The 57,141-nt window shown below is 70.9% G+C and carries 53 protein-coding genes, 2 tRNA genes, 1 rRNA gene and 1 riboswitch (1 of these 57 only partly in view); of the genes, 29 read left to right on the forward strand and 27 right to left on the reverse strand.

The window, feature by feature from the left end; all coding sequences use genetic code 11:
• From F5972_RS19790 to F5972_RS19820, 7 genes are all read right to left on the reverse strand, one after another.
• Window positions 1–92, reverse strand: a 16S ribosomal RNA gene (locus F5972_RS19790); the annotation flags it as partial.
• Between the two features lie 543 nt (window positions 93–635).
• Window positions 636–3,224 (reverse strand): valine--tRNA ligase, encoded by a 2,589-nt coding sequence (locus F5972_RS19795; RefSeq protein WP_150935091.1) that lies wholly within the window; start codon window positions 3,222–3,224, stop codon window positions 636–638.
• A 73-nt stretch (window positions 3,225–3,297) separates the two neighbouring features.
• Window positions 3,298–4,581 carry an ATP-dependent Clp protease ATP-binding subunit ClpX gene (clpX, locus tag F5972_RS19800; RefSeq protein ID WP_150935092.1) on the reverse strand — a complete coding sequence of 428 codons (1,284 nt, stop codon included), beginning with the start codon at window positions 4,579–4,581 and terminating at the stop codon, window positions 3,298–3,300.
• 194 nt (window positions 4,582–4,775) lie between these two features.
• On the reverse strand, window positions 4,776–5,423 hold the full coding sequence (locus F5972_RS19805; RefSeq protein ID WP_117410256.1) for an ATP-dependent Clp protease proteolytic subunit: 648 nt from the start codon (window positions 5,421–5,423) through the stop codon (window positions 4,776–4,778).
• Between the two features lie 14 nt (window positions 5,424–5,437).
• Window positions 5,438–6,082, reverse strand: coding sequence for a ClpP family protease (locus F5972_RS19810; protein ID WP_150935093.1), 645 nt, complete (start codon window positions 6,080–6,082; stop codon window positions 5,438–5,440).
• A gap of 380 nt (window positions 6,083–6,462) precedes the next feature.
• On the reverse strand, window positions 6,463–7,875 hold the full coding sequence (gene tig / locus F5972_RS19815) for a trigger factor (RefSeq protein WP_150935094.1): 1,413 nt from the start codon (window positions 7,873–7,875) through the stop codon (window positions 6,463–6,465).
• 203 nt (window positions 7,876–8,078) lie between these two features.
• On the reverse strand, window positions 8,079–8,945 hold the full coding sequence (locus F5972_RS19820; protein ID WP_150935095.1) for a helix-turn-helix domain-containing protein: 867 nt from the start codon (window positions 8,943–8,945) through the stop codon (window positions 8,079–8,081).
• 275 nt (window positions 8,946–9,220) lie between these two features.
• Here F5972_RS19820 and F5972_RS19825 point away from each other — a divergent pair, with 275 nt between their 5' ends.
• The gene (locus tag F5972_RS19825; RefSeq protein WP_150935096.1) at window positions 9,221–9,700 is read left to right on the forward strand and encodes an ATP-binding protein; all 480 of its coding nucleotides are present in this window, start codon (window positions 9,221–9,223) and stop codon (window positions 9,698–9,700) included.
• A gap of 210 nt (window positions 9,701–9,910) precedes the next feature.
• On the opposite strand, the gene F5972_RS19830 is transcribed toward F5972_RS19825, so the two are convergent.
• A complete protein-coding gene (locus tag F5972_RS19830; RefSeq protein ID WP_150935097.1) occupies window positions 9,911–10,261 on the reverse strand; it encodes a winged helix-turn-helix transcriptional regulator in 351 nt (116 codons plus the stop codon).
• A 50-nt stretch (window positions 10,262–10,311) separates the two neighbouring features.
• Between F5972_RS19830 and F5972_RS19835 the strand changes: the two genes are divergently transcribed.
• The 3 genes from F5972_RS19835 (at window position 10,312) to F5972_RS19845 (ending at window position 13,542) form a co-directional block, all read left to right on the forward strand.
• Entirely contained in the window at window positions 10,312–11,211 is a 900-nt protein-coding gene (locus F5972_RS19835; RefSeq protein WP_150935098.1) for an NAD(P)-dependent oxidoreductase, read from the forward strand.
• A 280-nt stretch (window positions 11,212–11,491) separates the two neighbouring features.
• On the forward strand, window positions 11,492–11,878 hold the full coding sequence (locus F5972_RS19840; protein WP_150935099.1) for a hypothetical protein: 387 nt from the start codon (window positions 11,492–11,494) through the stop codon (window positions 11,876–11,878).
• Window positions 11,879–12,081: 203 nt separating this feature from the next.
• The gene (locus F5972_RS19845; protein WP_191910226.1) at window positions 12,082–13,542 is read left to right on the forward strand and encodes a serine hydrolase domain-containing protein; all 1,461 of its coding nucleotides are present in this window, start codon (window positions 12,082–12,084) and stop codon (window positions 13,540–13,542) included.
• A gap of 32 nt (window positions 13,543–13,574) precedes the next feature.
• On the opposite strand, the gene F5972_RS19850 is transcribed toward F5972_RS19845, so the two are convergent.
• Entirely contained in the window at window positions 13,575–13,841 is a 267-nt protein-coding gene (locus F5972_RS19850; protein WP_225311669.1) for a hypothetical protein, read from the reverse strand.
• Window positions 13,842–14,394: 553 nt separating this feature from the next.
• Between F5972_RS19850 and F5972_RS19855 the strand changes: the two genes are divergently transcribed.
• Complete coding sequence (locus F5972_RS19855; RefSeq protein WP_150935101.1) at window positions 14,395–14,631, forward strand: hypothetical protein; 237 nt, start codon at window positions 14,395–14,397, stop codon at window positions 14,629–14,631.
• A 95-nt stretch (window positions 14,632–14,726) separates the two neighbouring features.
• On the opposite strand, the gene F5972_RS19860 is transcribed toward F5972_RS19855, so the two are convergent.
• Window positions 14,727–14,797 (reverse strand) — tRNA-Gly (locus F5972_RS19860).
• Between the two features lie 90 nt (window positions 14,798–14,887).
• Here F5972_RS19860 and F5972_RS19865 point away from each other — a divergent pair.
• Both F5972_RS19865 and F5972_RS19870 read left to right on the forward strand, forming a co-directional pair.
• Window positions 14,888–14,964: transfer RNA gene (locus F5972_RS19865), tRNA-Pro, on the forward strand.
• A gap of 115 nt (window positions 14,965–15,079) precedes the next feature.
• Entirely contained in the window at window positions 15,080–15,493 is a 414-nt protein-coding gene (locus tag F5972_RS19870; protein WP_150935102.1) for an SRPBCC family protein, read from the forward strand.
• 5 nt (window positions 15,494–15,498) lie between these two features.
• Here F5972_RS19870 and F5972_RS19875 read toward each other — a convergent pair whose 3' ends face one another.
• Window positions 15,499–15,891, reverse strand: coding sequence for a VOC family protein (locus tag F5972_RS19875; protein ID WP_150935103.1), 393 nt, complete (start codon window positions 15,889–15,891; stop codon window positions 15,499–15,501).
• Window positions 15,892–15,941: 50 nt separating this feature from the next.
• On the opposite strand from F5972_RS19875, the gene F5972_RS19880 reads away from it, so the two are divergent.
• The 7 genes from F5972_RS19880 to F5972_RS19910 all read left to right on the forward strand — a co-directional run bounded on the left by F5972_RS19880 (window position 15,942) and on the right by F5972_RS19910 (window position 23,786).
• Complete coding sequence (locus F5972_RS19880; RefSeq protein ID WP_150935104.1) at window positions 15,942–16,439, forward strand: DUF2087 domain-containing protein; 498 nt, start codon at window positions 15,942–15,944, stop codon at window positions 16,437–16,439.
• 64 nt (window positions 16,440–16,503) lie between these two features.
• A complete protein-coding gene (locus F5972_RS19885; protein ID WP_150935105.1) occupies window positions 16,504–17,862 on the forward strand; it encodes a TrpB-like pyridoxal phosphate-dependent enzyme in 1,359 nt (452 codons plus the stop codon).
• Window positions 17,863–18,062: 200 nt separating this feature from the next.
• Window positions 18,063–19,796 (forward strand): ATP-binding SpoIIE family protein phosphatase, encoded by a 1,734-nt coding sequence (locus F5972_RS19890; RefSeq protein ID WP_225311670.1) that lies wholly within the window; start codon window positions 18,063–18,065, stop codon window positions 19,794–19,796.
• Between the two features lie 86 nt (window positions 19,797–19,882).
• Window positions 19,883–20,449: a TIGR03086 family metal-binding protein gene (locus tag F5972_RS19895; RefSeq protein ID WP_150935106.1), complete on the forward strand. Its 567-nt coding sequence runs from the start codon at window positions 19,883–19,885 to the stop codon at window positions 20,447–20,449.
• Window positions 20,450–20,696: 247 nt separating this feature from the next.
• Entirely contained in the window at window positions 20,697–21,503 is an 807-nt protein-coding gene (locus tag F5972_RS19900; RefSeq protein WP_150935107.1) for a DeoR/GlpR family DNA-binding transcription regulator, read from the forward strand.
• Between the two features lie 67 nt (window positions 21,504–21,570).
• Complete coding sequence (galT, locus tag F5972_RS19905; RefSeq protein WP_150935108.1) at window positions 21,571–22,629, forward strand: galactose-1-phosphate uridylyltransferase; 1,059 nt, start codon at window positions 21,571–21,573, stop codon at window positions 22,627–22,629.
• A 72-nt stretch (window positions 22,630–22,701) separates the two neighbouring features.
• Window positions 22,702–22,840, forward strand: a riboswitch (cyclic di-AMP (ydaO/yuaA leader).
• A 34-nt stretch (window positions 22,841–22,874) separates the two neighbouring features.
• Window positions 22,875–23,786 (forward strand): coiled-coil domain-containing protein, encoded by a 912-nt coding sequence (locus F5972_RS19910; RefSeq protein WP_225311671.1) that lies wholly within the window; start codon window positions 22,875–22,877, stop codon window positions 23,784–23,786.
• A 42-nt stretch (window positions 23,787–23,828) separates the two neighbouring features.
• On the opposite strand, the gene F5972_RS19915 is transcribed toward F5972_RS19910, so the two are convergent.
• A complete protein-coding gene (locus F5972_RS19915) occupies window positions 23,829–24,782 on the reverse strand; it encodes a MerR family transcriptional regulator (RefSeq protein ID WP_150935110.1) in 954 nt (317 codons plus the stop codon).
• A 101-nt stretch (window positions 24,783–24,883) separates the two neighbouring features.
• Here F5972_RS19915 and F5972_RS19920 point away from each other — a divergent pair, with 101 nt between their 5' ends.
• Window positions 24,884–25,393, forward strand: coding sequence for a DinB family protein (locus F5972_RS19920; protein WP_150935111.1), 510 nt, complete (start codon window positions 24,884–24,886; stop codon window positions 25,391–25,393).
• 49 nt (window positions 25,394–25,442) lie between these two features.
• Here the strand turns inward: F5972_RS19920 and F5972_RS19925 are convergent, their stop codons facing one another.
• On the reverse strand, window positions 25,443–26,747 hold the full coding sequence (locus F5972_RS19925; protein WP_150935112.1) for a M50 family metallopeptidase: 1,305 nt from the start codon (window positions 26,745–26,747) through the stop codon (window positions 25,443–25,445).
• A gap of 191 nt (window positions 26,748–26,938) precedes the next feature.
• Between F5972_RS19925 and F5972_RS19930 the strand changes: the two genes are divergently transcribed.
• Window positions 26,939–27,544 carry a response regulator transcription factor gene (locus tag F5972_RS19930; RefSeq protein ID WP_150935113.1) on the forward strand — a complete coding sequence of 202 codons (606 nt, stop codon included), beginning with the start codon at window positions 26,939–26,941 and terminating at the stop codon, window positions 27,542–27,544.
• A gap of 19 nt (window positions 27,545–27,563) precedes the next feature.
• On the opposite strand, the gene F5972_RS19935 is transcribed toward F5972_RS19930, so the two are convergent.
• Window positions 27,564–28,676: a PP2C family protein-serine/threonine phosphatase gene (locus F5972_RS19935; RefSeq protein WP_150935114.1), complete on the reverse strand. Its 1,113-nt coding sequence runs from the start codon at window positions 28,674–28,676 to the stop codon at window positions 27,564–27,566.
• Window positions 28,677–28,869: 193 nt separating this feature from the next.
• Here F5972_RS19935 and F5972_RS37355 point away from each other — a divergent pair, with 193 nt between their 5' ends.
• A complete protein-coding gene (locus F5972_RS37355) occupies window positions 28,870–29,034 on the forward strand; it encodes a hypothetical protein (protein WP_191910227.1) in 165 nt (54 codons plus the stop codon).
• A gap of 77 nt (window positions 29,035–29,111) precedes the next feature.
• Here the strand turns inward: F5972_RS37355 and F5972_RS19940 are convergent, their stop codons facing one another.
• Window positions 29,112–29,582: a ribose-5-phosphate isomerase gene (locus F5972_RS19940; protein ID WP_150935115.1), complete on the reverse strand. Its 471-nt coding sequence runs from the start codon at window positions 29,580–29,582 to the stop codon at window positions 29,112–29,114.
• 111 nt (window positions 29,583–29,693) lie between these two features.
• Here F5972_RS19940 and def point away from each other — a divergent pair, with 111 nt between their 5' ends.
• A complete protein-coding gene (def, locus tag F5972_RS19945; protein ID WP_150935116.1) occupies window positions 29,694–30,182 on the forward strand; it encodes a peptide deformylase in 489 nt (162 codons plus the stop codon).
• Between the two features lie 7 nt (window positions 30,183–30,189).
• Here def and F5972_RS19950 read toward each other — a convergent pair whose 3' ends face one another.
• On the reverse strand, window positions 30,190–31,596 hold the full coding sequence (locus tag F5972_RS19950; protein ID WP_150935117.1) for an aldehyde dehydrogenase family protein: 1,407 nt from the start codon (window positions 31,594–31,596) through the stop codon (window positions 30,190–30,192).
• A gap of 202 nt (window positions 31,597–31,798) precedes the next feature.
• Here F5972_RS19950 and pepN point away from each other — a divergent pair, with 202 nt between their 5' ends.
• The gene (pepN, locus tag F5972_RS19955; protein ID WP_150935118.1) at window positions 31,799–34,363 is read left to right on the forward strand and encodes an aminopeptidase N; all 2,565 of its coding nucleotides are present in this window, start codon (window positions 31,799–31,801) and stop codon (window positions 34,361–34,363) included.
• 104 nt (window positions 34,364–34,467) lie between these two features.
• Here pepN and F5972_RS37360 read toward each other — a convergent pair whose 3' ends face one another.
• Window positions 34,468–34,629 (reverse strand): hypothetical protein, encoded by a 162-nt coding sequence (locus F5972_RS37360; RefSeq protein ID WP_191910228.1) that lies wholly within the window; start codon window positions 34,627–34,629, stop codon window positions 34,468–34,470.
• Here F5972_RS37360 and F5972_RS19960 point away from each other — a divergent pair.
• From F5972_RS19960 to F5972_RS19970, 3 genes are read left to right on the forward strand one after another with little or no spacing between them, the layout of a single operon-like run.
• Window positions 34,628–35,170, forward strand: coding sequence for a LemA family protein (locus F5972_RS19960; RefSeq protein ID WP_150935533.1), 543 nt, complete (start codon window positions 34,628–34,630; stop codon window positions 35,168–35,170). The genes F5972_RS37360 and F5972_RS19960 overlap by 2 nt on opposite strands.
• Before the next feature lie 2 nt (window positions 35,171–35,172).
• Window positions 35,173–36,651, forward strand: coding sequence for a DUF2207 family protein (locus F5972_RS19965; RefSeq protein WP_150935119.1), 1,479 nt, complete (start codon window positions 35,173–35,175; stop codon window positions 36,649–36,651).
• Window positions 36,652–36,660: 9 nt separating this feature from the next.
• Complete coding sequence (locus F5972_RS19970; protein ID WP_150935120.1) at window positions 36,661–37,629, forward strand: hypothetical protein; 969 nt, start codon at window positions 36,661–36,663, stop codon at window positions 37,627–37,629.
• A gap of 4 nt (window positions 37,630–37,633) precedes the next feature.
• On the opposite strand, the gene F5972_RS19975 is transcribed toward F5972_RS19970, so the two are convergent.
• On the reverse strand, window positions 37,634–39,061 hold the full coding sequence (locus F5972_RS19975) for an amidase (protein WP_150935121.1): 1,428 nt from the start codon (window positions 39,059–39,061) through the stop codon (window positions 37,634–37,636).
• Between the two features lie 273 nt (window positions 39,062–39,334).
• Between F5972_RS19975 and F5972_RS19980 the strand changes: the two genes are divergently transcribed.
• Both F5972_RS19980 and ilvD read left to right on the forward strand, forming a co-directional pair.
• Window positions 39,335–40,036, forward strand: a complete 702-nt coding sequence (locus F5972_RS19980) for a nuclease-related domain-containing protein (protein WP_225311672.1) — start codon at window positions 39,335–39,337, stop codon at window positions 40,034–40,036.
• 98 nt (window positions 40,037–40,134) lie between these two features.
• Entirely contained in the window at window positions 40,135–41,973 is a 1,839-nt protein-coding gene (ilvD, locus tag F5972_RS19985; RefSeq protein ID WP_150935123.1) for a dihydroxy-acid dehydratase, read from the forward strand.
• A 109-nt stretch (window positions 41,974–42,082) separates the two neighbouring features.
• Here the strand turns inward: ilvD and pip are convergent, their stop codons facing one another.
• The gene (gene pip / locus F5972_RS19990; protein ID WP_150935124.1) at window positions 42,083–43,042 is read right to left on the reverse strand and encodes a prolyl aminopeptidase; all 960 of its coding nucleotides are present in this window, start codon (window positions 43,040–43,042) and stop codon (window positions 42,083–42,085) included.
• Between the two features lie 164 nt (window positions 43,043–43,206).
• Between pip and F5972_RS19995 the strand changes: the two genes are divergently transcribed.
• Window positions 43,207–43,701 (forward strand): helix-turn-helix transcriptional regulator, encoded by a 495-nt coding sequence (locus tag F5972_RS19995; RefSeq protein WP_150935125.1) that lies wholly within the window; start codon window positions 43,207–43,209, stop codon window positions 43,699–43,701.
• Between the two features lie 84 nt (window positions 43,702–43,785).
• On the opposite strand, the gene F5972_RS20000 is transcribed toward F5972_RS19995, so the two are convergent.
• The 4 genes from F5972_RS20000 to F5972_RS20015 all read right to left on the reverse strand — a co-directional run bounded on the left by F5972_RS20000 (window position 43,786) and on the right by F5972_RS20015 (window position 47,426).
• Window positions 43,786–45,561 (reverse strand): alpha/beta hydrolase domain-containing protein, encoded by a 1,776-nt coding sequence (locus F5972_RS20000; RefSeq protein ID WP_150935126.1) that lies wholly within the window; start codon window positions 45,559–45,561, stop codon window positions 43,786–43,788.
• Window positions 45,562–45,834: 273 nt separating this feature from the next.
• Window positions 45,835–46,053, reverse strand: a complete 219-nt coding sequence (locus F5972_RS20005; RefSeq protein ID WP_150935127.1) for an FmdB family zinc ribbon protein — start codon at window positions 46,051–46,053, stop codon at window positions 45,835–45,837.
• Between the two features lie 37 nt (window positions 46,054–46,090).
• Window positions 46,091–46,909, reverse strand: a complete 819-nt coding sequence (locus tag F5972_RS20010) for a GNAT family N-acetyltransferase (protein ID WP_150935128.1) — start codon at window positions 46,907–46,909, stop codon at window positions 46,091–46,093.
• A 7-nt stretch (window positions 46,910–46,916) separates the two neighbouring features.
• The gene (locus F5972_RS20015; RefSeq protein WP_150935129.1) at window positions 46,917–47,426 is read right to left on the reverse strand and encodes an HNH endonuclease; all 510 of its coding nucleotides are present in this window, start codon (window positions 47,424–47,426) and stop codon (window positions 46,917–46,919) included.
• 301 nt (window positions 47,427–47,727) lie between these two features.
• Between F5972_RS20015 and F5972_RS20020 the strand changes: the two genes are divergently transcribed.
• A complete protein-coding gene (locus tag F5972_RS20020; protein WP_150935130.1) occupies window positions 47,728–49,791 on the forward strand; it encodes a prolyl oligopeptidase family serine peptidase in 2,064 nt (687 codons plus the stop codon).
• Here F5972_RS20020 and purU read toward each other — a convergent pair.
• Complete coding sequence (gene purU, locus F5972_RS20025; protein ID WP_150935131.1) at window positions 49,788–50,636, reverse strand: formyltetrahydrofolate deformylase; 849 nt, start codon at window positions 50,634–50,636, stop codon at window positions 49,788–49,790. The two genes, F5972_RS20020 and purU, sit on opposite strands and share 4 nt — an antisense overlap.
• Window positions 50,637–50,710: 74 nt before the next feature.
• Between purU and F5972_RS20030 the strand changes: the two genes are divergently transcribed.
• Window positions 50,711–51,172, forward strand: a complete 462-nt coding sequence (locus tag F5972_RS20030) for an NUDIX hydrolase (protein ID WP_150935132.1) — start codon at window positions 50,711–50,713, stop codon at window positions 51,170–51,172.
• 23 nt (window positions 51,173–51,195) lie between these two features.
• Here F5972_RS20030 and F5972_RS20035 read toward each other — a convergent pair whose 3' ends face one another.
• The 3 genes from F5972_RS20035 to F5972_RS20045 all read right to left on the reverse strand — a co-directional run bounded on the left by F5972_RS20035 (window position 51,196) and on the right by F5972_RS20045 (window position 55,522).
• Entirely contained in the window at window positions 51,196–53,199 is a 2,004-nt protein-coding gene (locus tag F5972_RS20035; protein ID WP_150935133.1) for a tetratricopeptide repeat protein, read from the reverse strand.
• A gap of 151 nt (window positions 53,200–53,350) precedes the next feature.
• Complete coding sequence (locus F5972_RS20040; protein WP_225311673.1) at window positions 53,351–53,917, reverse strand: GNAT family N-acetyltransferase; 567 nt, start codon at window positions 53,915–53,917, stop codon at window positions 53,351–53,353.
• 9 nt (window positions 53,918–53,926) lie between these two features.
• Entirely contained in the window at window positions 53,927–55,522 is a 1,596-nt protein-coding gene (locus F5972_RS20045; RefSeq protein ID WP_150935134.1) for an XRE family transcriptional regulator, read from the reverse strand.
• Between the two features lie 331 nt (window positions 55,523–55,853).
• Here F5972_RS20045 and F5972_RS20050 point away from each other — a divergent pair, with 331 nt between their 5' ends.
• Both F5972_RS20050 and F5972_RS20055 read left to right on the forward strand, forming a co-directional pair.
• A complete protein-coding gene (locus F5972_RS20050; RefSeq protein WP_150935135.1) occupies window positions 55,854–56,114 on the forward strand; it encodes a hypothetical protein in 261 nt (86 codons plus the stop codon).
• Between the two features lie 262 nt (window positions 56,115–56,376).
• Window positions 56,377–57,141, forward strand: partial view of a mechanosensitive ion channel family protein gene (locus F5972_RS20055; protein WP_225311674.1) — the 5' portion only. It continues 252 nt past the right edge of the window; the window shows 765 of its 1,017 coding nt (coding positions 1–765); it begins with the start codon at window positions 56,377–56,379; its stop codon lies off the right edge, out of view.

The raw sequence follows: 57,141 nt of genomic DNA on the forward strand, positions 1-57,141 counted from the left end.
CTCGAGTACCCCGAAGGGCCTTTCCGCTCGACTTGCATGTGTTAAGCACGCCGCCAGCGTTCGTCCTGAGCCAGGATCAAACTCTCCAAACAATGTCTGAAAAGTGAACCCCTGGCCGGCACCCCCCAGCTAAGAAAGGGCACCGTCAAAGGAATCCGCCACCAACAACGGTGACGGGGTCATGCATGATTCATGCACTGGCTTTTAGCACACTGTTGAGTTCTCAAGAAACGGACGCGACCACCATCACCCAAGACCCTTGAACCAGGTCCCGAACTCCGGGGCGTTTTCCGTTGTGCCTTTATTCTGTCCGGTCTCGTTATTCGTGTCAAATCGAGGCGATTTGCATTGAATTCCGATTTCCGGCCGAGAATTCCGGCCACCCCGTCTCCGGGGCAACCCCTCGAACTTACCTGATCCGCGACATCCCGTCGAATCGCAACGAGATGACCCGAGATCGGGTGAGAGGAAGGGAGTGCAGAGAGCCTAACAGCCGGATCCCCTTCGGGTATTCCGACTCGCCGACTCCCTGCGCGTGCACAAAGACTAGCACCCGCCAGGGTATGCCGAGCACAACTTGCGCAACTTCACAGTCCTGCCCTGCCTCTGGCACTCCCAAACCTCATCTGCCGCAGCTATCCCTGCAGCGCGGTGAGCTGGGCCTCCAGACGGGAGATGTCCTCCGCGGCCTGCTCAGCACGCCGGCGCACCTTGGCCACCACGTCCTCGGGCGCCTTCGCCATGAACTGCTCGTTGCCCAGCTTCGCGGAGACCTGAGCCTGCTCCTTGCGTGCCACGGCGAGGTCCTTCTCCAGGCGCTTACGCTCCGCGGCGACGTCGATGGCTCCGGCCGTGTCGATCTCCACGAGGACCGTGCCGACGGTGAGACGGGCCGTGGGAGTGAAGGTCTCCGACGGTTCGTCCAGGCGCAGCAGGACGCGGACCGCGCCCTCGTGGGCGGCGAGAGCCGTACCCGGCAAGGAGAGCCGTGCGGCCACCCGCTGGCCGGGCTTCAGACCTTGGTCGGAGCGGAACCTGCGCACCTCGGTCACCAGGTTCTGCAACGCGACGATCTCCTGCTCGGCCGCGGGGTCGAGCAACTCGGGCGAGACGGCGGGCCAGGGCGCGACGACGATGGACTCTCCCCCGGTCAGCGCCCGCCACAGCTCCTCCGTCACGAAGGGCACCAGCGGGTGGAGCAGCCGGAGCAGCGCGTCAAGGACATGGCCGAGCACCCGCTTGGTGTTCTCGGCCACCGCCCCGCCCTCGGCGAACTGCACCTTGGCCAGTTCGACGTACCAGTCGAAGACCTCGTCCCAGGCGAAGTGGTAGAGCGCGTCGGACACCTTGGCGAACTCGAAGTCCTCGAAGGCCGCGTCGATGGTCGTGACGACCCGCTGCAACCGCGACAGGATCCAGCGGTCGGCCGGGGTGAGGTCGCCGGGCAGGCCGTCGGAGACGGCGCCGTTCATCAGGGCGAAGCGGGTGGCGTTCCAGATCTTGTTGCAGAAGTTGCGCGATCCGGCCGCCCAGTCCTCGCTGATCGCCACGTCGGAGCCGGGGTTCGCGCCGCGTAGCAGGGTGAACCGCGTGGCGTCCGCGCCGTAGCGCTCGATCCAGTCGAGCGGGTCGACGACGTTGCCAAACGACTTCGACATCTTCTTGCCGAACTGGTCGCGCACCATGCCGTGCAGCGCCACCGTGCGGAACGGCGGCTGACCGTCCATCGCGTACAGCCCGAACATCATCATCCGGGCGACCCAGAAGAAGAGGATGTCGTAGCCGGTGACGAGCACGGTCGTCGGATAGAAGCGGGCCAGTTCAGGCGTCTCGTCGGGCCAGCCGAGCGTGGAGAACGGCCACAGGCCGGAGGAGAACCACGTGTCCAGGACGTCCTGGTCCTGCTCGTAACCGGCGGGCGGCTCCTGGTCGGGCCCCACACAGACCATGTCGCCGTCCGGGCCGTACCAGACCGGGATGCGGTGACCCCACCACAGCTGCCGCGAGATGCACCAGTCGTGCATGTCGTCGACCCAGTCGAAGTAGCGCTTGGCCAGCTCCGGCGGGTGGATCCGGGTGCGACCGTCGCGCACCGCGTCACCGGCGGCCTTGGCCAGCGGCGTGACGTTGACGAACCACTGCAGGGACAGCCGCGGCTCGACCACGGTCTTGCAGCGGGAGCAGTGACCCACCGAATGGACGTACGGCCGCTTCTCGGCCACGATCCGGCCCTGCTCGCGCAGCGCGGCGACCACGGCCGGCCGCGCCTCGAACCGGTCGAGGCCCTGGAACGGCCCGTGGGCGGTGATGACGCCGCGCTCGTCCATGACGACGAGCGACTCCAGCGAGTGGCGGCGGCCGATCTCGAAGTCGTTGGGGTCGTGGGCGGGGGTGACCTTGACCGCACCGGTGCCGAAGGCGGGGTCCACGTGCTCGTCGGCGACGATCGGGATGCGCCGGCCGGTCAGCGGGACCTCGACGTGCTTGCCGATGAGATGCGCGTATCGCTCGTCGGCGGGGTGGACGGCCACCGCGGTGTCGCCGAGCATGGTCTCCGCCCGGGTGGTGGCGACGACGATCTCCTCGTCACCGGAGCCGTAGCGGATGGAGACGAGCTCGCCGTCGTCGTCGCTGTGCTCGACCTCGATGTCCGACAGCGCGGTGAGGCAGCGCGGGCACCAGTTGATGATCCGCTCGGCGCGGTAGATGAGCCCGTCGTCGAACAGCTTCTTGAAGATCGTCTGGACGGCGCGGGAGAGGCCCTCGTCCATCGTGAACCGCTCGCGGGACCAGTCGACGCCGTCGCCGAGTTTCGTCATCTGGCCGAGGATCCGCCCGCCGGATTCCTCCTTCCACTGCCAGACGCGCTCGACGAACGCCTCCCGGCCGAAGTCGTGGCGGGACAGGCCCTCCTTGGCGATCTCTCGCTCCACGACGTTCTGCGTCGCGATGCCGGCGTGGTCCATGCCGGGAAGCCACAGCGACTCCATGCCCCGCATGCGGGCCCGCCGGGTCAGCGCGTCCTGGACCGAGTGGTCGAGCGCATGACCCACGTGCAGCGACCCGGTGACGTTCGGCGGGGGCAGCACGATGGTGTACGGCTCGCGCCCACTGCCCGGGTCGGCGGTGAAGTAGCCCGCCGATACCCAGCGCTCGTAGCTCCGGGTCTCGACTTCGGCGGGGGCGTACTGGGTGGGCAGCTCAGACGTAGTCACGCTGCCCAATTCTAGGGAGGTCCGGACGCCTCCCGCGCCGTCGCCGCACACCCTGTGGACAATGGCCGGCGACGGCCGGGGGTCAGGCCGACTTCTCCCGCGGCGTGCGCTGCTGCTTGGCCTGCAGCTGGTCGCGCGGCACGAGGGTCGGGTTCACGTGCTCCAGCACGGCCTCGCGGGTGATGACGACGCGGGCCACGTCCTGCCGGGAGGGGACCTCGTACATCACCGACTGGAGGACCTCCTCCAGGATGGCGCGCAGGCCGCGGGCGCCGGTGCCGCGCAGGATCGCCTGGTCGGCGATCGCCTCCAGCGCGTCGTCGGTGAACTCGAGCTCGACGTTGTCCAGCTCCAGCAGGCGCCGGTACTGCTTCACGAGCGCGTTCCGCGGCTCGGTGAGGATCTGGATCAGCGCGCTCCGGTCGAGGTTGTGCACCGAGGTGATCACCGGCAGCCGGCCGACGAACTCGGGGATCATGCCGAACTTCAGCAGGTCCTCCGGCATGACGTCGGAGAAGATGTCCGAGGAGTCCATCTCCTCCTTGGAGTGGATGATCGCGTTGAAGCCGATGCCCTTCCGGCCGACCCGCGACTCTATGATCTTCTCCAGTCCGGCGAACGCGCCGCCGCAGATGAACAGCACGTTCGTGGTGTCGATCTGGATGAACTCCTGGTGGGGGTGCTTGCGGCCGCCCTGCGGCGGCACGCTGGCGGTGGTCCCTTCCAGGATCTTCAGCAGTGCCTGCTGCACGCCCTCGCCCGACACGTCCCGGGTGATCGACGGGTTCTCGCTCTTGCGGGCTATCTTGTCGACCTCGTCGATGTAGATGATCCCGGTCTCGGCCTTCTTGACGTCGTAGTCGGCGGCCTGGATGAGCTTGAGGAGGATGTTCTCCACGTCCTCACCGACGTAGCCCGCCTCGGTCAGCGCGGTGGCGTCCGCGATCGCGAACGGCACGTTGAGCATCTTGGCGAGGGTCTGCGCCAGCAGGGTCTTGCCCGACCCGGTGGGACCGAGCAGCAGGATGTTCGACTTGGCCAGCTCCAGGCCGTCGTCGCGACCCCGCTCCCCGGACTGGACGCGCTTGTAGTGGTTGTAGACCGCGACCGACAGCGCTTTCTTGGCCTTGTCCTGGCCGATGACGTACGCGTCGAGGAACTCGTAGATCTCACGCGGCTTGGGGAGGTTGTCCCACTTGAGCTCGGAGGACTCCGAGAGCTCCTCCTCGATGATCTCGTTGCAGAGATCGATGCACTCATCGCAGATGTATACGCCTGGTCCGGCGATGAGCTTCTTGACCTGCTTCTGGCTCTTGCCGCAGAACGAGCACTTCAGCAGGTCTCCCCCGTCGCCGATGCGTGCCACCCCAGATACTCCTTTGCGTGGGACCGCCCCTGCCGCCGCGGTCGCTTCCGTCCGCAACCGATGGTGATCCGGTGCGAAAACGTCATCCCGCTCAGGTTTCGACGTTACCGTCTCTCGGGCCCTCAGTGAGCCCCCTAGCGGTGAGTCGCACCGGAACGTGCCCAAATGGGCACTGTTCCGGTGCGGCAACTCCCTCAGGAAGCGGCGACCGCCGCCGCACGCTTCTTCCGCGACGGAATGATGTCGTCCACCAGACCGTACGCCTTCGCCTCCTCGGCGCTGAGGATCTTGTCGCGCTCGATGTCCCTGCGGACCTCGTCGGGCGACTTGCCCGAGTGCTTGGCCACGAGGTCCTCGAGCAGCGACCGCATACGCAGGATCTCACGAGCCTGGATCTCGATGTCGCTGCCCTGACCGCCGCCCTCGGTGTAGGGCTGGTGGATCAGGACCCGGGCGTTCGGCAGCGCGAACCGCTTGCCCGGCGTGCCGCCGGCCAGCAGGATCGCCGCGGCCGAGGCCGCCTGCCCCAGGCAGACCGTCTGGATCTCGGGCCGGACGAACTGCATGGTGTCGTAGATCGCCGTCATCGCGGTGAACGAGCCGCCCGGCGAGTTGATGTACATGCTGATGTCGCGGTCCGGGTCCAGCGACTCCAGCGTGAGCAGCTGCGCCATCACGTCGTTCGCCGAGGCGTCGTCGATCTGGACCCCGAGGAAGATGATGCGGTCCTCGAACAGCTTGTTGTAGGGGTTCATCTCCTTGACGCCGTACGACGTGCGTTCGACGAAGGAGGGAAGAACGTAGCGGCCGTTGATGTCACCCGGCCGGATCAGCTCACTCATCTCGGAAGCTCCAGTCACGAGACGGCGCCCTCGGAGGGCACCTGGCGGGCGCTGCGCACCACGTGGTCGATGAAGCCGTAGTCCTTGGCCTCCTCGGCCGTGAACCAGCGGTCCCGGTCGGAGTCGCGCTCGATCTGGTCGAGCGGCTGGCCGGTGTGAGAGGCGATCCGCTCCGCGAGCGTCTTCTTCACATAGAGCATCTGCTCGGCCTGGATCGCGATGTCGGCCGCGGTGCCCCCGATGCCGCCCGAGGGCTGGTGCATCATGATGCGGGCGTGCGGGAGCGCGTACCGCTTGCCGCGGGCGCCCGCGCAGAGCAGGAACTGCCCCATCGAGGCGGCCAGGCCCATGGCGACCGTGCACACGTCGTTCGGCACATACTCCATCATGTCGTAAATCGCCATGCCCGCGGTCACGGAACCGCCGGGGGAGTTGATGTACATCCAGATGTCGCGGTTGGGGTCGTCGGCGGCGAGGAGCAGGAGCTCAGCGCACAGCCGGTTGGCCACCTCGTCGTTCACCTGGGTGCCGAGCACCACGATGCGCTCGCGCAGCAGGCGCTGGTAGAGCTGATCCTCGAGGCGGGAGGGGCCACCCTCCGGGCTCCGGGCCTCGAAGCCGGAACCACCGGTCGGGAAGAAGGTCGGCGGGCTGGTCACAGCGTCACCTTCCGATGCGTCGTAAACGATTGGCTTTGCTTGTGACCTTAACGCGCGGCGCAGACAGGTCATGCCCTCGCGCCGTACTGTTCGCTGACGGCGCATGCCCCGCCCCCGATCGGCGGACGATCGAGCCCCGATCGGCCCGCGCCCGCGTTCTCCGCCCCCGCCGTGCCTGACAGCGCGGCGGCGGGCCCGCCGGTCCGCCTGGGGTTCCAGTGGTACGGCCGCTCGACGGCACGCCGACGTGGAAATATTTAAAGGGATTTGCCGCGAATATAGCCGGAAACCCTCGTCACGCCCGCGGGCACGACGAGGGTTCCGGCGTCATCCCGGCCGTACGGCCGGAGGAACGTCCCGGCCGGTGTGGCCGGAGGAGCTCAGCTCTCCTTGACCTCGTCGGCGGCCGGAGCGTCGGCGGGCTCGTCGCCCTCCTGCGCCTCCTCCACGCCCACGGCCTCCTGCTCGGGGTTGAGCTCGGCGTAGATGGCCTTGAGGTCCACCTCGTTGCCGTCGGTGTCGGTCACCTTGGCCGCGTCGCCGATGAGGGTCTTGGCCTTCTCCCGCACGATCTCCATCATCGCCAGCGGAAGCTGGTTGTTGTCGGCGAGGTGCTGGGCCAGCGTGTTCGGCGCGACGCCCATCTGCATGGCACGGCGGACCACGAAGTCGGTGAGCTCCTGCTCGCTGACGCCGATGTCCTCAGCCTTGACGATCTTGTCGAGCACGAAGCCGGACTTGAGGGCCTTGGCGGCGTTCGCCTCGTACTCGGCGAACAGCTCCTCCTCGGTGGTCTGCTGGAGACGGAGGTACGCCTCGCGGCTCAGACCACTCTCGGAGATCTGGTGCTCAAGGTTGTGCTTGCGCGCGTCGATCTCGGCGGTGAGCGCGCTCTCCGGCAGCGGGATCTCGATCCGGTCGAGCAGCGCCTCAAGGGCCTTCTCGCGGCTCTGCACGACCTGGTCGACGAGCTTGTTGCGGCGGGCCTGCTCGCGGATGCTGTCCTTCAGCTCGTCGAGCGTGTCGAACTCGCTGGCGAGCTGCGCGAACTCGTCGTCCAGCTCGGGCAGCACCTTCTCCTTCACCGACTTGACCGTGATGATCACGTCGGCCTCCTCGCCGGCGTTCTCACCGCCGACCAGAGTGGTGCGGAAGGTCTTGTCCTCGCCGGCCGCCATGCCCTGCAGCGCGTCGTCCAGGCCCTGGAGGACCGAGCCGGCGCCGACCTCGTACGACACGTCGGCGGCCTGCTGCTCGTCCAGGTTGCGGCCGTCGATCTCGGCACGCAGGTCCATCACGACGTAGTCGCCGTTCTGGGCCGGGCGGTCCACCCCGGTCAGGGTGGCGAAGCGCTGGCGCAGGCCGTCCAGCTGGGCGTCGACGTCCTCGTCGCTCACCACGGCCGGGTCGACCACGATCTCGGCGCCCTCGTAGCCGGGGATGTCGAAGGCGGGACGGACGTCCACCTCGGCGGTGAACTCGACCTGCTCACCATCCTCGATCTTGGTGACCTCGATCTCCGGCTGGCTCACCGGGAAGACCTCGGTCTCATCGACGGCCTGGCCGTACAGCTTGGGCAGTGCGTCGTTCAGGGTCTCCTCGAGAACCACCGCGCGGCCGAAGCGCTGCTCGATGATCCGGGCCGGCACCTTGCCAGGACGGAAGCCGGGCACGCGCACCTGCTGCGCGACCTTCTTGTAGGCGGCCTGCAGGCTCGGCTCGAGCTCCTTGAACGGCACCTCGACGGTGAGCTTGACCCGAGTAGGGCTGAGCTCCTCGACAGCGGTCTTCACGGGGTGATCTCCTTGGTCCAGCAGCTGGTGATCGCGGGCACGTCGTGCACGGCAACCGCGGCACAGTAACGCGCGCCGCGCCCACGTGAGGGGCGCAGGGACCTCCCTCTCCGCCTGCACGCGACCTGTCCGGGCATGCTCGACTGTGGCGGGTGTCCAACGCCAAGGGCAGTCTAGAGCAGATGAGGGGCTGGAGCGACTGATCAGAGCTCGGTCATGATCTGCCGCAGCAGGTCCACCGTCTCGGCGGGGGTCGTGCTGACCGCGCAGAGGCGCTCCATGACCCCGGTATAACGGTCCACTTCTTCCCGTTTGTCCAGGTAGAGAGCGCTCGCAAGCTGCTCGACGTACACGATGTCGGGCAGGTCCTGATCGGAGAACCGCAGGATGCTGAAAGCGCCGCCCTCCGCGGCGTGTCCGCCGAAGCTGAACGGAATCACCTGGATCGTGATGTTGGGCTGGTTCATCAGGTCGATGAGGTGCTGGACCTGACCCCGCATGACCTCGGTGCCGCCGATCGGGCGGCGCAGCGCGGCCTCGTCGATCACCGCCCAGAACGTCGGCGCGTTGCCGCCGTCGAGGATGCGCTGACGCTGCAGCCGCAGGTCCACCCGCCGGGCGATCTCCTCCGGCGCCGCCCCGACCGCACCCGCCGTGATCACGGCACGCGCGTATTCCTTGGTCTGCAGCAGACCGGGGACGAACTGCACCTCGTAGGTGCGGATGCGCTCGGCCGCCTCCTCCAGGCCCACGTACGCCTGGAACCAGGTCGGCAGCAGGTCGTTGAAGCGGTGCCACCAGCCGGGCTCGTTGGCCTGGTCGACCAGGTTCATGACGACGTCGCGCGTCTCGTCGTCCTCCACGCCGTACAGGACGAGAAGGTCGGTGACGTCACGCTCCTTGAAACCGACCCGGCCCAGCTCCATCCGGCTGATCTTCGACTCGGACGCGCGGATGCAGCGGCCGGCCTGGTCACGGCTGATTCCCTTGCTCTCGCGGAGCTTGCGGAGCTGGGAGCCGAGCAGGATGCGCAGTGCCGTCGGACCCGATCCAGCCTGGATCTGTATCACGGCGCCTCCCTCTCACCTCGGCTCTGTGTGCCGCCAAGGGACGACCCGCACGACACCCCCAGCCCACACAGTGTCACCACTTCGGGCCTCGATGACAAGGTCTGATCTACGTGTCTCTGAGGGTGGGAACGTTTGGCGTGTGCGTTTGCACGTGACGACTGCACGTGCATTTGGGTCTTGCAGCAGTGGGACGGGGTGTTCCATCATGTCTAGGTGCATATTGGGCCAAATATGCACCAGCCCTCGATCCAGGCCAGCGGGAGGTACGGGCAACCATGTCGGACGAGCCCAAATCCGTCGGCCAGCTGACCCGCGACGTGGGATTCGGCTGGTTCCGGAGGGCGGTGTGCGCGTCCGATACGGCGATGTGCCCCCTTGCCCCGCAAGCCGATTCGGTCAAGACCGCGCGCGACGTCACGAGGACGACCCTGCAGCGGTGGGGGCTGCCGGAGCTGGGTGACGACGCGGCGCTGGTCGTGAGCGAACTGGTCACGAACGCTGTTCGTTACGCGCTGTATCCGGCGCGGCGGACGACCGGCCACCCGATAACGCTGACGCTCCTCCGCCTCGCGCCCCACGTCCTGCTCGCCGTCTCCGACCCGAGTGACGAGGCCCCCGCTCCCGTGCAGCCCGACTTCGTCTCCGAGCACGGCCGCGGCCTCTACATCGTGGAGACCTACAGCCAGGCCTGGGGCTGGGACGCCCTCGACGACGGCGGCAAGGCCGTCTGGGCCCTCTTCCGGGCCGGCGACTGACCTCCCGCCCGGACCTCCGGTCACCGATTCGGCGTGGGATGCCCGAGACAGCGGATCGTACGGACGCCCCGCGGGGGCAGGGCACAACTCGTATCACCGCTGTAGCCACCTTTTTGTGGGTACTTGGCAGCCGGGCCGGGACAGCCTGATGCTTGCTCGTGGCAGTCGCAGGACCGCCGGACACGAGCAGGACGAGGAGGGCGGCGCAGGCTACGAGTCCGCTTGGGACTCGCTCAGTTTCTCCAGGCGGCGGTGACCCCAGTCGGAAAGAGGCGCCAGCGCCTCCGAGAGCTCGCGGCCGAACGCGGTCAGTGAGTACACCGTCTTCAGCGGCCGTACATCGTGCACCTCGCGATGGACGAGCCCGTCGGCCTCCATCTCCCGCAGTGTCTGGGTCAGCACCTTTTCCGTGAGACCCGGCAGTCGCCTGCGCAGCTCACCGGGGCGGTGCGGCCGGGACTCCAGGAGCCAGAGCAGGATCGTCTTCCACTTGCCGTCGATCACAGCGATCGCGGCGGTCACCCCGCACACGTTCGCGTCCCGGGCGCGGCTGCGCGTCATCTTCCACCCCTATCACCAGGTTCGTCTTGGTCTCAGCAGGAGTTGAATCATTGATCTCGCACACCCGACAGTCTGCCGTCACCGTGCTGGGCCTGGGGCCGATGGGCCGGGCGCTGGCCGGCGCCTTCCTGGACGCCGGGCTGCCCACGACGGTCTGGAACCGGACCCCGGGCAAGGACCGGGAGCTGGTCGAGCGGGGCGCGTCCGGCGCCCGGTCACCCGAGGAGGCGGTCGCGGCGAGCGGCGTCACCGTGATCTGCGTGGTGAACTACGACGCGGTGGACGCGATCATCCGGGGTGACGCGGTCGCCCGCGCGCTCAAGGGACGCACGATCGTGAACCTGACCGCCGACACCCCCGCCCGTGCCCGGAACACCGGAGCCTGGGCGGCCGGGCGCGGCATCGGGTATCTGGACGGCGCCGTGATGACACCGGCCCCGACCATCGGAACCCCCGCCGCGGTGTTCCTCCACAGCGGCCCGGAGGAGCTCTACCGGGAGCACAGGCCGGTGCTGGACAAGCTGGGTGGCACCCATACCCACCTCGGCGAGGACATCGGCAGGGCCGCGGCGTTCGACGTCGCCCTGCTCGACATCTTCTGGACCGCGATGGCGGGGTACGCGCACGCGCTCGCCGTGGCGAGGGCGGAGGGAGTCACCGGGCGAGAGCTGGCGCCGTTCGCGAAGGGAATCGGCGCCGTCCTGCCGCCGATATTCGAGCAGGGCGCGGTGGACATGGACCACGGCAGGTTCCCCGGCGAGGTCAATCCGATCACCTCGGCGGTGTCGTCCATGGCCCATGTCGTCCACGTGTCCGAGTCGCACGGCATCGACGCGGGGGTGATGCGCGCGGCCGAAGGTCTCGCCCGCCGGGTCATCGGCCGTGGCCACGGCACGGACGGGTTCCTCCGGGTCACCGAGCTGTTGAACCCCCGAGGATTCGAGCGCTGACCTCGATCACCGGGCCCGCCGGCGGCCCGTCTCGCACCGCGTCCCGGTGCGCCCGGCGTGTTACCGGTCTAGGCTTCATCCGATCGACGGGGCGTGAGCGTACAGGGATCTCCGGATCACCCGTGCACCCGGTGTGAGGGGACGGCGCGACCTGGTGGCGCGCCCGCTTCGAGCAGGAAGTCGCAGGTTCAGATCCTTCCCCCCGGCCAGCGCTCCCGGGCAGAGGCCGTCAGGCGCCTTCACTGTCAGGCGGCGTGGCGACGTTCCGCGAGGAGGACGCGTGGCAGCGGCACGAGTACTGGTGGTCGGTCTCGATCCGGCCAAGCTTGAGGACTGGGATCCGGAACCGATACTGGCCGGGATCGCACGCGGCCGGGCCCGTTTCGACGACCACGGCGTCGAGGCCGACTGGTGCCTGCTGGCACTGGACGACGACACCGAAGCGGTGGTCGTGGAGGCGCTGCGCCGTGACGACTACGCCGTCGTGGTGATCGGGGGCGGCATCCGCAGGCACGAGCCGCTGCTCGGGTTCTTCGAGAAACTGATCAACCTGGTGCGGCGGCATCTGCCCGACGCCGCCATCGCCTTCAACAACAGCCCCGAGGACTGCCTCGACGCGGCGCTGCGCTGGCTGCCCCGAAACCCCGGCGACGCCGGGCGGCTCTGACGAAACAGCTCCCGCAAAACACATTCATATGCGGAGGGAAAACCGCACCGGCCGCCGTTTGTGACGCCCGCCGGAGGGAGAACAAGCCCCCAGAGAAATGGCCCGTCAGGCATTCCCGACGAGAATCGCTCGATTCAACGACATGTCGGAATTCCGGGACATTGGCACCTTTCCTGGGGGAGAAAATGCTCAAGCGTCCAAATATGGTCGGGTTCCTTGCGATCCTCTCCGCGCTGACCGGCGGGGCCGCGCCTTTGGGCACTCCCGCCATCGCCGCGGACGCCGTCGCGACCGGCCCGCACCCCGGCGTACGCGACCATGGCAGAGCGCACGATCGCAATCACAACCGGCAGCACAACAGGCAGCGTCAGTGGGAGTACGAGCGGCAGCGCCAGCAGTTGCTCCGCGACATCACGCTCGCCGTCACACCGGCGCAGAAGGGCGGTACGGATTCGCGGGCCATGCCGTACAACTGGCAGAACTCGGACGCGGTCGCGAATTCCGCCGGCGACCAGTACGCCCTGTCGGACGCCGTGAACCAGCCGGACCAGAATTCGGGCGCATCGGTCAGCGGCCTTACAGACGAATCGATTCAGAAATCGGACCCCCTGGCCACGTCGCCCGCGCCGCGTGATGACGCCACCAGCGCGGCGATGCTGGCGTATCTGCGGGATCTGGCCGCGAGAAAGCAGTTCACCGGGTCGGCGCTGGTGGTGCGGCGCGGCGAGGTGCTCGCGCGTTTCGCCGCCGGCGAGGCCGACGAGGCCAGGCACATCCCCAACCGGCCGGACACGGTCTACCGGGTCATGTCGATCACCAAGCAGTTCACGTCGATGCTCGTGCTGAAACTGCGCGACCGCGGGCTGCTCGGGCTGGACGACCGGGTCTGCCCGTATCTCGTCCCGGCATACATCGAGGCCTGCCCGGCAGCATGGCGGCCCATCACGATCCGCGAGGCGCTCAACCACACCACGGGCATCCCCAACATCGAGAAGCTGCCCAGCTACCTTGCCAACATCACGCGACCGACCACGACCCGGCGACTCATCCAGCAGATCGTGGACCTCCCGCTGGACTTCGAGCCCGGCACCAGTTGGAAGTACAGCAACTCCGGCTACGTCCTGGCCGGCGCGATCATCCAGGCGGTGACGCACGAGCCCTACGGCGTCGTACTGCACAAGCTGATCACCGGCCCCCTGAACCTCCGGCACACCGGTTACAGCAGGGGATATCCGCCCGACGGGTACGCGAAGGGTTACTACACGCTCGGATCACCGGCTCCGCTCCTCAACGGCTCCGAACTGTTCGCCGCGACCGGCATCTACTCCACCATCGACGACCTCGCCCGCTGGGACCGGGCGTTCGGCTCGTACCGGGTCGCGCCACCCGCCACGGTCAAGCAGGCGTTCACGCCACAGGCGCCGTGCCCGTCCACCGGCTGCCTCAACCTGCCGTCGAGCGCGTACGCCTTCGGCTGGCTCGTCGACCGGCTCCAGGGGCACCGGCTCCGGTACCATCCGGGTCTCTTCCAGGGCTACACGGCGAGCAACATGTACCTGCCCGACGACGACATCGAGGTGGTCGTGCTCAGCAACGTCCAGAACACCGACACCGCCGGCATCGCCCGCCGTCTCGCCACGATGGCCCTCGACAGCCCCTGGTGACGCCATGCTCGGAGTGCTGCCCCAAGCAGCGATCAGATCGAAGCCTCGTCGGCCGGGGAGGGCACGGCGCACGCGCGGAGGACCATGAGCGAGTCCTCCACGGCCGCCACCATGGCGAAGGGAAAGCGGTCGAGTTCAAGACAGAGTGCGACGTCGTCAGGATGGGCTCCTTGCCGTACGCCCTCCGTGAGCTCGGCGGCGGCGCGTGACTCGCCGGCGCGGCGGAGGAACTCGGCTGCGTCCGCCGCAGCCCCGGTGGCTCGAAGCAGGGCGGCGCCCACCGCAAATAGCGTGCACACCCGCGCGCTCCTGCGGACCGCTCTGGACCCTATCCGGTAAGATTTTTCGACCGAATATGTCAACATAATCACAGAGAGTAGATGGCAGGAGGTGCGGTAGCGGGCAGGCAGCGCCGCCGTAGAGATCTCGGTACGCGGACGCACACGCCTCCCCTGCCACTACGAACCTGGCTCTTGCTCCTGGCGATCACCCTGGGGTCGGAGTGCCCCCGCCGGAGGCTCTTGCTTTTCTTCTCGCTGTTCGATGACGGCCAGGACAAGCGCGCCAAGCATCAAGCCGATGCCGACCAGGGCGAAAACGATGGGCCGTCCAGGGGCGTATCTTCCGGCGCTGCCTGCGGCTTGGCACCCACCGATGAGAAGCGCGAGTGAACCCAGTATCAGAAAAATTCGGGGGCCAAACATGGTGAGCGACTGTAAGCCATGACGGCGGAAGGCCACCAGACGGAAGCGGAGCGACCGGCGCTGATACGACGCACCCGAAGTACCGCGGAGCAGTTGGGCCGCCGGCGCTCCGGACACTCCCGAGCGCGAGGTCATCCCGCTTACCAAGGTGGTCGAGATCCTCGACGTGATCCCAAGGAGGTATCGGGCACTGGTGCTCCTGGCGACCTTCACGACCCTGAGATGGGGCGGTGCCGGCCTCAAGGAGCCGACAGCACGCATGGGCCACTCGTCCACTCAGGCCGCGCTGATCTACCTGCACGCCACGAAGGACGGGGACCAGGCCATCGCGAAAGCCCTCGGGCAGGCGTTCAAGGCGGCGGCCGAAACCAAGATCGAAGCGTGAAATGGCACGTGTGCGGCACGGAAGATCAAAGACAGTTCTCTGAGATCGCGAAGGCCAGGCTCCCCGTATGGGGTGACCTGGCCTTTCGTGGTGAGAGCGGACGACGGGAATCGAACCCGCGTAGCCAGTTTGGAAGACTGGGGCTCTACCATTGAGCTACGTCCGCGCGCGCCCGGCGTTCATCTGGTCTAGACTTCATCCGGTCGTCAGGGCGTAAGCGTACCGGAGTCTCGGAGCGCTCGCGCAACCGGCGAGACGGGGCGTGGCGCAGCTTGGTAGCGCGCTTGCTTTGGGAGCAAGAAGTCGCAGGTTCAAATCCTGTCGCCCCGACCAGCACCACACGACGAGAAGGCCGCCTCCGATCATCGGAGGCGGCCTTCTCCGGCTTCGGAGGCCGGTGTCGTGGCTGCTTCGATCAGGACGAGTCGTCGGAAAGGACCCCCGCCGCATGGCCTCCGTTCGTCATGAGATCGTGATCGCCGCCTCCCCCGAGCAGATCTGGGACGTCCTGCGCGATGTCGGCGCCGTGCACGAGCGCCTGCTGCCGGGCCGCGTCACCGGCACCCGGATCGAGGGCGACCAGCGGTTCCTGACCTTTCCCGACGGGCACGTGGTCCGCGAACTGGTCATCGGGATCGACGACGAGGCCCGCCGCCTCGCCTACTGCGTGGTCGAGGGCGCGCGGCCGCCGGTGGAGTTCCACCACGCCACGTTCGAGGTCCGGTCCGAGGGCGACGGGTCGGGCCGGCTGATCTGGATCACCGACGTCCTGCCGCACACGCGTGCGGCCGACATCCGGATCCGCATGGAACGCGGCGCGACGGAGATGAAGCAGGCGATCGAGGCCGCCGCGCACGGCTGACCCGTTCACTCCTCCTCGACGTACGGGTGGGTGAGGAACTCGATGGCGTGGCCGTCGGGGTCGTCCACGTACACCCCGCGGCCGTGGTGGCGGTGGTTGATCCGCTGGGGCTCCTGGTGGTGCGGGCCGCCCCAGTACGGCAGGCCCCGGTCGCCGATCCGGGCGAAGATCTCGTCGAACTCGTCCTCCGAGACGAGGAAGGCCAGGTGCTGGAGGACGATCCGGTCCCGGCCGACGATCGAGTCGGCGAAGTCGATCGTCACGCCGTTGGCGACTCTGACCGTGGCGAACGGCCCGAACGAGCCGGGCCCCGGCTCACCGAGCAGGCCGGTGAGGAAGCGGGCGGAGGCGAAGCGATCGGTGCTGTGCACGATCGTGTGATCCAGTCGAGCGGGCACGGCGCCCTCCATGTTTCCGAAGGTACTCATCGGTCCCATACCGTGGACGGATGATCGACAAGCGCATTCCCCGCGTGCTCGGGCTGCTCGGCCAGGAGGACACGCTGCGGGTTCTCTCCGGCCTCGTCCTCCGTCCCGGGGAACCCCTCGGCCAGGTGACCGGGCTCGGCCCGGACGAGGTCGCCCGGGCGCTCGGCCGGTTGGAGCGGGGCGGTCTCGCCGTACGGGACGGGGACGGGTGGCGGGCGCGGCCGGAGGCCTTCCGCGACCTGCTCCGCGCGGTGCCCGCCGAGCCGGCGGGCCCGCTGGACGCGTTCCTGGTCGACGGGCGGCTCGTCTCCATACCGACGAAGCGGGCAAAGCGGCTGATGGTGCTCGACTACGTCTCCCAGGTCTTCGAGGTGGGCACGCGGTATCCGGAGAAGGAGGTCGACGTGGCGCTGCGGGCGTTCCACGACGACCACGCCGCATTGCGCCGCTATCTGGTGGACGAGGGATTCCTCACCCGGGAGGACGGCGTCTACTGGCGCTCGGGCGGCACCGTCTGACCAGGTCCGGCCATATCGGCGGGCGCCCTTCCCCGACCGGCCCGCCACGCGGAGACTGGGAGACATGGGCGAGCCGACCAGGGTCCTTCTCGACGAGTCCCGGATTCCCCGGAACTGGTACAACCTCGTCCCCGATCTCCCCTCCCCTCCTCCCCCGGTGCTCCACCCGGCCACCCTCCGGCCGGTCGGCCCCGACGACCTCGCGCCGCTCTTCCCGGCGGAACTGATCGGGCAGGAAGTCTCCGGCGAGCGGTTCGTCCCCATTCCGGATGAGGTGCTCGACGTGTACCGCCTGTGGCGGCCCACTCCCCTCATCCGCGCCCGCCGCCTGGAGCGACGGCTCGGCACGCCCGCCCGGATCTACTACAAGTACGAGGGCGGCAGCCCGTCAGGGTCGCACAAGCCGAACACCGCGGTCCCGCAGGCCTACTACAACGCGCGGGAGGGCGTGCGGAGGCTGACCACCGAGACCGGCGCGGGCCAGTGGGGCTCGGCCCTGGCGTTCGCCTGCGGCCAGTTCGGCCTGGCGTGCGAGATCTGGATGGTCCGGGCGTCGTACGACCAGAAGCCCTACCGCCGTACGCTCATGCGCGTCCACGGCGCGACGCTGCACGCCAGCCCGTCGGCGGTGACCACCGCGGGGGCCAGGATCCTGGCGGAGGACCCGGACTGCACGGGATCGCTGGGCATCGCGATCAGCGAGGCCGTCGAGGTCGCCGGCCTGCACGACGACACGCGGTACGCCCTGGGCTCGGTGCTCAACCACGTCCTGATGCACCAGACCGTGATCGGCGAGGAGGCGCTGGAGCAACTGGCCGTCCTCGGCGAGACTCCCGACGTGGTCATCGGCTGCACCGGCGGCGGCTCCAACTTCGCCGGGCTGGCCTTCCCGTTCCTGCGGGAGAAGCTCGCGGGGCGGATGGACCCGGTGCTGCGCGCCGTGGAGCCCGCCGCCTGCCCGTCCCTGACCCGGGGCACGTACGCCTACGACTTCGGCGACACGGCGGGGTTCACGCCGCTGATGAAGATGCACACGCTGGGCCACACGTTCGTGCCGGACCCCATCCACGCCGGCGGGCTGCGCTACCACGGCATGTCGCCGCTGCTGTCGCACGCGTACGAACTGGGTCTGGTGGAGGCCGTGGCGGTGACGCAGACCGACTGCTTCGACGCGGGCGTCCGCTTCGCCCGGGCCGAGGGGGTCCTGCCGGCTCCCGAACCGGCCCACGCGGTGGCCGCGACCATCGCGGAGGCACTGAGGTGCGCCGAGTCGGGCGAGGAGAAGGTCATCGTGATGTCCCTGTGCGGGCACGGCCATTTCGACCTGGCCGCGTACGAGCGTCACCTCGCCGGCCGGCTGGAGGACTTCACGCTCCCGCAGGAGCGGATCGACACGGCCCTCGCGCACCTGCCTCCTGTCTGATGATGGCCCCCTGTCTGAAGAGGGTGCGCTGGCTGATGTGACGCGTGCTCACTGATATCCGTTTCGTCCATTGACCGCGGGGTACGGCTGCGCCATCGCGCTGCGGTATCGGTCAAAGCACTCATGCCAAACGGCTGAAATGCGCGGTATCAGCTCCATACGATTCTGGGACACCATCCGCTCTCGCCGGAGTATTCGTTTTGAACCGGAACTGCGTGATCAAGGGCCCCGCCCCGGCGGACCGGGGGCAGTGGCGGCGCAGCGGCGCCGCGTCCGCCCACGAACGGCTGGCGTTCCTGAACGAGGCGAGCCGCCGGATCGGCAGCACCCTCGACCTCGAGGAGACGAGCCGGGAACTCGTGGACGTGGCCGTCCCGAGGTTCTCCGACACGGCGGCCGTGATGCTCCAGGACCGCCTCATCTCCGAGGGCGAACTGTCGTCCCGCCCGGTGGACGGGACGACACTCGTACGCCGGATGGCGATGGGCGTGGCCGGCGCGGACGCGGACGCCTGGGTGAACGCCTTCCCCGTGGACGAGGTGGCGGTCTACCCGGCGATCCTGCCGCAGGCGCAGTGCATGGCGAGCGGCAAGCCGCTGATGTATCCGGCCATGGACAAGGAGAGCGCCCGGCTCATCGGCGCGACCTTCGGCCGGGAGGACGCGGTCGCCGCCCTGCTGACCGACGGCTCGTTCCTCACCGTGCCCCTGCGGGCCCGGGGACGGGTGCTCGGATGCGTGGTCTTCACCAGGAGGGCGGGCGCGCCGCCGTTCGAGGAGCAGGACGTCGTGGTGGCCGAGGATCTCGCCGCCCGCACCGCCGTGTGCGTCGACAACGCGCGGCTCTACACCACCGAGCGCCGGACCGCGCTGACCCTGCAGAGCAGCCTGCTGCCCGCCGAGCTGCCGCAGCCGCTCGGCATGGACATCGCCTCGCGCTATCTTCCGGCGAGCGACCTGATGGGCGTCGGCGGGGACTGGTACGACGTGATCACCCTCCCCGGGTGCCGTACGGCCCTGGTGGTGGGCGACGTCATGGGCCACGGCACGAGGGCCGCGGCGACGATGGGCCAGCTCCGCACCGCGGCGCGCACGCTGGCGAGCCTCGACCTGCCGCCCGACGAGGTGCTGTTCCGGCTCAACCTGATGAGCCAGGACCTCGATCCGACCCAGATCGCCACGTGCATCTACGCCGTCTACGACCCGGTGACGCGCGGCTGCGCGCTCGCCCGCGCCGGGCACGTGCCGCCGATCCTGCTGCATCCCGACCGGTCGACCGAGATCATCGAGCTGCCGTCGGGCCTGCCCCTCGGCATCGGCAGCGACCCGCTGGAGATGCGCGAGCTGATCCTGCCGGCCGGGAGCGTGCTCGCCTTCTACACCGACGGCCTCGTGGAGAGCCGCGAGCGGGACCTGGACGCCGGGATCATGGGGTTGCGCCGCCTGCTCGCCGGGCCCGTCGAGGACCTCGACGACATGTGCGACGACATCATCAGCAGCCAGCGGGCGAGCCACGAGCGCGACGACATCGCCCTGCTGGTGGCCCGGGTGCGTGAGCTCGACCCGGACGAGGTGGCGACCTTCCCCCTGCCCGCCGACCCCCGGTTCGTCTCCCAGGCCCGCCGGTTCGTCCGGGGCACGCTCGCCGCCTGGGGGCTGACCAGCCTGGTGGACAGCACCCAGCTCATCGTCAGCGAACTGGTCACCAACGCGCTCAAGCACGGCTGGCCGCCGATCGAGCTGCGGCTGCTGCGCTGCCGCACGCTGGTGGTCGAGGTCGCAGACGGCTCCGCCTCCACCCCCGCCCCACGTACGGCGACCCCCGACGAGGACACCGGCCGCGGCCTCCAGCTGATCAAGCGCTTCGCCTATCGCTGGGGGACCCGGCCCACCCCGTACGGCAAGATCGTCTGGGTCGAGCAGCATCTTCCGTGACCGGTCGCCCCTCGCGGGCGGGCGGGCGCGACTGATCGTCGGGAGGAGTTACGGTCGAATCGGGGAGCTCGCGGCGAGGAGGGGACATGATCGACATCCGGGACGCGTACCGAAGGGCGCTGGACGGTTTCGGCGACCGCCTCCATCTCGTCCGCCCCGGACAGTGGGACCTGCCGACGCCCTGCGTCGACTGGGACGTCCGGGGGCTGGTGAACCACCTGGTGGCCGAGAACCTGTGGGCCCCCGAACTGCTGTCGGGCCGTACGGCCGCCGAGGTGGGCGACGCGTTCGAGGGCGACGTGCTCGGCGACGACCCGGTGAAGGCGTTCGAGGCGTCCGCGCAGGGCGCCGTCCAGGCGGTGTACGCCGAGGGCGCCCTCACGAGCGTGGCTCACCTGTCCTTCGGCGACGTGCCGGGCGAGGAGTACATCACCGAGTTGTTCGCGGACGCGCTGATCCACACGTGGGACCTCGCGCGCGCCGTCGGCGGGCCGGAACGGCTCGACCCCGACCTGGTCGCGTCCTGCGCCGAATGGTTCGCCAAGGCGTGGGACGGCTACCGCGAGGCGGGGGTGATCGGGGACGAGCGGGACGTCCCGGCCGGCGCCGACCAGCAGACCCGGCTGCTCGCCGCGTGGGGCAGAAACCCCTGAGGCGAACGCCCGGACGACCCCGGAACCGGGTTACCGGCCCGTGGGGCGCTTGCCGTGGTTGGCCTTCTTCTTCCTGCGGGCCTTCGACTTGCGTGCGCGTCTGCCCATCGCGGCCGCCTTCCCTGGAGTACGGCTTTCGCCCACTGTCCTCCCGCGGGCGGGCGGCGGCAAGTACCCGCACCCCAACTCAACACTCCTGAACGTAAGCCTGGCATGATTTGGTGGAATCTGTTGACGGGAGTGGTGGATGCTGGCCCAGCAACGGCAGCAGGCGATCCTGGAGAGGGTGCGCAGGTCCGGCGGGGTGCGGGTCGCGCAACTCGTGCGTGAGCTCGGGGTGTCGGACATGACGATCCGCCGCGACCTTGAGGTCCTGGCGGAGCGCGGCCTGATCGTCAAGGTGCACGGCGGGGCCACCGCCACCGGCACCGGCTCCACCGAGGAGCCGGGCTTCGCGGCCAAGTCGATGCGGCAGCAGGCCGAGAAGGAGGCCGTCGCCCGCCGCGCGGCCCCGCTCGTGCCGCCGGGAAGCTCCGTCGCGCTCTCGGCCGGGACGACGACCTGGACGCTGGCCCACCACCTGGTGGACGTGCCCGAGCTGACCGTGATCACCAACTCCGTCCAGGTGGCCGACGTCTTCCACCGGGCGGGACGCCCCGACCAGACCGTGGTGCTCGTGGGCGGCGTGCGGACGCCGTCCGACGCGCTGGTCGGCCCGGTCGCGGTCGCGGCCGTCCGCTCCCTGAACGTCGACACCCTCATGCTCGGCGTGCACGGGATGAGCGTCCGGGCCGGTTTCACCACCCCCAACCTGCTGGAGGCGGAGACCGACCGCGCCCTGATCGCGGCCGCCCAGCGGCTCGTCGTCCTGGCCGACCACACCAAGTGGGGGACGATCGGCATCAGCACGATCGCGGCGCTCGGCGAGGCCGACGTGGTCGTGAGCGACGCGGGCCTGCCCGAGGAGGCCCGCGCCGTGCTGTCGGAGCAGGCCGGCGAGCTTCTCCTCGCCGATCCGTCCGGTGAGGCGTCCCTGGAGACCGCCTCCCTGTGACAGACACTCCCCGACGGCACACCCGCAGTGATGCCGCGAAAGAGCACTGTGAAGCTGGAGATCCACCGTGAAGCGCACCATCGCCCATCTGGCCGACGGCCGGGAGCTGATCTACTTCGACCGCCGCGACGACGCCGACCACGCCGCCGCCGACCCGCGGGATCTGCCCGCGCGCCCTCTCGCGTCCGAGTTGCGGCACGACCCGCTCATGGACGAGTGGGTGGCCGTCGCCCGGCACCGCCAGACCCGCACCCACCTGCCGTCCGCCCAGGAGTGCCCGCTCTGCCCCGGGCATCCCGGCTCGGAGATCCCCTCGCCGTACGAGGTGGCGGTGTTCGAGAACCGCTTCCCGTCGTTCAGCTTCAACACCGGCGCGTACGAGCAGGTGGGCGGGCTGAGCGAGGTGCGGCCGGGGATCGGGCGCTGCGAGGTCGTCTGCTTCACCTCCGACCACGACGCCTCCTTCAGCTCGCTCGGCGACGAGCGGGCCGTGCTGGTCGTCGAGGCGTGGGCCGACCGCACGGCCGAACTGTCCGCGCTGCCCGGCGTGGAGCAAGTCTTCTGCTTCGAGAACCGCGGCGCCGAGATCGGCATCACGCTGCCGCACCCGCATGGGCAGATCTACGCCTATCCGTACGTCACGCCGCGTACCCGGCAGATGCTGGACACCGCCGCCCGGCACCGCGGCGGCAACCTGTTCGCGGACGTCCTCGCGGCCGAGCGGAGGGGGCCCCGCGTGGTCGCCGCCAACGAGCACTGGACGGCCTTCGTCCCGGCCGCCGCCCGGTATCCGTTCGAGGTGCACCTCTACCCGCACCGCCGGGTGCCGGACATCCCGGCGCTGTCGCAGGAGGAGCGGGCCGCCTTCGCGCCGCTGTACATCGACGTGCTGCGCCGCCTCGACGGGCTGTTCGGCGTCGTCATGCCGTACGTCGCGGCCTGGCACCAGGCGCCGGTCACCTACCGGCGGGATCTGGCCTACCTCCACCTCCAGCTCTTCACGATCCGGCGGACGGCGGACAAGCTGAAGTATCTCGCCGGATCGGAGTCGGCGATGGGCGCCTTCGTCAACGACGTGCTCCCGGAGGAGGCGGCCCGCATGCTGCGTGAGGTGGTAACGGACTGATCTCCGTACGGTTGCGACTTGGGGTGGCAGTCGCCTTTTCTTTACCACTAGTATCCCTGGCACCACCGGTCACAGCCGGTGCCGCCTAATCCCGGGCGCCTCGCCCGGGAGCCGGGGACCCGTTCACGCCTCTGGGGTAAAGGCACGTCGCTGCCCGGGCTCCTCCAGCCCGCACCCGTCAGCTAACCCGGTCGGCAGATGGAGAGGAGTGGGCTCTGCCCCGCGCGTTCCCCCTGGCCGCAGGCGTGCTCACCGCCGCGGCCCTCGTCCTCGGCACTGCCGCCGGGGGCACCGCCGCCCCCAAGCCGACGGAGAAGCAGCTCAAGAAGCAACTCGCCGGCCTGCAGAAGAAGGTCGACCGGCTCATCGCCGACTACAACGCCAAGCGGGTCGCGCTCGCCAAGGCACGCGACGACGAGGCGGCGGCGCGCGCCCGCGTGAGCAGGGCGGAGGCCGACTACACGGCGACCCTCGACGAGGTCCGGGAGTTCGTCAGGCTGCGGTACCAGACCGACAGCGTGCGCGTCCTGCCCAACCTGACCGTCTCCGCGGTGGCCTACCAGCTCAAGGAGGAACAGGCCGCGAGGCTCGCGCGCGTGGACGAGGTCCGCGCCGAACGGCAGAAGGCCGCCGAGGCGGCGAAGGCGCTCACCGCGTCGCTGAAGTCGCAGGCCGCGGAGGTCGCCGGCCAGCGCCGGGAGGCCGAGAAGCTCATCGACGACATCCAGGACAAGATCGACCGCCTGGTCCCGATCGCCCCGGGCCGGAGGGCGAGCGGCTCGTGGGCGCCCGAGCTGCCGGCCGGAGCCGACAACATCACGCCCCGGATGCGGCTGATGCGGTCCGAGGTGGAAAGCCACTTCGATCTGGGCTTCCCGGTCGGCTGTTACCGGGCCGAGAACAGCGGCGAGCACCCCCTCGGCCGCGCCTGCGACTTCATGATGAGCTCGGGCGGCTCCATGCCCTCGGCGCAGATGCAGGCGCTCGGCGACAGCCTGGCCGCCTGGGCCATCAAGAACGGCCCGAAGCTCGGCGTGATGTACGTGATCTGGCGGCAACGCATCTACAACCTCGGTCATCCCGGCTGGCGCCCGATGTCCGACCGCGGCGGCGTCACCGCCAACCACTACGACCACGTCCACATCTCGATGTACTAGCGAACCGCGCCGGCGCTTCGATGGCGGCCGCCGGGTGCGGGACTACCGCGCGCGGGACTGCTGCCCGGTGTGCGTGCGCAGGGCGTCCGCGAACCACGTGAACACCGGTGCGAGGCTTGGCGGGGCGGGCCATCCGTTGATGACGGCCAGCAGGTGCCAATAGCGTTCCGCGCGGGGATCGCCGCCGATCTCCAGGCGCGTCAGCAGCCAGCGGCGCAAGCCGGCGTCGTCGGCTCGGCCGAAGGTCTGCGCGTACCGGGCGGTGAGGGCGTCGACGACGGGTGCGGCCTCGGCCGAACCCGGGGCTATACCGGCATCGAGCACGCGGCCGACGCTCTCGCGGACGGTTTCGGTGAGATCGTGGTGGAGGCCGGTGCGGTCGCCCTGCGCCCGCTGGGCCGCCTGGTACTCCGCCATGCGGCGGACGGCGGCGCGGAAGTCGGGATCCTGGGTGAGCTCGGCGAGTTCCACCCAGGCGTCGACCTGTTCGGGTTCGGGGTCGTCCGGCAGTTCGGGCATGGTCGAGCGCATCATGGCGACGAACTCGGCGTTGGCGTCGAGCCCGCCGAAGGTGTCGTCGATGAAGCCGGTGATCAGGCGCCGGCGTTCGTCGTCGGAGAGCTTGGCGAGTTTGTGCATGAGGTCCATCTCCTCGGGGGTGGAGCCCCGCTTGGCTACCGCGCGCAGTACGGCGCGCCGCAGCCGGAGGGTGCGGATCTGCACCTCCAGTGCGTCGGCGTGCGCGGCCGCGACCTCGGGCACCGAGACCTCCCGCTCCAGCACCTGCCGGATGACAGCGAGGTCGAGCCCCAGATCACGCAGGGTGCGCACCAGGTCCAGACGCGCGAGCGCGCCGATGTCGTAAAGCCGGTAGCCGCCCGGGCTGCGGTCTGCCGGCGGCACGATTCCGGTGTCGGAGTAGAACCGGATGGCCTTGACCGTCAGGCCGGTCCGCCGGGCCAGGGCTCCGATCGTGAAGAACGTGTCGCCGTCCATGCCTGCACTCTCGCGTCTCCCCCTACGGGAGACTCAAGCCCAGTCTCCCCGCGGGCGGTAATGAAGTGGCCGGCCGCCGGGGACCGGGGAAGGATGGCGGGATGACCGACACACGTACCGATCCTCCGACCGCCGCGGGCGAGCGCGAGACGCTGCGCGCCTTCCTCGACTATCACCGCCAGACGCTGGCCCTGAAGTGCGAGGGGCTGACCGAGGAGCAGCTGCGACTGCGCTCCACCCCGCCGTCGTCCATGTCACTGCTCGGCCTCGTACGGCACATGGCCGACGTCGAGCGGAGCTGGTTCCGGCGGCGGCTCGCCGGCGACGACCTCGGGGGCATCTACTGGAGCGACGACGATCCGGACGGCGAGTTCGACAACGTGGACACGGCGTCCGCCGAGGAGGCCTTCGCCACCTGGCATGGGGAGATCGAGCACGCGCGGGCGGCCGAGGCGGCCTGCGCGGACCTGGACGCGATGACGAAGACGGCCCGCCAGGGCGACCACTACTCCCTGCGCTGGATCATGGTCCACATGATCGAGGAGTACGCGCGGCACAACGGCCACGCGGACCTGATGCGCGAGCGCATCGACGGGGCGACGGGCGAGTAGGGACCCGCGCGCCGGGCCGGGTCCGCCCGGCCCGGCCCGTTCAGCCCGTTCAGCCCGAGATGCGGACGGGGTTCACCAGGTCGGCGTAGATGAGAAGGCCGCCCATGACGACCAGCAGGGCCGCCATGACGTACGTCAGCGGGAGCGCCTTGGCGACGTCCACGTAGCCCGGCATCGGCCGGCGGCGCACCCGGGCGAAGGCCCGCTTGACGCCCTCCCACAGGCCGCCGGCGATGTGGCCGCCGTCCAGCGGCAGCAGGGGGACGAGGTTGAACATGCCGACCGCGAGGTTCAGCCCGGCCAGCAGGCTGATGAACACCTCGATCTTGCTGTCGATGGGGATGTCCGACGCGGCGATCTCGCCGCCGATGCGGCCGGCGCCGACGATGCCGATCGGCCCGTTCGGGTCGCGCTTCTCCCCCGAGAACGCGGCGTTCCACACGCCGACCATCTTCTTGGGGATGTTGACCATGGCGGCGGCGGTCCGCTCGGTCAGGTCCCACATCTGACCGACGACGTAGCCGGGGCCCTGCTTCTCCACGACGACCGTCGGGCTGACGCCGAGGAAGCCGACGTTCCTGTCCACCTTGTCGGGGTCGGTCTGCGAGGGCATGTCCTGCGCGATCAGGTCGACGTCCAGCGTCGTGCTCCGGCCGTCGCGCTCGATGCCGAGCGTCGTCGCCCCGGCGCCGTGCGACCGGATCAGCCGGGTCGCCGCCTCCCAGCTGGCGACCGGCGTGCCGCCGACGGCGACGATCCGGTCCCCCGGCCGCAGCCCAGCCTTCGCTGCGGGCGTCAGCGGGTCGCCGGGCCCGCAGTCCCGGTGCGCGGCCTCGGCTGCCGGGATCGCGCACTTGGACACCGAGGAGACGACCGGCTTCATGGTCCGCACGCCGAAGCCCATCATCACGACCGCGAACAGCACGAACGCGAGCACGAAGTTCATCGCGGGGCCGCCGGTCATGATGATGACCTTCTGCCACCAGGGCTTGCGGAAGAAGACGCGGTTCTCGTCGCCCGGCCGGATCTCCTCCGAGGCGACCGCCCGGGCGTTCTCGATGAGCCCCTGCCAGGGGCCCGTCGAGACGCTGCGCAGCTTGCCGGGGTCGTCGGAGGGGCGCGGCGGGAGCATGCCGACCATGCGGATGTAGCCGCCCAGCGGGATCCACTTCACGCCGTACTCGGTCTCGCCGCGCCGGCGCGACCACAGCGTCGGCCCGAAGCCGACCATGTACTGCGTCACGCGGACGCCGAACAGCTTGGCCGGGACCAGGTGCCCGATCTCGTGCAGCGCGATGGAGACCAGCAGACCGACGAAGACGATCACGAATCCGGCCACGATGAGCCAGCTCATCAGCGCGTACCCCCGAGTCGGAGAAGGTGCCGTGGCAGTCGTCGCACCCTCCGAGAGTAGCCCACCGGAACAGGGGCGCGACCTTCTCCGGCGAACCGGCGCGTTGCACATACATGGCCTAACCTGGACACTCCGTTGACAGTACGCAATTGGTCGATCACCCTTTGAGAGACCGTCCAGAGGGGAGCGTCTTGATCCGGATCCTGGTAGCCGAACACCTTCCGCTGGTGCGGCGAGGCCTGGTCGCCTCCCTCGAAGGGGAGAGCGACCTGACGGTGGTCGCGGACGTCGGGTCCGGTGAGGACATCGTGCCCGCCGCCCTCGACGTACGGCCCGACGCCGCCGTCGTCGACGCGGACCTGCCGGGCGCGGACGGGCCGAGCCTGGCCGCGCGGCTCGTCGAGAAGGCGCCCAGATGCCGGGTGATGCTGCTGTCGGCCCAGCCGAACCCCGGCCACCTCAAGCGGGCCTTCGCGGCCGGGGCCCTCGGCTACCTGAGCATCGAGGTGGGCCCCGAGCAGCTCGCCGACGGGATCCGGCGGATCATCGCCGGGCGCCGGGTCGTCGACTCCGAGCTCGCGGTCGCGGCCCTGGAGGCCGCCGAGTGCCCCCTCACGCCCCGGGAGCACGAGGTGCTGCGCCTCGCGGCGGGCGGCGCGCGTTCGAAGGAGATCGCCGCCGAGCTGGGCCTGTCCGCCGGCACGGTGCGCAACCACCTGTCGCGCGTCCTGGTGAAGACCGGGGCGCGCAACCGGGTGGACGCCGTCCGCATCGCCACCGAGTACGGCTGGTTGTAGGGACCCCTCCCGGCGGGTCTCAGGGGCGCCAGATGAGGACGAGCGCGCAGTCGTCGTTGTGACCGGACGACATGGCCTGCACGAGCTGCCGCGCCTTGTCCCGGAAGCCCGAGGGCAGCAGCCGCTCGGCCTCTCCCAGCAGCCGGTCGAGCCCGGCGTCGATGTCCCGGCCGGGCTGCTCGATCAGCCCGTCGGTGTACAGCATGAGCGCGTCGCCCTTCCGCAGCACGCCGCTGTCGGTCTCGCAGGCCAGGTCGGGCACGACGCCGAGCACGACTCCCTTGGCCGTGGACACCCGCCAGGTGCCCGACCCGGAGTCGAACCGGACCACCGGCGGGTGCCCGGCGGAGGTGATCGTGTACTCCCCCGTCGACAGGTCGAGCGTCAGGTGGACGGCCGTGACGAACCCCTCGTCGCCGATCTGGCGGTGGAGGTAGGAGTTGCAGGCGGCCAGGAAGTCGTCCACCGAGCCGAGCAGCCCGCCGAACGTGCCGGAGAGCATGAGCGCGCGGGTGCCGGCGTCGACGCCCTTGCCCGACACGTCGACGACGGCGAGCTGGACCCGGTCGCCCTCGCGCATGGAGACGACGAAGTCACCGCCGAAGGACGATCCTCCGGCCTGTTTGAGCACGACCTTGCCGCCCCAGTCCTTGGGCAGCGGCGGCAGCTCGCTCTGCCGCTTGAGCCGGTCGCGCAGCTCCAGCAGCATCGCGTCGCCGCGCAGGCCCTGCACGCCGAGCTTGCCCCGCGTCCGCGCCATCGTCCACGCGAGCGCGGCGGTGAAGCCCATCGTGATCAGCAGGCCCGGGCCGACGGCGAGCACTCCTCTGGTCGATCCCATGTACGCCAGGGACGCCGCGGCCACGCACAGCAGGATGGCCAGGCTGCGCAGGCGGAGCTGGAGGCCGCCGATCAGCGTGACGAGGATCAGCAGCGACGGCGAGAACCAGTACGCCGAGACCTCCGCGTCGAGCACCCCGATGACCACGGTGACCGCGACGAGGGCGATCAGGAGGTATCGGTCCTTCGACCACACCTTTCTGACAAAACGGACCAACGGCACCAGGAGTGGCACGCGCGCCAGAAAGGCGCGCAGCCGTGGAGAGATCAGCGGCGCCGGACGGGAAGTCATGATGGCCTCGACTGTATCCGGACATCCCAGGTGGCGGCACCCGCTTGACCGACGCCCGGGTCGTGTCCCGTGATCTTCTCAGCCTACTCCGGCCGAAGATCACGGGCCACACCCCGATCGCGGTCCCGGCCGCCCGGTGCGGATGTCCGCGCATCCGATCGCACGTTCACGGCCCGGGGCGTACGCTCGCAATATGGCGCTGCAGAGTTTGCAGATCACCGCGACCACGGCCATGCGGGCCCGCGACGTGTCCCGGCCGAGCCGGGAGCAGCAGGAGACCGCCGAGCGGCGGCCGCTGCGCGACGAGACGGCGACCCGGCGGGAGTCCCGCCGGGGTCGTGACCGGGACGGCCGCTGACGCCACCCGTCAGGCGCCCGCCGCCGGGCGGCCTCAGGCGGAGCGCCTTCGGGCTGAGCGTCTTCGGGCTGCTCGGCTCAGGCGGGCAGCGGCGGCAGTTCGCCGGTCGTCTCGTACTCCGCGAGCTGGCGGATCCGCCGGGCGTGCCGCTCGGCGCCCGAGAACGCCGTGCCGAGGAAGACCTCGACGAACCGGGCGGCCTCCTCCGGCGTGTGCATCCGCGCGCCGATGCTGATGACGTTGGCGTCGTTGTGCTCGCGCCCGAGCCGGGCCGTGTCCTCGTTCCAGGCGAGGGCGGCGCGCACCCCGCGCACCTTGTTGGCGGCGATCTGCTCGCCGTTCCCCGAGCCGCCGATCACCACCCCGAGGCTGCCCTCGTCGGCGACGACGCCCTGCGCGGCGCGCAGCACGAACGGCGGGTAGTCGTCCTCCGCGTCGTAGACGTGGGGGCCGCAGTCCTCCACGTCGTGGCCCTGCTCCTTCAGCCAGGAGACCAGGTGGTTCTTGAGCTCGTAGCCGGCATGGTCGGCACCGATGTAGACACGCACGGGACAAGTTTCCCAGACGACTTCTGGCGGACGTGACCCCGGCCTCCACTAAGGTAAGAGACGAACACCGCCAGTGGCTCTTACACCACCTCATGCCGGAGCAGGAGTGTCATGCGCGAGATCCGCTACGTCGGCGACCCCGTCCTGCGTACCCCCGCGGAGCCCGTGACGGACTTCGACAGGGAGCTGCGCCGCCTGGTCGACGAGATGTTCGCGGTGATGTACCAGGCCGACGGCGTGGGACTGGCCGGGCCGCAGATCGGGGTGGGCCGGCGGCTGTTCGTCTACGACATCAGCAACCGCAAGGGCCACGTGGTCAACCCGGAGCTGACGATCGACGACCCGGGAGAGGTCGTCGAGGAGGAGGGCTGCCTGTCGGTGCCGGGCAAGGAGACGGGCAAGCCGCTCTACGCCCCCACCGTCCGCGCCGCCGGGGTCACACTGCGCGGGGTCGACAAGCTCGGCCGGCCCGTGGCGGTCAAGGCCAGGGGCATGCTCGCCCGGTGCTTCCAGCACGAGTTCGACCACCTCGAGGGCACGCTGTACGTCGACCGGCTGGGCAAGGACGAGCGCCGCAAAATCCTGCTCCAGACGCCCTGAGGCGTCCCTACAGCTGGATCGCCTTGGTCTCCAGGAACTCCTCCAGGCCGAACTCCCCCATCTCACGCCCGACGCCCGACTGCTTGTAGCCGCCGAAGGGCGCCATCGGGTTGAACCGGCCGCCGTTGACCGCCACCTGGCCCGTGCGCAGGCGGCGGGCGACCGCGAGCGCCTCCTCCTCGGTGCCCGCCCAGACCGCCCCCGACAGCCCGTACGGCGTGCCGTTGGCGATCTCGACGGCCTCGTCCGCGGTGACGAAGGGAATGATCGACAGCACTGGGCCGAAGATCTCCTCCTGCTCGACGGCCATGCCCGGCGCCACCCCGGCGAAGACCGCGGGCTCGACGTAGTAGCCGCGGCCCACGGGGTTGCCGGTTCCGCCGAGCACGAGGCGCGCCCCCTCCTCCTGGCCCCGGTTGAGGTATCCGATCACCCGGTCGCGCTGGGCCGCGGACACCAGCGGGCCGAGCCGGGTGCCCTCGGCGAACGGGTCGCCCGGGACGTGTTTCGCCGCCGCCTCCACGGCCAGCCGGACCGCCTCGTCGTACTGGTCCAGGTGGACGAGCATCCGGGTCAGCGCCGAGCAGGTCTGGCCGGAGTTCATATAGGCCCCGGCGACCCCGTTCCTCACCGCCTTCTCCAGGTCGGCGCTTGGGAGGATGACGTTCGCCGACTTGCCGCCCAGCTCCAGGGCCACCCGCTTGACCGTCCCGGCCGCGAGGGCGGCGACCCGGCGCCCGGCCCTGGTGGAGCCGGTGAAGGAGACCATGTCCACGCCGGGGTGCGCGGCGACGGCCTCGCCGACCACCGGGCCGTACCCGCTCACCATGTTGAACACGCCGGGCGGCAGACCGGCCTCGTGCAGGATGTCCGCGAACGCGTACGCCGCGAGCGGCGCGACCTCGCTCGGCTTGAGCACCACCGTGCAGCCGGCCGCGAGGGCCGGGGCCACCTTGCAGACGACCTGGTGGAGCGGGTAGTTCCACGGCGTGATCGCGCCGACCACCCCGACCGGCTCGCGGACGATCAGCGAGTTGCCCACCCGCCCGCCGTCGAAGTCGTACCGCTTGGCGAGGTCGGCGTAGGAGGCCAGCACCTCGGCGGGCATCAGCGTCTGCACCTTGAGCGCGAGCGGCAGCGGCGCACCCATGTCGGTGGCGATCGTCGCGGCGATCTCCCGGGCGCGGTCCCTGAGCAGCGCGGCGGCCGTCCCGAGGAGCGCGGCGCGCTCGGCGGGCTCCGCCGCCGCCCAGGACGGGAAGGCGGCACGGGCGGCGGCGACCGCGGACTCCACGTCGGCGGCCGACCCCGCGGGCACCCGGTCCACGATCTCCTCGGTCGCCGGGTTGACGACCTCGACCGCCTCGCGCGAGGAGGACGGCGCCCAGTCCCCGTTCACGTAGATCTGACGCATGTTCCTCATCCTCGCGCCTGCACTGTCAGAACGCGAGCCCCGGCCGGAAGGCCCTGTCAAGAGGACCGTCGAGTGGCTTCCTATTCCGGGTAGGGGCGATGTCGAATCCGTCCTGTGACCGTGACGTGGCAGGATTCATCCATCCCTGTACGCGAAGGGGCGACGGGGAACCGGGGGATTGATCATGCGATGAGGAGTGGGTGTGGCAGGGAATCTGACACGTGACGAGGCTCGGGAGCGTGCTCGGCTGCTCACGGTCCAGTCCTACCAGGTCGAACTCGACCTGACGGAGGGCGAGGAGCGGTACGAGAGCATCACGACGGTCCATTTCACGTCCGACCGGCCGGGGGCGGGCACGTTCATCGACCTGCACGGCGCCCACGTGCGGAAGGTGGTGCTGAACGGCCGGGATCTCGACGTGCGGACCTACGACGCCGACAAGGGCCGCTTCCCGCTGCCTGACCTGGCCGAGCGCAACGAACTGCGCGTCGACGCCGACTGCTCGTACATGCGCACGGGCGAGGGACTGCACCGCTTCGTCGACCCGGTCGACCAGCAGATCTACCTGCACAGCCAGTTCGAGACGGCGGACGCGCACCGGATGTACGCCTGCTTCGACCAGCCCGATCTCAAGGCGACCTTCGAGCTCACCGTCCTCGCGCCCGCCGAGTGGGAGGTCGTGTCGAACGGCTCCCCCGACTCGGTCGAGGAGCTGGAGGAGCACCACGGGCGGCACGGCACGCTGCAGGCCGCCAGGCGCTGGCACTTCCCGCCGACCCCTCCCATGTCGACGTACATCACGGCCCTCATCGCCGGGCCGTACGCGGTGGTGCGGGACGAGCACGACGGCATCCCGCTCGGCATCTACGTGCGGCGCTCGCTGGCCGAGCACCTCGACCCGGAGAACATCTTCGAAGTCACCAAGCAGGGCTTCGACTTCTTCCACCGCGTCTTCGGCCTGCGCTACCCGTTCGGCAAGTACGACCAGCTCTTCGTGCCGGAGTTCAACGCGGGCGCGATGGAGAACGCCGGCGCGGTGACGTTCCTGGAGGACTACGTCTTCCGCTCGCGGGTCACCGACGCGATCATCGAGCGCCGGGCCGAGACGATCCTGCACGAGATGGCCCACATGTGGTTCGGCGACCTCGTCACCATGCGGTGGTGGGACGACCTGTGGCTGAACGAGTCGTTCGCCACCTACATGTCGGTGCTGTGCCAGGCCGAGGCCACCCGCTGGGGCCAGGGCGCGTGGACGACGTTCGCCAACGTTGAGAAGTCCTGGGCCTACCGGCAGGACCAGCTCCCCTCCACCCACCCCATCGCGGCCGACATCCCCGACATGCAGGCCGTCGAGGTCAACTTCGACGGCATCACGTACGCCAAGGGCGCCTCGGTCCTCAAGCAGCTCGTCGCCTACGTCGGGCTGGACAACTTCCTCGCCGGCGTGCGCGACTACTTCAACGAGCACGCCTGGAAGAACACCACCCTGCAGGACCTGCTGTCGGCGCTGGAGCGCACCTCCGGCCGCGACCTGTCGTCCTGGTCGAAGGAGTGGCTGGAGACCTCCGGCGTCAACACCCTGCGGCCGTCGTTCACCACCGACGACGAGGGCCGGTTCCTCGGCTTCGAGGTCCTGCAGGAGGCGACGCCCGAGCACCCGACGCTGCGCTCGCACCGCGTCGCCGTCGGCCTGTACTCCCTGCAGGAGGGCGTGCTCACCAGGACCCGGCGGGTCGAGCTCGACATCGTCGGGGCGCGCACCGCCGTGCCCGAGCTGGTCGGCGAGACCCGGCCCGACCTCGTGCTGATCAACGACGACGACCTCACGTACGCGAAGATCCGGCTCGACGAGCGGTCGCTGCAGACGCTCGTGAACGGCGGGATCACCGCGTTCACCGAGTCGCTGCCGCGCGCCCTGTGCTGGTCGGCCGCCTGGGACATGACCCGGGACGCCGAGATGGCCACCCGCGACTACATCCGGCTGGTCGTGTCAGGCATCGACTCGGTGCGCGACATCACCGTGGTGCAGACGGTGCTGCGCCAGGCCCGCCAGGCCGTGCAGCAGTACGCCGACCCGGCGTGGCGGGCGACCGGCCTGGGCGAGCTCGCCGGCGCGCTGCGCCGTCTCGTCGCCTCGGCGGAGCCGGGCTCGGACCACCAGCTCGCCTACGTCAACGCCCTGGCCGCGACCGCGACCTCCGAGGAGGACCTGGCGTTCCTCAAGGGCGTGCTGGACGGCACCGAGGTGCCCGAGGGCCTGGCCGTCGACACCGACCTGCGCTGGACGCTCGTCCACGGGCTGGTGTCCCGCGGGGTCCTCGGCGCCGCCGACATCGACGCCGAGCTGGCCCGCGACGCCACCGCGACCGGCGAGCGCTCGGCGGCCAACGCCCGGGCGGCGATCCCGGACGCGGAGGCCAAGGCCCGGTCCTGGGCGGCCATCGTGGGCGGCGAGCTGAGCGGCGCCCTGCTGCGCTCCACGATCCTCGGCTTCGTGGACCCGCACCACCCCGAGCTGCTGGAGCCGTACGGCGACCGGTACTTCGAGGAGGTCGGGCGGATCTGGACCAAGTGGACCTCCGACATGGCGCAGAACTTCGCGATCGGGTGCTACCCGGCCCTGCTGATCCGCCCGGAGACCGTGGCGAGGACGCAGGACCTCATCAGCGCCCAGCAGCCGCCGCACGCGCTGCGGCGGCTGCTCCTGGAGGGCGCCGACGGCGTCAGCCGGGCGCTGCGGGCCCAGGCCCGCGACGCCTCTGAGTGACGAGTTGGCCCGCCCGGCCGCCTCGTGAGGGAGGGCCGGGCGGGTGAAAGCGGGGCGCAAGCCCGGTGCAAGAGCACCGGAGTGACATGAGGGGGCCGGGCCGTTCACCCGGCGCGGGCGCGGCGGGCCCCCTCCGCCGCGCCCCGCCGCCCGCCATCCCGGCCGTACGGCGTGCCCCCACCGGCGCGCGTGCGGACGGCGGCGGGTCTTCCCAGGGTGAACGGCCACGGATCGTCGTCCGTGCAGGAGGCCCCCGTGATCCCCATGATCGTCACCCTCGCCGTCGTGGCCGTCCTCGTCGCCACGCTCGTCTCCGTCTACAACCGCCTCGTGCGTGGCCGCAACTCCGTCGACAACGCCTGGGCGCAGATCGACGTGCAGCTCAAGCGCCGCCGCGACCTCGTCCCCAACCTCGTGGAGACCGTCAAGGGCTACGCCGCCCACGAGCGGGCCACGCTGGAGTCCGTCGTCGCGGCCCGCTCCCGGGCGATCGGCGCCCAGGGCCCCGCGGAGCAGGCGGCGGCCGAGAACATGCTGTCCGGCGCGCTGAAGAGCCTGTTCGCCGTGGCGGAGGCCTACCCCGGCCTCAAGGCGAGCGGCAACTTCCTGGAGCTGCAGCAGGAGCTCGCCACCACCGAGAACCGGATCGCCTACTCGCGGCAGTACTACAACGACGCCGTGCTGACCTACAACAACGCGATCCAGACGGTGCCCGCCAACATCGTGGCGGGCATGACCGGCTTCACGCCCCGCGAGTACTTCCGGGCTCCCGGCGAGGAGCGCGGTCCCGTACAGGTCAGGTTCTGATCATGGTCATGGTCGCCTGGACGGCCGCCGCGGCGGTGACCGGCCTGTGGCTGCTGCTCCTGCTCGCGCTCGCCGCGGCGACGAGGAACCCGGACGTCGAGGCGGGGCCGGCCACCGCGAACCTCGCCCCCCAGTCCCCCGCGGTGGTCGACCTGATCACCGGCGGCTGGCGGCTGTGTGACGAGGCGGTCTCGGCGACCCTGCTGGACCTCGCCGCGAGGGGCGTCGTCGGCGTCGAGGAGATCGGGCCGGAGCTGTCGCTCGTCCGGATGCGGCGCGACCCGGGCGGCCTGCGCCCGTACGAACGGCTCGTCTACGACCACGTCCGCTCGCTGGCCGTCGACGGGGTGGTGGCCACGGGCGCGCTGGCCGAGGGCTCGCGCGACCTCGGCCGGTGGTGGAAGAGCTTCCGCCGGAAGGTGATCACCGAGGCCCGGGAGCAGGGGCTGTCCCGGCCGCGCTGGAGCAGGGCGCACGCGACGCTCCTCACCGCCGTGGCCGCGCTGCCCGCGGCGGTGATCGGCGTCGCGGCGAACATCTCCGACAAGGACCACGAGGCCGGGGTGGGCGCGGCGGTCGTCTCCTTCGCCGGTCTCCTCGCACTCATGGGGCGGCTGAACGGCGAGCGCGGCACGGCCGAGGGGGCCAGGGCCGCCGCCCACTGGCTCGGCGTCCGCGCGCACCTGGGGACGACCGGGCGGTTCGCCGAGCAGCCCGCCGCCTCGGTCACGATCTGGGGCCGCCACCTCGCGTACGCCGCCGCCCTCGGCCTGGCGCCGCGGGCCGTCACGAGCCTGCCGGTCGGCACCCCGGCCGACGACAGCCGGGCGTGGTCCGACTACGGCGGCATGTGGCACGTCGTCAACGTCCGCTATCCGTCCCGCCTCCTGTGGGGCCGGCCACCGGGCTCGGCCGTCGTGCGGGGCCTCGTGGCCGGCTGGTTCACCGGCTTCCCCACCTGGGTGCTCCTGGTGGCGGCCTCCGCCTTCGGCGTGTGGCCGGACGGGCTCGTCGTACCCGCCGCCCTCGCCGTGGGCCTGGCGGTCGCCGGCCCGCCGATCCTGTTCGCGCTCTCCGACCTGACCGGCCCGGTCACCGTGGAGGGCCAGGTCGTACGGCTGCGGCGCTTCCGCGACGGCGGCAAGGGCGGCGACAACGCCAAATGGACCTACTGGTGCGCGATCGACGAGGGGCGCGCCCGCGAGGTCGGGGCGATGTGCCTGAGCGGGGAGATGTGGGAGCCCCTGCGCGAGGGCGACCGGGTGCGGGCCGTGGCGGGCCGGAGAACCGGCTGGATCAGGCGGATCGAGGTGATCGAGGGCTCGCGCCTGCGGAACGCCGCCTCCTACGACGACACCGGCGAGCACCTGATGGACGCGCCGGAGAACCTGGGCGAGGTGCGGATCCTGCCCGATCCCCACGCCGACGGGCCCACTGATCCTGATCGAACCCGCCCATACCGCCACCGGCGTCGTGAGTAGGGTCGTCGGGTGCACTCAGCCCGAGACCTGTTGATCGCCCTGGCCCGGAGGTACTCGTTCGGCGACGTCGGCGCGCTCGCGCCGGCCGTGCTCGGGGAGGACGCCCGGGCGGCCCGCGTGGCGTCGGTCTGCGAGTTCGGCCAGCGGCTGCTCACACTCGACGCCGAGGACTTCGCGGCCGAGATCGACGCCCAGACGGTGCCCGCCGGCCTGCGCCGGCGTGCCCGCGCGTGTCACATGCCGCAGACGCCGAGGGAGCAGCCGCGGGGCGCGCTCGACTCGCTGCGCCCGGCGTACGCGCTGCTCCTGGAGGTGATCGAGGCCCGCTGGCGGCGGCGCGAGCTGAGCTCGATGATCGCGGCCGTGCACATCTGCGGCGAGTATCTCCCGCTGCTGGCCTTCGAGCCCGCGCTCGGGCACGCGGGCGACCCCGCCCGGTGGCCGGAGGGCCTGCGCGCCCCCGGCAGCAGGTTCGGGGCCATGGCCGACCGCGAGTGCGACCACACGCGGGCCGAGCGGTCGGCGGCCGAACGCACGCTGCGGGTGGCGGTGGAGCCGCCCACGGGCTGGCGGGCCTACTTCGACCGGCAGCACAGCCAGGTGGCCGGGGCCCTCGGCACCTGCGCGGGCCGGTGCCGCACCCCCTGCCCGGCCCTCGACTGGGTGCCGGACCCCGGCGACCTGGCGGCGCGCTGCCGCGTCGCGCTGGCCTTCGCCGAGACCCCGCTCGTACGGCTGCGGCACGCCGCCCCGGTCGGTCACGGGTTCGGCGTGCCGTCGCCGGAGGAGACGCTGGAGGCGTGGGACCGCAGCCGGGCCGCGCTGGCCAAGCACGACGCGGCCGGCGCGGTCGCCGCGGACGACGGCTTCCCGCTGCCGGGGCTGCCCGCCCTGATCTCCGCCGTGGCGGCGGCGCCGGTGCGTCCCGCCACGCTACTCGCCGACGTCTCCGCGCACGTCGTGGAGCTCCTGCGTTAGGTCGTCACCACATGGACGGCCTGCGGTCGCCCCAGAATCCGCCGACGGACGCCTCCACCTGCGACGACAGCGAGATGAGGGTGCCCTCGTCGCCGTACCGGCCGGCCAGCATGACGCCGACGGGCAGGCCGCCGGGCGTCCAGTGCAGCGGGAGGTTGACGGCGGGCTGGCCGCTCACGTTGTAGATGGCGGCGAAGGGCGCGAACCGCTTCATCCGCTCGAACGTCTCCTCCGGGGAGTCGACGTCCTCGAACCAGCCCACCGGCACGGGCGGCTGGGTGACGGTCGGCGACAGCACCGCGTCGTAGGTGTCGGTGACGAGCATCGCGAACCGGGTGGCGAGCTGGAGCGCCGACTGCGCGTGCAGGAACTCGGGCGCCGAGAGCGCGTGGCCCCGCTCGCGCAGCCAGGCGGTGAGCGGGCGCAGCTTCGGTTCGAGCTCCTTCGAGACGGGGTGGATGCACGCGAAGCTGAACCACAGCTTGACGAACTCGGGCACGATGTCCGGGCCGAACGGCGGCGCGATCTCCTCCACCTCGTGACCGAGCGCCTCCAGCGCCGCCGAGGCGCTCTCGTACGCCGCGAGCACGTCGGGGTGGACCTCCGCGCCGGGCACGGCGGGCTCGGCGAACCTGGCGATCCGCAGCCGGCCCGGGTCGCGCCCCACGTAGGCCGAGAACGAGCCGAGCGCGGGCGGCGGCGCGTGGTAGAGGTCGCCGGGGTTGTGGTGGGCCATCGCGTCGAGCAGCGCCGCGGCGTCGGCGACGTTCCGGGCCAGCGGCCCATTGGTGGACAGCCCCGCCAGATCGGGGACGATCGGGGCGAAGGAGATCCGGCCCCGGCTGGGCTTGATGCCGTACAGGCCGCAGACGGAGGCGGGGATGCGGATCGATCCCGCGCCGTCGCTGCCGTGGGCGACGGGCGCCAGACCGGCCGCGACGGCCGCCGCGGCGCCTCCGCTCGAACCGCCGGCGGAGCGCCCGGTGTCCCACGGGGTGCGGGCCGGCTCGCTCACGTAGGTCTCGGTGTAGCAGGGCAGGCCGAACTCCGGGGTGCTGGTCTTGCCCAGCATGACCGTGCCGGCCTCTCGCAGCCGCTCGACCACGCTGTCGTCCACCGGGGAGACGAACCCCTCGTAGGTGGCCGAGCCGAAGTAGAGCGGCACGTCCTTGACGAAGTTGAGGTCCTTGATCGGGACGGGCACGCCCAGCAGCGGCGGATGGTCGCCGGCGTCGCCCGCGGCGATCCGGGCCTCCTGCTCGCGGGCCTGGTCGAGGGCCCGCTGGGCGGTCACCGTGACGAACGCCCCCACACCGGAGTCGAGCCGTTCGATCCGCTCCAGGTAGTGCTCGACGATCTCGACGGGGGAGAGTTCACCCGTTCGTACGGCTGCCGCCTGCTCAAGGGCGGTAAGGTCGTGAATGTGCGCCACGCTTCCGAACCGTAGGCCGCCCGGCCGGGGATATCTAGAGAAGATACCCGGCCTTTCGAGCTTCAAATCAGCTCAAGCAGGCAACAAAAGTATGAACCATTCAACACTAGGCAAGCTGTAGACGACTCAACTACCGTGAGTGATGTGGATACCGGTCTAAGGCCAGACGACGGTCACGATACGTCACCCATCTGGGTCGGTGACCAGGCATCGGAGCAGGCGGAGCGCCCTTCGGCCCCACCCGAGGCGGCGGCGCCCCCCGAGTACGCTCCGGTGGAGCGGGCGTCGCTCCGCGGCCTGCTGCAGGACCCGAGATACCGGCACCTGCGCCGGCGCGCCCTGGTGGCGCTCGCCGCGGGGGTGGTGTTCGGCGTGCTGCTGGGCGGCTGGCGGATCGGGCTCACCGCGGCCATCCTCGCGTGGGCCGCCGACTCCGTCTACCGCGCGCGCACCATGTCCACGGTTCCCGCCTGGCGGCGGGCCTCGGCGGCGGAGCGCCGCACCGAGGCCCAGCTCAAGAAGCTGGAGCGGAACGGCTACCTGACGCTGCACGCCCGGGCCATCCCCGGCAGCGAGGCGCAGATCGACCACCTCGTGGTCGGGCCCACCGGCGTGTACGCGGTGGACTCGGAGAAGTGGGACAAGCGGCTGCCCGTGCGGGTCCAGACACACCGCAAGCTCTTCCACGGCCCGTTCAACCGCAAGCCCCGTCTCGATGAGGCCCGGTGGGAGGCGGCGCAGGCCAGCGACCTGATCAGCAAGGCGCTCGGCCGGGAGATCACCGTGGTGCCGTCCCTGGCCATCTACGGGCCGCCGATCCCCTGGCGGATCCTCAACATCCGGGACGTCGACGTCTTCTCCGGCGGCCTGGTCCGCAAGTGGATCACGAAGCGGGAGAGGTCGCTCACCACGGCCGAGATCGACGCGATCTACCGCGCCGCCGAGCGCGTGCTGCCCGCGCGCTACCCCGAGTAGGACGGCGCACCGTCCCGGGACGTGGACACCGGGTCTCGGCAACCGGGCACTGGCCGTACCATTTGAAGACTCAGACGTCTCCAGATGGGGGTCCCTCGATGCCCGCTCTCAGGTCCCGCACTGTCACCCACGGCAGGAACATGGCCGGCGCCCGCGCGCTGCTCAGGGCCACGGGCGTAGCGGGCAGCGACCTCGGCAAGCCGATCGTCGCCGTGGCCAACAGCTTCACCCAGTTCGTGCCCGGCCACGTGCACCTGCGCGAGGTCGCCGAGGTGGTGGCGGGCGCGGTCCGCGAGGCGGGCGCGATCCCGCGTGAGTTCAACACGATCGCCGTGGACGACGGCATCGCGATGGGCCACGGCGGCATGCTCTACTCGCTGCCGTCCCGCGAGCTCATCGCCGACGCGGTGGAGTACATGGTCAACGCCCACTGCGCCGACGCGCTGGTCTGCGTCTCCAACTGCGACAAGATCACCCCCGGGATGCTGCTCGCCGCCTTGCGGCTCAACATCCCCACGATCTTCGTGTCCGGCGGCCCGATGGAGGCCGGCAAGGTCCCGGGCCGCAAGCTCGACCTGATCGACCCGATGATCGCCTCCGCCGACGAGAGCGTGTCGGACGCCGACCTGCTGGAGCTGGAGGAGAACGCCTGCCCGACCTGCGGGTCCTGCAGCGGCATGTTCACCGCCAACTCGATGAACTGCCTGGCCGAGGCGATCGGCCTGGCCCTGCCCGGCAACGGCACCACGCTGGCGACCCACACGGCCCGCAAGGCCCTGTTCGAGAACGCCGGCCGGGGGATCGTCGATCTCGCCCGGCGTTACTACGAGGAGGACGACGAGTCGGTCCTGCCCCGGAGCATCGCCACCCGCGAGGCCTTCGAGAACGCCATGGCGCTCGACGTCGCCATGGGCGGATCGACCAACACGATCCTCCACATCCTGGCCGCCGCGCGTGAGGCGGGCGTCGACTTCGGGCTCAAGGAGATCAACGAGCTGTCGCTGCGGGTGCCGTGCCTGTGCAAGGTCGCCCCCGCGACGGCCAAGTACCACGTCGAGGACGTGCACCGGGCGGGTGGCATCCCCGGCATCCTCGGCGAGCTGGACCGGGCCGGCCTGATCCACCGCGACCTGCCGACCGTGTCCTCTCCCTCCATGGCCGAGTACATCGCCAAGTGGGACCCGAAGTCTCCGGAGGCCACCGAGGAGGCCCTGGAGCTGTGGCACGCGGCGCCCGGCAACGTGCGGACCGTCAAGGCGTACTCCCAGAGCGCCCGCTGGGACTCCCTCGACCTCGACCGCGCCGAGGGCTGCATCCGCGACCTCGACCACGCCTACACCCGGGACGGCGGCCTCGCCGTGCTGTACGGGAACCTCGCCCAGGACGGCTGCGTCGTCAAGACGGCCGGGGTGGACGAGTCGATCTGGCGCTTCTCCGGCCCCGCCGTGGTGTTCGAGTCGCAGGAGGACGCCGTCGAGGGCATCCTCGGCAACCGGGTGAAGCCCGGTGACGTGGTCGTCATCCGCTACGAGGGCCCCAAGGGCGGCCCCGGCATGCAGGAGATGCTCTACCCGACGAGCTTCCTCAAGGGCCGCGGCCTGGGCAAGGCGTGCGCCCTGGTCACCGACGGCCGCTTCTCCGGCGGCACGTCCGGCCTGTCCATCGGCCACGCCTCCCCCGAGGCGGCCGAGGGCGGCACGATGGCCCTGGTCGAGGACGGCGACGTCATCGAGATCGACATCCCGGGCCGCTCGATCGAGCTCAAAGTGGCCGACGACGTGCTGGCCGCCCGCCGCGAGCGGCTGCTGGCCGACCTCGGCGGCTACCGGCCGCGCGACCGGCACCGGCCGGTCTCGGCCGCCCTGCAGGCGTACGCCGCGCTGACCACCTCCGCCTCGACCGGTGCCTCCCGCGACCTGACCCAGCTGTCGCGGTAACCACGACACCGTCACCGGGCCCGCGCGCCCCGCTTCCCGGCGGGGTCGCGGGCCCGGCCGCGTTCTGGGCGTCGGTCGTCGGCCGGGCGGCGGGACTGGATGCCGGTCGTCAGCCGGGCGGCGGGGCCCCGAAGCGGTCCAGCGCCGCCCGGATCTCCCGGCGCATCGCGTCGCTGCCGGTGTGGCCCGAGTCGTCCACCACGACGAGACGCGCGTCCGGCCAGGCCCCGGCCAGCTGCCAGGCGGTCTCCAGCGGCGCGCCGAGGTCGAGGCGGCCGTGGACGAGCACTCCGGGAATGCCCGCCAGCCGGTGCGCGTCGCGGAGCAGGACGCCCTCCTCCAGCCAGGCGGCGTTCGAGAAGTAGTGGGCGCAGATCCTGACGAAGGCCTGCAGGGCCGGGGAGGGCCGGTCGCTGTAGGCGTTCGGCGCGCCGTTGACCTCGTGCGCGATCACCGCGTCCTCCCACGCCGTCCAGGCGTGCGCCGCCCTGGCCCGTACGTCCGGGTCGGGGTCGGACATCAACCGTGCGTACGCGGCGAGCAGGTCGCCGTCGCGCTCGTCCTCGGGGACCCCGGACCGGAAGCGCTGCCACTGCTCGGGGAGGAAACGGGCGACGCCCCGGTACAGCCAGTCGATCTCGGAGCGGCGGGTCATGGTGACACCGGCGAGGACGATCTCCGACACCCGCTCCGGGTGGGCCTCGGCGTAGGCGAGGATGAGCGTGGAACCCCAGGACCCGCCGTAGAGCAGCCACCGGTCGACGCCGAGGTGCTCGCGCAGCCGCTCCATGTCGGCGACGAGGTGGTGGGTGGTGTTGGTCGTGAGGTCGGTCGCCGGGTCGCTCGCGTGGGGCAGGCTCCGGCCGCAGTTGCGCTGGTCGAAGAGGATGATCCGGTAGCGGCCGGGGTCGAAGGCCCGGCGCTGGCGGGGTGTGCAGCCCGAGCCGGGACCCCCGTGCACGACGAGCGCGGGCTTGCCCTCGGGGTTCCCGCAGACCTCCCAGTAGACGAGGTGCCCGTCGCCGGTGTCCAGGTGCCCGTGGTCGTAGGGCTCGATCGGAGGATGCACGACCGAGAAACTACCGTCGGCGGCCCGGGCCGGAAAGCCATTTAGGCGGTCCGCGGCGGCGGGCGAAAGGGTCAGGAGAAGGTGGCCGTATGGTCAGGCGAACCTGTCCACGCTTCCGAGCACCCGTTCGGGAAAATGTCAGTCCTGATGATTATTGTCAGACTATGGCCAACGTCATTCGGCACACGCTGACCGCCGAGGAACTCGCCGCCCTCGCCCTGTCCCTCGCTCACCTCGGAGCCGGCCCCCAGTCGGTCACCGCCCGGCGCGGCCTGCGCCACGCGTTCCAGCACCTCGACCTGGACGACGACGTCATCGCCACGACCCTCACCACGCTGACGACCCCGCTCCCCACCGACGTCGCCCGGCGGGTACGGGCGGTGGCGGGCGCGATCACCGCCCGTCTGGTGATCCGAATCCAATATCACGACGCCGGGGGCCGGTTGTCGGTCCGCGACGTCGAGCCGGTGACCTGCATGGTCCACGGCGAGTTCTGGTACCTGGTCGGCTGGTGCCGCCTCAGGCGGTCGATCAGGGCGTTCCGCTTCGACCGGATCCTGGCGGTCGAGCCGACCGACCTGCCGGCCCGCGCGCACCTGCCGCAGCGTTACCTGCCGTTCCAGCGCCGGCCCCGGGTGAGGCGCCCGACGGCCGCCTGACCCGTCCGGCTCCTCGCCTCGAACCGTGTCGCCTGATCCTCCGGCCCGGACTACCGGCTCAGGGCCGGAGGATCAGGGACATGTCTAGTGGCCCTTGGGCTGGTCCAGCTTCCGGGCCTCGGTGAGGAGGTCGGCAAGCGCCTGGGTCACCCGCACCACGCCGTCCCGCGCCGCGGCGTCCGTGATCTGCTTGCCCGCCCGCTCGGCGAGCTGCCGCAGGTGGGCGATCGCGGGAGGCTCGTCTCCGGCGAGGCCGGCCCGTTCGGCGTGCCGGAGGCGATCTTCCAATGTCGCCCCGACGGCCTCGGTGACGGCGCCGGAGGCGACGTACTCGCCGATGAGGTCGCGGATGTCGGAGTACCAGGCGGGATCGCGGACGAACGACCGCGAGATGTACCCGGCTCTGACGTCGGCGAGCGTCGTCGCCACCACCTTGTCGGCGTACGACCGCGGGGCCGGGTAGAGCTGGGCGAGTTGCGCACCGGTCAGCGGGAGTGAGCTGCCGTCGAGGAAGCAGAAGCCCGGGCCGGTGTTGGTGCCGGTGTTGATCCGCAGCGGCGCCTCCTGCTGTGCGAGGCGGATGCCGCCGAGCGCGAGGCCGAGAGAGTCGCGGGCGATCGCGGGCGGAACCGCGTCGGTCATCTGGATCTTGGGTGCCGCCGGAGGCAGCACGCCGTAGGCGATCCAGGCGAGCGTGTGGTCGTACGCCGCGTTCTGCACCATGTGCTGGGGGATGCGGGACAGCGAGGGCAGCGCGCACGTCTGCGGCTCACCCGGATAGCCACCGGGATAGCTGCCGATGTCCCGCTTGCGCAGCGGGCCGTAGTCCCGGATGAGCTTCCAGTCGCCGTGCGACGCCCCGGCCACCTCCCAGCTGCGCAGGATCGCCGAGTCGGCCTGGGCACGGGCGGCCGCCGGCAGGATGCCGCCGCTCACGTCGCCCTCGGAGTTGACGCGGAACACCGGCGTCGGCAGGTCGGTGCGGAGCACGCCCCCACCGCCGTGCAGCACGACCGCGTCGAGCACGTTCGCGAGCGGCTGGACCGCGTTGTAGTAGTTCGCCAGACGGCCGGCCGACTGCGAGTGGCCGGTCGCGATCACGTAGCGCGGCCGGGGAAGCTCGCCGAGCGGTCCCTTCCGGCCGGTGGAGCCGCGGACGGCCTTCACGGCCTGGCTGAAGATGTCGTAGGACAGGCTGTCGTCGTTGACCGTCCCGCCCGCGGTCACGTCCAGCGTCCCGTAGCGGGCCGGGCTCCACGCCCTGAGCCCGGTCGCGGAGTGCACTCCGGCGCGCTGCGCGGAGACGCCGACCCAGGCGTACCCCTCCCGGATCAGGTGCTCGTGGGACTGGAACCAGTCGACCTCCTGGTCCCACTGGTTGCTCACGTTGTACCACTCGGCGATCACGACGCCGTTGAACGCGCGGGCGTCGGCCGGGCGGCGCACGACGAGGCGGGTGCGGTACGGGTTGCCGGTGCTGACCACGGTCGCGGTGCCGGTGCCGCGCGTCGCGTAACTCGTCGCCGTGCCGGAGACGAAGAACTCCTGCTCGACGTAGCCCGCCGATCTGAGGTCGACGTCGGTGGCGAGGAACGGATACCCGTGCTGGGGGCTCCCGACCGGAGAGGTGTTCGCGATCGGTCCCGTGAGCACCGGGTTCGCGACGTTCTCGCCGGTCGCCGTGGACGGGCGGGGCGCGGCGGGGCCGCCCGCGGGAGGACCGCCGTGAGGACCGCCAGGTGGCCCGCCGGGGCCCGTCGCGCTCGCCGGAGCGCAGAGGGGGATGGTCAGCGCGCCGGCGAGGCCGAGCGCGACCAGGCTTCTGCGGACGTTCCGAAGAGGAGGAAGGAGGGCAGGCAAGAACGTCACCTCGCTGAGAGAGAGGCTGCGCGGGCGGAGCGCCCGCGCCGGGGGTGTCTCTGAGGCAGAGACTAACTTCCGGGAAAGTCGAAAGATAGTCTTGCTTAACACAGACTTTATGTTGGACAGTCAAAAGTCCGCCATGTCGTGGACAAAGATGGATCGACAGACTCCTGTGCGCTCTCCGGCCCGTAGAACGCGGACGGCCCGCAGGCGTGCACAGCACACACCTGCGGGCCGTCCGGGCCGCCGGGACTCAAGTCCGGCTCGGGGCTATCCCCCGCAGCACCCTCCACCACAGCAGCCGCCGCCCGCGGGGCGGGCGGCGGCGGGGGCCCCGGACGCCTTGCCGGTGACCGCGACGGTGGACAGCAGCTTCACGGTGTCGTCGTGGCCGGAGGGGCAGGCCGCCGGGTCGCCGGCCTCGGCCATGGGGCGGTTGAGCTCGAACGTCGATCCGCACGCGCGGCAACGGTAGTCATAGCGAGGCATGCGTCCAGGGTACGGCCGATCCGCGGCGGCGGGCGCCTCACTCGAAGTGGACGGTGACGTAGTCGGCGATGGGCCGGTAGCCGAGCCGCTGGTAGACGGAGTTCGACGTCGGGTTGCCCAGGTCGGTGAACAACAGCACCTCGGTGGCTCCCTCGTCGAGTGCCTTCCTGGTGGCCGCGTGGGTGACGGCGCTGCCGTACCCACGGCCGCGTAGCTCGGGCGGGGTGTAGACGGGCCCGATGCGGGACATGCCGGCGATCGGGGCCGACACCCCGGCGATCGACACCGGCCGGTCGTCGTCCTCCCACCACAGCAGTTCGTCCCGGTTGAGGCGGGCGGCGACGACCGGGGTGGGATCGGCGGTGCGCTCGACGTGCGCCTCCGCCTGGAACTCGCGGAAGAACCGTACGGCGAGCGGCAGGTCGTCCGGCCCGGCGATCCTCGGCTTTCCCTTCGCGGAAGGGGGCCGCAGGGCGCCGAGCCGGTAGAGGCGCTGCGCCGTACGGCCGGTCGCCGGGCGCCACCACGCCCCGGCGAAGGTCTCCGCGGCGTCGACCGGACCGGTCACGCCCGCGATCTCCCGGTCCCGCTCGATGAGCGCGGCCACCAGCGCGGGGAGCGCGCCGGACGGCACGTCCCCGAGCACCAGGGGACGCGGCGGCGTGTGGCTGAAGGCGCCGGCGACCTCGCCCTCCTCGCCGGTCAGCCAGCCCATGAGGAGGTCGTCGGCGAACTGGCCGGTGCGGATCCCGCGCAGCACGGTCAGCATGACCGTGTTGCGGACGGGATCGCGCAACAGCCAGGGCTCCGCCGCCGCGGCGTACTCCTCCACCCCGGAGGTGATCGTCCACGTCATGACGCTGTTACGCCGCCGTCTCCACCAGGTAGGGCGCCCACTGCGGATCGCCGTCGAGCTGCGCGCCGATGAGCCGCCAGTGCGCGCCGTGCGGCACCGCCGGGGCCACGCGCAGCGCCCACCCCAGCTCCTCCAGCAGCCGGTCGGCCTTGCGGTGGTTGCACGGCATGCACGAGGCGACGCAGTTCTCCCAGGTGTGGGGGCCTCCCTTGGAGCGCGGGATCACGTGGTCGATCGTCTCGGCCCGCTGGCCGCAGTAGGCGCAGCGGAAGTTGTCCCGTCTCATCAGCGCGGCCCGGGTGAGCGGGATGCGCGTCCGGTACGGGATGCGGACGTAGCGCCGCAGCCGGATCACCGAGGGGACGTCGAGCGTGCGGGTGGCCGATCGGAGCACCGCTCCCCGGCCGTCCCGGTGGACGACGTCCGCCTTCTCTCTCAGCACCAGGATGACCGCCCGGTGCAGGGAGAGTGTGGTCAGCGGCTCGTACGTGGCGTTCAAAAGCAGGACTTGGCGCATCAGCCGACCTCCGCAGCAGCCTCGGCTGTGCGCCTGGGTTGTGGCCCCGCTGGCTGGGACCCGGATGCTTCCGTCACAGGGACCTCCGCCGGACGGCCCAGCGGATCGTCACCACGGCACCGCCCTTCACCAAAGTGTGGCCTTCTCGGCGGCCCCTCCGCCACCCCATAACCGGGGTCGATGAGGTGAACGACGGGAACGCCTGCTGGTTCTATGCCCAGCCGATCATCCCTTTACTCCAGTCTTGGCCGGGTACGGACTATGTACCGCCCCAGTCCCCCACCTGATTTAAAGTGCCAGAATGAGCCGACCGCAGTACCCGTCCGCCCGCCGTGACGACATCGTCGACGACCTCCACGGAACGCCGGTTCCCGATCCCTACCGCTGGCTGGAGGATTCGGACGCCCCGGAGGTCAAGGAGTGGCTGGACGCGCAGGAGACCCTGTTCCGGTCCGCCGAGCTGGAGGGGCGCGACCACTTCCGCGACCGGGTGGCGGAGCTGCTGCGGTCGGGATCGGTCGGCACGCCGTCCTGGCGCGGCGGGCGCCGCTTCTTCACCCGCCGCTTCCCCGAGCAGGAGCACCCGGTCCTGTACGTCGCGGACGAGGCCGGCGAGCGCGTCCTGCTCGACCCCACGGTCCTCGATCCCTCGGGGCTGACCACCCTCGACTCCTTCCAGCCGAGCAAGGAGGGCGACCGGCTCGCGTACCAGATCTCCGTGGGCGGCGACGAGGAGTCGCGCCTGTACGTCGTCGACGTGGCGACCGGAGAGCGGGTCGAGGGGCCGATCGACCGCTGCCGCTACTCCCCCGTCGCCTGGATCCCCGGCGGCGAGGCGTACTACTACGTGCGCAGGCTCGCGCCGTCGGAGGTCCCGGCCGGTGAGGAGCAGTACCACCGGCGGATCTACCTGCACCGCGTCGGCACGTCCCCCGACGACGACGTGATGATCTTCGGCGAGGGCCTGGAGAAGACCAACTACTACGGGGTGTCGGTCTCCCTCGACGGCCGCCGGCTGTCGATCTCCGCCTCGCGCGGCACGGCGCCGCGCAACGACCTGTGGGTGGCCGACCTCGCCGCGTCCTCGCCGGAGGCGCCGGAACTGGTCGCCGTACAGCAGGACGTCGACGCCCAGACCGGGCTCCACTTCGGCCGCGACGGCCGGCTCTACGTCTTCACCGACCTCGGCGCGCCGCGCGGCCGCGTCTGCGTCACCTCACCGGACACCCCCGGCCCGGAGCACTGGCGCGACCTGGTCCCCGAGGACCCGGAGGCGGTGCTGTCCGACTTCGCGATCCTCGACGACATGCCCGAGCCCGTCCTGCTCGTCGGCTGGACGCGCCACGCGATCGGCGAGATCTCCCTCCACGCCCTGGAGAGCGGCGAGCGGATCGGCGACGTCCCCCTGCCGGGGCTGGGGTCCGTCGGCGGGATCCTGGAACGCCCCGAGGGCGGGCACGAGGCCTGGTTCAGCTACACCGACGACATCACCCCCACCGCGATCTTCCGGTACGACGCGCTCACCGGCGAGACGACGCTCTGGGAGGCGCCCCCGGGCTCGGTGGAGGTGCCCGAGGCGACGACCGAGCAGGTCGTCTACCGGTCCAAGGACGGCACCGAGGTGCGCATGCTGGTCACCTCGCGCCCCGGCTCCGGGCCGCGTCCCACGATCCTGTACGGCTACGGCGGCTTCGGCGTGCCGATGAACCCCGGCTTCTCGGCCACCACCCTCGCCTGGGTCGAGGCGGGCGGCGTCTACGCCGTCGCCCAGCTGCGCGGCGGCGGCGAGGAGGGCGAGCAGTGGCACCGGGACGGGATGCTGGGCAAGAAGCAGAACGTCTTCGACGACCTGCACGCCGCCGCCGAGCACCTCATCGCCACCGGAGTGACCAGCCAGGACCGGCTCGCCATCTCCGGCGGCTCCAACGGCGGCCTGCTCGTCGGCGCCGCGCTCACCCAGCGCCCCGACCTGTACGCGGCCGTCGTCTGCTCGGCGCCCCTGCTCGACATGATCCGCTACGAGAGGTTCGGGCTCGGGGCGACCTGGAACGTCGAGTTCGGCTCGGCCGACGTGCCGGAGGAGTTCGCCTGGCTGTGGAGCTACTCGCCGTACCACCACGTGCGGGAGGGGGTGTCGTACCCGGCCACGCTGTTCGCGGTGTTCGGCTCCGACACCCGGGTCCACCCTCTGCACGCCTGGAAGATGGCCGCGGCCCTGCAGCACGCCCAGGCGGGCGAGCGGCCGATCCTGCTGCGTAACGAGACCGAGGTCGGGCACGGCGCCAGGGCCGTGAGCAGGTCGGTCGAGCTCGTGGCCGACCAGCTCGCGTTCCTGGCCCGGCACACCGGTCTGAAGCTGTCCTAACGCGGGAAGATGACGGTCTTGTGGCCGTCCAGCAGCACGCGGTGCTCCGCGTGCCAGCGGACGGCCCGGGCCAGCGCCTGGCATTCGAGGTCGCGGCCGATCGCGGCGAGGTCCTCCGGGGAGTGGGTGTGGTTCACCCGGGCGACCTCCTGCTCGATGATCGGCCCCTCGTCCAGGACGGGCGTCACGTAGTGCGCCGTGGCGCCGATCAGCTTCACCCCGCGCGAGTACGCCTGGTGGTACGGCTTGGCGCCCTTGAAGGACGGCAGGAACGAGTGGTGAATGTTGATCATCCGGCCCGCGAGCTTGGCGCACATCTCCTCGGAGAGCACCTGCATGTAGCGCGCCAGCACGACCACGTCGGCCTGGTAGTGGTCGACGAGGGTGAGGATCTCCGCCTCCTGCCGCGGCTTGGTCTCCGGCGTGACCGGCAGGTGGTGGTAGTCCACCCCGTACGACTGGGTGAGCGGGCGCAGGTCGGGATGGTTGGACGCGACACCCGCGATCTCGATCGGCAGCAGGCCCGAGCGCACCCGGTAGAGCAGGTCGTTGAGGCAGTGGTCGAACCGGCTGACCAGCACCAGCGCCCGCGTGCGCACCGCGAGGTCGAAGAGCTGGAAGTCCATGGCGAACTCGGGGGCGAGCGCGGCGAACTCCGCCCGCAGCTCGTCGATCGCGGGCTCGCCGGCGAACTGCACCCGCATGAAGAACCGCTCCGCGACGGGGTCGCCGAACTGCTGGCTCTCGATGATGTTGCAGCCCCGGCGGGCCAGCAGCCCCGACACGGCCGCGACCACTCCGGGCCGGTCCGGGCAGGACAGGGTCAGCACGTAATCAGCGCTCATGCTCAGTCAGATCCTCAGAGGGAAGTCGGTACCGGGTTCCAGGGTAGGGGCAGTCACCCGGAAGGTGAGGGCACGTGGAGACGGCGACGACGGACGACCGGCCGGCAGCGCGGGTGGTGTGCGTGGACGACCGGTCGCGGGTGCTGCTGATGCGCTGGCACGACCCGCTCGCCGGCCGGACGTTCTGGGAGCCCCCGGGCGGCGGCATCGAGCCCGGCGAGTCGCCGCTCCAGGCGGCCCGCCGGGAGCTGTGGGAGGAGACCGGCCTGCCCGGCGACGCCGTACAGGACCGGTGGGTGCCGGTGCACCGGGACTTCCACTGGCTCGGCCGGCACTACGTGAAGACCGAGCGCTTCTATCTCGCCCGGTTCGGCGTGGCGCCGCCGGTGGCCTCGGCCGAGCTGACCGAGGAGGAGAGCGGCGCCCTCCTGGGCCTGGCCTGGCACGAGATCTCCGCCCTCTCCGCCCTGCCCGAGCCGCTCGACCCGCTGGAGCTGCCCGGGATCATCGACCGCCTGCTCGCGACCGCGCCCTGACCCGCCCGGCCGCGGGCCCGGGATCAGCTCTCCTTCTCATGGCGCTCCAGCGCCGCGCGTACGTCGGGGTCGCCGGGGGCGAGGGCCAGCGCGCGGCGGAGGTCGAGCAGCGCCTCGACGCGGCGGCCGAGCGCGTCCAGGGCGGTCGCGCGGTTGAAGTAGAGGGCGGCGTCCTCCCCCAGCTCGATCGCCCGGGTCAGGTCCTCCACCGCTCCCGGGACGTCGCCGGTCGCGAAGCGCAGGGTCGCCCGGTTGGCCCAGGCCGAGGCCAGGCCGGCGTCGGCGGTCAGCGCCGCGTCGAACGCGAGCCCCGCCTCGGCGTACCGTCCGGCCGCCGTCTCGAGCTGCCCCAGCACGCCGTGCAGGTGCGCGTTGCCGGGGTCCAGGGCCAGCCCCGCCTCCACGTCCCGCCGGGCGGCCTCGTGCTCGCCGAGCATCTCCAGGATCCCGGCCCGGTTGACGTACGCGTCGAGCCAGCCGGGGTCGAGATCGAGCACGTGACCGAGGTCGGCCCGCGCGCCGTCCAGGTCTCCGGCGGCGAGGCGCAGCTCCGCCCGGTTGTAGTAGGCCTCGGGCAGCGGCGGGCTGACCCGCATCGCGGTCTCGTAGTCGGCCAGCGCCGCCTCGGTCCGCCCCATCTCCAGCAGCAGGTTTCCCCTGTCCAGGTAGTGGTCGGGGAAGGCCGGGTCGATCCCGACGGCGGCGTCGAAGTCGGCCAGCGCCTCCCGCCGGCGGCCCAGGCGCGCGAGGAGCTGCGCGCGGTTGGCGTGCAGGACCATCCGGTGCTGGGGGTGGGCGTCCGGCGGGAGGTCGCGCCGGGCCAGGTCGAGGGCCGACTCGACCAGGCCGAGCGCCTCGTGGAGCCGCCCCTCGCGCAGCTCGACGAGCGCCCGGCCGTTCTGGTCGAAGCCGAGCTTGAACGCCCGCTCCCGCCGGTCGGGCAGCAGCGTCGAGATCGCGATCGCCTCGTTGATCCACGCCCTGGCCCTCGGCAGGTCGCGTCGCGCCGGGTCGCGTTCCCGGGCGTCCAGCATCGCCGTGCCGTACGCCGCGGCGGCGTGCACGACCGGATCGACGCTGACCCTCCGCGCCTGGTCGTACAGCTCCTGCGCCTGCTCGCGCCGCCCCAGCCCGGCCAGCGCCGTCGCGGTGCGATGGACGAAGCGCCACCACGGTTCGGACCCCGGCTCGCAGAGCCGCAGCCCGCGCGAGCCCAGCTCCACGACCGCGTGCAGGAAGCCCTCGGCGACGCAGTGGTCCACCGCCGCCCACAGCGCCCGCGTGGCGGCGTCCGGGTCGCCGCCGTGCTCCAGGTGGTACGGCACCGCGCCGAGGGCGCTCTCCGCCGACTCGGCGCCGGCGCCGAGCTCGGCCGCCCTCAGGTCGTGCCGTCGCGCCCGCTCCTCCGCCGTCAGCGACAGGTACGCCCGGTAGGCGCGAGGGTCGTCGGAGGTGCAGTCAGAGGCCAGGTAGTCGTCCGGCGGCCCGTCCAGGGGCCGCGCCTCCACCGGCCGCATGCCCTCCCACGCCGGCTCGGCGGAGCCCAGGGCGAGAGTGAGATCCGGCACCCGGCGGGCCAGCACGCCCAGCAGCTCACGGTCCGCCGGATCGGCCTCGTGCAGGTTGTCCGCCAGCAGCGTGCGCGGCCCGGCGAGGTGGTCGCGGACGAACTCCGCGATCCCGTTGGCGATCCTGAGCGTACGGCGCGGCGCGGGCACGAGGATCCGTTCGTCCTCGGGCAGGCGGGCCTCGATGGTCTGGCGGCGGGCCGGCACCAGCGGGCGCAGGCTGGGCGCGACCGCGCGGATCTCGATGTCGTGGTCCGCCACCAGGCCCGGGGAACGCTCCAGGGCGGCAGGAACGATGGCGCGCAGGAGCGCGCCGCCGATCGTGTACGGACCGCGCAGCCTGCGGTGCCCGTTGACGACGGGCGCCAGAGGGGGCGGCGTCCCCAGTGTGCGGAGCGCCGCCACGCGGTCCCGGGCGAGGTCCCCCCGGACCCAGATGTGGTTCGGGCGGCGCCTCACCCCTTGTGAATGACGCTCGACGTGCCGCTGAGCTTCGTCGTTCCCGGTTTGCGGATAATGATCTTCTTCATCATGCCTCTTTCCCCACTCTTGTGGACAAGGCACAAGTATTCGCAGCGATCAGCTATCCGCCAAGAGATGTAACCATTATCTATCGCGGGAAAAGCGGGGAAACGACGGCGCTCAGCTGCTTCTCTATATAAATCACGACATTGTCGCCTCGGGCTTCGCGCCGCAACTCGCGCCATCCGGATTTGCGGTAGAGCGTCAGCGCCGCGACCTGCCGCAGTGTCGTGTCGCCGCGCAGGGTGGAGTAGCCGAGGCTGCGGGCACGCTCCTCGAGCGCCTCCGTCATCCGCGTGCCGTAACCACGCCGCTGGTGGTCGGGGTGGACCCGGAGCCGGCACATCTCGGCCGTGTGGCCGTCGATGCGCCGCAGGCCCCCCATGGCGACGATCCCCGCCGGGGCCACCTCTCCGACGAGGAAGTCACCCCCGGCGGCCAGGTAGACCTCGGTGATCCGGGGGAAGTCGTCGTCGTAGTAGACGCCGTCCCCCGGCACGACGCCCACCTGGGCCAGGCCGATCTGGTGCAGGGACCACACGGCGTCGAGGTCCGGCCACCGGTACCGCCGGATCCGCAGCGGGGCGGCCTCGCTCTCACCGGCTCCCCGGAGGGCGTCCCGCTCCAGATCACCCGCCGACGCTTCTTCTGCCACTCATCCTCCTCACCCGACGTCCTTGATCAGGTCCTTGGGGATGCCCACCCGGCTCTCCGCGAGCATCTCCCGGAACTGCTTGAGCTCGGGCGAGTCGCCGTGCTTGGCCCGCACCGCCTTCTCCAGGTCGTATCCGGGCTTGAGCAGGAGGTCGGTCCGGTGGTCCTTGTCGACCAACTCGATCGCGGCCCGGCCCAGCTGGAGCGCGGCCTCGACGTCGCCCTCGATCAGCCGGCACAGCGCCCGGTCGAACCGGATCAGGGTCTGGTCGAGCAGGTCCTCGTCCGAATAGTGGGAGAGCGCCTTCTCCAGGATCACGTCGGCCTCCACCGTCTGCCCCAGCCTCACCAGGACGTCGCCCTGGTAGAAGTAGAGCTGCCGCTCGGTGTAACCGAAGGCCGGGTCCTCCCGGTCGCTGGCGTTCATCTGCGAGAAGGCCGCCCTGGCCCGGTGCAGGGCCCGCTTGGCCTCCTCCACCACGTCGTGCCGCGATCCGCCGAGGCCGGCGATCTTCGCCAGCGCCCTCGCCTCGACCACCGGCGCCATGGTCCGTGCCGCGCACGGCGTCGTGCCGGCCAGGTCGCGGCTCTTCTTGGCGAGCGTCAGCGCCTCACGGGGGTCTCCGTAGTAGAGCGGGACCAGCGACTCCCGGGCGGTCACCCAGGCGCGCAGGGCGCGGTCGCCGGTCTCGTCGGCCGCCATCCGCCCGGTGCGGAAGAACGAGCGGGCCAGCCGCTGGTCGCCCAAGTCGATCATGAGCATGCCGGACAGCCCGGCGAGCTGCGCGGACATCCGGCACAGCCGCTCCTGCATCTCGACGGGCTGGCGGTGGTTCAGCGCCTTGCGCACGGCGGCGAACTCCAGCATCACGTCGCAGAGCAGCCGTACCGGCGGGGTGTTCATGTACTGCCGGCCGAACCCCGAAGTGGCCTGCTCCCACTGGTCGAGCATCGCCGGGGAGACGGTGGCCGCCACCATCGTCTCGTCCATCCGCCGCCGGAGATTCTCCACGGCGCCGAGCACCTCTTCGTTGAGCTCGTTCAGGCCGGCCGCGCTCACGGTGCCGCCGGCAAGGAGCCTCAACAGCGTCCTCCTCAGCACGTTCTCGTCCTCCTCGCCCCCGTCCAACGAAGGGGTGCAGTTGTCCGGCGAGGCCGGCGACGCCGGCCCCGCCCACGGAGCGGGTGAATTGCGTGGTTTGTTGTCTTCGAAGGAAGCGTCCACGAGGATCTCGTGCCCGTGGCCGCATATGCACGGGCCGTCGTAGCCCAGGGCGAGCGGCTCGACGTGGTAGACCAAGCACAGATAGTGGAGGTATTCCGGGCCGGGCCGCTTCATGCCCGACTCGTACGCGGACAGTAGCGTCTCGCCGATGCCGGGCACCGACTTTCCGTCCCTCTTGAAGAGGGCGCGCACCTGCTCGATCACGTCGGCCAGCGCCACACCGTGCGAGAGACGGTGGGCCTTGACCCGCGTCGTGCCGAACCGCTGCCCGCAGGCATCGTAGATCTGCCCGGCGATCTGGGCCAGGGTGTACCCGGCGGCCAGGCCCTGCGCCCGGACCTTGCGCGCGATCTCCGTCTCCCTGAGTTGCCTGCCGGACATCCCGGCCCCTCTCTCGTGGCCCGGCCGCACTCGCAGCCGCGTGTTTGACCGATCCCGAATCAGTCACGGAGGGTGACTCGCCCGTCGCACTCCGCCCACACCATAATGATGGAACACCCTTTGCGAGGCCAAGTCCCCAAGTGGAACAGATTGACTAAGGATCGTCTCCCGGCGGGGGTTTTCTTTCACCCGGCAGGGGTTTTCCTCCACCGCTCTTCTTGACCCGGCGTTGACCCGGGCCAGTCAGTGGGCCATCTTGGGCGCACCAGAGTGAGCGAGTGAAAACGCAAAGTACACAATCCGCCGGGAACGAAATGAAGGAGGACTGGCGGTGGGGAACGAGGATTTCCTGCGCCTGGAGCGTCTGGTGGCCGAACTCGACGCGCGGGGCCTGCTCGCGCGAGTCGTACACACCCCTTCGGGCCGCGCCTACGTGCGGGTCATCAACCCCGCCGCGACCAGCCTCACGGAGAACGTCGTCTGCCGGGCGGCGGACTACTGGTGGTCCTGGGGCGAGCGGATGCACCACGCGGACGACCCCGCCGGAGCGGCGTCAAAGGTCGCCCGCGTGCTCGCCGCCGTGAGCGAGTAGCCGCACCGACCACCGTCCGGCCCCGCCGAGGCAGGCGGGGCGGGGCGGTCACCGAGGGGATCCCCTCCCGGAGAACGGCGCCGGGCGCGCTTCCGGGTGCGTGCCCACGCCTTGCCGTGCCGTCACCGGAGCGTGTCTGTCCGCCCCCGCGGCGCCGGACGCGTTCCCGTCCCCCCGGCGATGTGACGGAGGCCGGATCTGTCGGCAGTATTGACTTCGTTCAACCGCTGCCGTCGATCCGATCCGTGGGGGGATCCACCTCGTGTTGCCGTTGTCGCCCGCGACGCCCAGTCCAGAGCCGAGCCCGACCCTGCCCGACCCGGACGTGATCGCGGCCAAGGTGGCGGCGGCGTGCGAGAAGAGCGAGGGCGTCTTCTGCACGGTGCTCAACAGCGCCTTCCCGGACCGGGACTTCCCCGCCTGGGTCCAGCTCGTGGCCGGCGTCGTGGACGTGCTCGTGCTGGTCGTACTGATCCTGGCCGGGACGCTGATCGTCCGGAAGGTGGCGCTCCGGCTGATCACCCGGCTCACCGTGCGGGCGAGCGTCGGCGTGCTGCCGGAGCGGCTGCGCGGCAAGGCGGTGCTGACGAGCGTGGACGCCGCGGCGGCGATCATGACCGAGCGCCGCAGGGCGCGCGCCGAGACCATGGGCTCGGTGCTGCGGAGCCTCGCGTCCGTCGTGATCCTGGGCACCGGGGCGCTGATGATATTCGCGAAGCTCGGGATACCGATCACGCCACTGCTCACCAGCGTCGGGATCATCGGTGTGGCGCTCGGCTTCGGCGCGCAGGAGCTGGTCAAGGACTTCATCGCCGGCATGTTCATGCTCCTGGAGGACCAGTACGGCGTGGGTGACGTGATCGACACCGGAGTGGCCACCGGCACCGTGGAGGCCGTCACGCTCCGCATCACCCGGCTGCGCGACGCCGACGGCAAGGTCTGGTACGTCCGCAACGGCACGATCACCCGGATCGGCAACGAGTCGCAGGGCTGGTCGAGGGCCCTGGTGGACGTGCCCGTTCCGTAC

The sequence above is a fragment of the Microbispora cellulosiformans genome (assembly GCF_008728085.1).
GTDB lineage: Bacteria > Actinomycetota > Actinomycetes > Streptosporangiales > Streptosporangiaceae > Microbispora > Microbispora amethystogenes.

Coding starts and splice junctions, on each gene's coding strand:
- F5972_RS19805 (WP_117410256.1), bottom strand. CDS start 5,423: ATGAGTGAGCTGATCCGGCCGGGTGACATCAACGGCCGCTACGTTCTT.
- F5972_RS19825 (WP_150935096.1), top strand. CDS start 9,221: ATGTCGGACGAGCCCAAATCCGTCGGCCAGCTGACCCGCGACGTGGGA.
- F5972_RS19830 (WP_150935097.1), bottom strand. CDS start 10,261: ATGACGCGCAGCCGCGCCCGGGACGCGAACGTGTGCGGGGTGACCGCC.
- F5972_RS19845 (WP_191910226.1), top strand. CDS start 12,082: ATGGTCGGGTTCCTTGCGATCCTCTCCGCGCTGACCGGCGGGGCCGCG.
- F5972_RS19870 (WP_150935102.1), top strand. CDS start 15,080: ATGGCCTCCGTTCGTCATGAGATCGTGATCGCCGCCTCCCCCGAGCAG.
- F5972_RS19880 (WP_150935104.1), top strand. CDS start 15,942: ATGATCGACAAGCGCATTCCCCGCGTGCTCGGGCTGCTCGGCCAGGAG.
- F5972_RS19885 (WP_150935105.1), top strand. CDS start 16,504: ATGGGCGAGCCGACCAGGGTCCTTCTCGACGAGTCCCGGATTCCCCGG.
- F5972_RS19895 (WP_150935106.1), top strand. CDS start 19,883: ATGATCGACATCCGGGACGCGTACCGAAGGGCGCTGGACGGTTTCGGC.
- F5972_RS19900 (WP_150935107.1), top strand. CDS start 20,697: ATGCTGGCCCAGCAACGGCAGCAGGCGATCCTGGAGAGGGTGCGCAGG.
- F5972_RS19915 (WP_150935110.1), bottom strand. CDS start 24,782: ATGGACGGCGACACGTTCTTCACGATCGGAGCCCTGGCCCGGCGGACC.
- F5972_RS19920 (WP_150935111.1), top strand. CDS start 24,884: ATGACCGACACACGTACCGATCCTCCGACCGCCGCGGGCGAGCGCGAG.
- F5972_RS19925 (WP_150935112.1), bottom strand. CDS start 26,747: ATGAGCTGGCTCATCGTGGCCGGATTCGTGATCGTCTTCGTCGGTCTG.
- F5972_RS19935 (WP_150935114.1), bottom strand. CDS start 28,676: ATGACTTCCCGTCCGGCGCCGCTGATCTCTCCACGGCTGCGCGCCTTT.
- F5972_RS37355 (WP_191910227.1), top strand. CDS start 28,870: ATGGCGCTGCAGAGTTTGCAGATCACCGCGACCACGGCCATGCGGGCC.
- def (WP_150935116.1), top strand. CDS start 29,694: ATGCGCGAGATCCGCTACGTCGGCGACCCCGTCCTGCGTACCCCCGCG.
- F5972_RS19950 (WP_150935117.1), bottom strand. CDS start 31,596: ATGCGTCAGATCTACGTGAACGGGGACTGGGCGCCGTCCTCCTCGCGC.
- F5972_RS19960 (WP_150935533.1), top strand. CDS start 34,628: ATGATCGTCACCCTCGCCGTCGTGGCCGTCCTCGTCGCCACGCTCGTC.
- F5972_RS37360 (WP_191910228.1), bottom strand. CDS start 34,629: ATGGGGATCACGGGGGCCTCCTGCACGGACGACGATCCGTGGCCGTTC.
- F5972_RS19965 (WP_150935119.1), top strand. CDS start 35,173: ATGGTCATGGTCGCCTGGACGGCCGCCGCGGCGGTGACCGGCCTGTGG.
- ilvD (WP_150935123.1), top strand. CDS start 40,135: ATGCCCGCTCTCAGGTCCCGCACTGTCACCCACGGCAGGAACATGGCC.
- F5972_RS19995 (WP_150935125.1), top strand. CDS start 43,207: ATGGCCAACGTCATTCGGCACACGCTGACCGCCGAGGAACTCGCCGCC.
- F5972_RS20005 (WP_150935127.1), bottom strand. CDS start 46,053: ATGCCTCGCTATGACTACCGTTGCCGCGCGTGCGGATCGACGTTCGAG.
- F5972_RS20010 (WP_150935128.1), bottom strand. CDS start 46,909: ATGACGTGGACGATCACCTCCGGGGTGGAGGAGTACGCCGCGGCGGCG.
- F5972_RS20015 (WP_150935129.1), bottom strand. CDS start 47,426: ATGCGCCAAGTCCTGCTTTTGAACGCCACGTACGAGCCGCTGACCACA.
- F5972_RS20020 (WP_150935130.1), top strand. CDS start 47,728: ATGAGCCGACCGCAGTACCCGTCCGCCCGCCGTGACGACATCGTCGAC.
- purU (WP_150935131.1), bottom strand. CDS start 50,636: ATGAGCGCTGATTACGTGCTGACCCTGTCCTGCCCGGACCGGCCCGGA.
- F5972_RS20045 (WP_150935134.1), bottom strand. CDS start 55,522: ATGTCCGGCAGGCAACTCAGGGAGACGGAGATCGCGCGCAAGGTCCGG.